This window comes from Brevundimonas sp. UBA7506 (assembly GCF_002479495.1).
Lineage (GTDB): Bacteria > Pseudomonadota > Alphaproteobacteria > Caulobacterales > Caulobacteraceae > Brevundimonas.
The window spans coordinates 873,688-928,234 of record NZ_DLNQ01000005.1 but is presented as its reverse complement, the minus strand read 5'-3'; the positions used below and the strand labels follow the sequence as shown (position 1 = coordinate 928,234).

At 66.9% G+C, this 54,547-nt stretch carries 58 protein-coding genes and 1 tRNA gene (2 of these 59 running past the window's edge); 34 read left to right on the top strand and 25 right to left on the bottom strand.

Annotated features, from left to right (window positions below; all coding sequences use genetic code 11):
- Window positions 1-110: the end of an RluA family pseudouridine synthase gene (locus B3K53_RS06465; RefSeq protein WP_292083318.1), read on the top strand. Its footprint begins 619 nt before the window's first position; the window shows 110 of its 729 coding nt (coding positions 620-729); its start codon lies off the left edge, out of view; it ends in the stop codon at window positions 108-110.
- A gap of 75 nt (window positions 111-185) precedes the next feature.
- Window positions 186-680 carry a CC0125/CC1285 family lipoprotein gene (locus B3K53_RS06460; RefSeq protein WP_292083317.1) on the top strand — a complete coding sequence of 165 codons (495 nt, stop codon included), beginning with the start codon at window positions 186-188 and terminating at the stop codon, window positions 678-680.
- A gap of 74 nt (window positions 681-754) precedes the next feature.
- On the opposite strand, the gene B3K53_RS06455 is transcribed toward B3K53_RS06460, so the two are convergent.
- A complete protein-coding gene (locus tag B3K53_RS06455; RefSeq protein ID WP_292083316.1) occupies window positions 755-1,294 on the bottom strand; it encodes a hypothetical protein in 540 nt (179 codons plus the stop codon).
- 263 nt (window positions 1,295-1,557) lie between these two features.
- Here B3K53_RS06455 and B3K53_RS06450 point away from each other — a divergent pair, with 263 nt between their 5' ends.
- The 8 genes from B3K53_RS06450 (at window position 1,558) to B3K53_RS06415 (ending at window position 9,802) form a co-directional block, all read left to right on the top strand.
- Complete coding sequence (locus B3K53_RS06450; RefSeq protein ID WP_313412985.1) at window positions 1,558-4,548, top strand: TonB-dependent receptor plug domain-containing protein; 2,991 nt, start codon at window positions 1,558-1,560, stop codon at window positions 4,546-4,548.
- Window positions 4,549-4,656: 108 nt separating this feature from the next.
- Window positions 4,657-5,055 (top strand): fluoride efflux transporter CrcB, encoded by a 399-nt coding sequence (gene crcB / locus B3K53_RS06445; RefSeq protein ID WP_292083315.1) that lies wholly within the window; start codon window positions 4,657-4,659, stop codon window positions 5,053-5,055.
- On the top strand, window positions 5,052-6,047 hold the full coding sequence (locus tag B3K53_RS06440) for an RluA family pseudouridine synthase (protein WP_292083314.1): 996 nt from the start codon (window positions 5,052-5,054) through the stop codon (window positions 6,045-6,047). The genes crcB and B3K53_RS06440 overlap by 4 nt, the downstream gene beginning before the upstream one ends.
- Complete coding sequence (locus B3K53_RS06435; RefSeq protein ID WP_292083313.1) at window positions 6,044-7,528, top strand: putative 2OG-Fe(II) oxygenase; 1,485 nt, start codon at window positions 6,044-6,046, stop codon at window positions 7,526-7,528. The genes B3K53_RS06440 and B3K53_RS06435 overlap by 4 nt, the downstream gene beginning before the upstream one ends.
- Entirely contained in the window at window positions 7,525-8,202 is a 678-nt protein-coding gene (locus B3K53_RS06430; protein ID WP_292083312.1) for an HAD-IA family hydrolase, read from the top strand. The genes B3K53_RS06435 and B3K53_RS06430 overlap by 4 nt, the downstream gene beginning before the upstream one ends.
- An 11-nt stretch (window positions 8,203-8,213) precedes the next feature.
- A complete protein-coding gene (locus B3K53_RS06425; protein ID WP_292083310.1) occupies window positions 8,214-8,978 on the top strand; it encodes an ATP12 family chaperone protein in 765 nt (254 codons plus the stop codon).
- 81 nt (window positions 8,979-9,059) lie between these two features.
- Window positions 9,060-9,509: a hypothetical protein gene (locus B3K53_RS06420; RefSeq protein ID WP_292083309.1), complete on the top strand. Its 450-nt coding sequence runs from the start codon at window positions 9,060-9,062 to the stop codon at window positions 9,507-9,509.
- Window positions 9,506-9,802, top strand: a complete 297-nt coding sequence (locus B3K53_RS06415) for a winged helix-turn-helix domain-containing protein (protein WP_292083308.1) — start codon at window positions 9,506-9,508, stop codon at window positions 9,800-9,802. Before B3K53_RS06420 ends, B3K53_RS06415 begins: the two co-directional genes overlap by 4 nt.
- A 2-nt stretch (window positions 9,803-9,804) precedes the next feature.
- Here the strand turns inward: B3K53_RS06415 and B3K53_RS06410 are convergent, their stop codons facing one another.
- A complete protein-coding gene (locus B3K53_RS06410; RefSeq protein WP_292083307.1) occupies window positions 9,805-10,572 on the bottom strand; it encodes a pseudouridine synthase in 768 nt (255 codons plus the stop codon).
- Between the two features lie 311 nt (window positions 10,573-10,883).
- Between B3K53_RS06410 and B3K53_RS06405 the strand changes: the two genes are divergently transcribed.
- Window positions 10,884-11,378, top strand: coding sequence for a hypothetical protein (locus B3K53_RS06405; protein ID WP_292083306.1), 495 nt, complete (start codon window positions 10,884-10,886; stop codon window positions 11,376-11,378).
- Window positions 11,379-11,390: 12 nt separating this feature from the next.
- Here B3K53_RS06405 and B3K53_RS06400 read toward each other — a convergent pair whose 3' ends face one another.
- On the bottom strand, window positions 11,391-12,017 hold the full coding sequence (locus B3K53_RS06400) for a DUF938 domain-containing protein (RefSeq protein WP_292083305.1): 627 nt from the start codon (window positions 12,015-12,017) through the stop codon (window positions 11,391-11,393).
- Between the two features lie 216 nt (window positions 12,018-12,233).
- On the opposite strand from B3K53_RS06400, the gene B3K53_RS06395 reads away from it, so the two are divergent.
- Both B3K53_RS06395 and B3K53_RS06390 read left to right on the top strand, forming a co-directional pair.
- Window positions 12,234-14,084 (top strand): phosphoenolpyruvate carboxykinase (GTP), encoded by a 1,851-nt coding sequence (locus B3K53_RS06395; RefSeq protein ID WP_292083304.1) that lies wholly within the window; start codon window positions 12,234-12,236, stop codon window positions 14,082-14,084.
- A 48-nt stretch (window positions 14,085-14,132) separates the two neighbouring features.
- Window positions 14,133-15,143 (top strand): NAD(P)/FAD-dependent oxidoreductase, encoded by a 1,011-nt coding sequence (locus B3K53_RS06390; protein ID WP_292083301.1) that lies wholly within the window; start codon window positions 14,133-14,135, stop codon window positions 15,141-15,143.
- 15 nt (window positions 15,144-15,158) lie between these two features.
- Here the strand turns inward: B3K53_RS06390 and B3K53_RS06385 are convergent, their stop codons facing one another.
- Window positions 15,159-15,893, bottom strand: a complete 735-nt coding sequence (locus B3K53_RS06385; protein WP_292083300.1) for a TonB family protein — start codon at window positions 15,891-15,893, stop codon at window positions 15,159-15,161.
- A gap of 130 nt (window positions 15,894-16,023) precedes the next feature.
- Between B3K53_RS06385 and B3K53_RS06380 the strand changes: the two genes are divergently transcribed.
- Together B3K53_RS06380 and B3K53_RS06375 are read left to right on the top strand one after the other, a co-directional pair.
- Window positions 16,024-16,830 carry a transglycosylase SLT domain-containing protein gene (locus B3K53_RS06380; protein WP_292083298.1) on the top strand — a complete coding sequence of 269 codons (807 nt, stop codon included), beginning with the start codon at window positions 16,024-16,026 and terminating at the stop codon, window positions 16,828-16,830.
- 99 nt (window positions 16,831-16,929) lie between these two features.
- A complete protein-coding gene (locus B3K53_RS06375; protein WP_292083297.1) occupies window positions 16,930-18,072 on the top strand; it encodes a DUF2336 domain-containing protein in 1,143 nt (380 codons plus the stop codon).
- Between the two features lie 71 nt (window positions 18,073-18,143).
- Here the strand turns inward: B3K53_RS06375 and B3K53_RS06370 are convergent, their stop codons facing one another.
- From B3K53_RS06370 to B3K53_RS06360, 3 genes are all read right to left on the bottom strand, one after another.
- Entirely contained in the window at window positions 18,144-18,617 is a 474-nt protein-coding gene (locus tag B3K53_RS06370; RefSeq protein WP_292083296.1) for an Hpt domain-containing protein, read from the bottom strand.
- Between the two features lie 62 nt (window positions 18,618-18,679).
- Window positions 18,680-19,456: an NAD kinase gene (locus tag B3K53_RS06365; RefSeq protein ID WP_292083295.1), complete on the bottom strand. Its 777-nt coding sequence runs from the start codon at window positions 19,454-19,456 to the stop codon at window positions 18,680-18,682.
- A gap of 31 nt (window positions 19,457-19,487) precedes the next feature.
- Window positions 19,488-20,642, bottom strand: a complete 1,155-nt coding sequence (locus B3K53_RS06360; RefSeq protein WP_292083293.1) for a DUF2336 domain-containing protein — start codon at window positions 20,640-20,642, stop codon at window positions 19,488-19,490.
- 164 nt (window positions 20,643-20,806) lie between these two features.
- Between B3K53_RS06360 and B3K53_RS06355 the strand changes: the two genes are divergently transcribed.
- The 4 genes from B3K53_RS06355 (at window position 20,807) to B3K53_RS06340 (ending at window position 26,824) form a co-directional block, all read left to right on the top strand.
- Entirely contained in the window at window positions 20,807-21,571 is a 765-nt protein-coding gene (locus B3K53_RS06355) for a class II aldolase/adducin family protein (RefSeq protein ID WP_292083292.1), read from the top strand.
- Complete coding sequence (locus B3K53_RS06350) at window positions 21,568-22,344, top strand: hypothetical protein (protein ID WP_292083290.1); 777 nt, start codon at window positions 21,568-21,570, stop codon at window positions 22,342-22,344. The genes B3K53_RS06355 and B3K53_RS06350 overlap by 4 nt, the downstream gene beginning before the upstream one ends.
- Before the next feature lie 110 nt (window positions 22,345-22,454).
- Window positions 22,455-23,588: an efflux RND transporter periplasmic adaptor subunit gene (locus B3K53_RS06345; RefSeq protein ID WP_292083289.1), complete on the top strand. Its 1,134-nt coding sequence runs from the start codon at window positions 22,455-22,457 to the stop codon at window positions 23,586-23,588.
- 2 nt (window positions 23,589-23,590) lie between these two features.
- Complete coding sequence (locus tag B3K53_RS06340) at window positions 23,591-26,824, top strand: efflux RND transporter permease subunit (protein WP_292083378.1); 3,234 nt, start codon at window positions 23,591-23,593, stop codon at window positions 26,822-26,824.
- Window positions 26,825-26,843: 19 nt separating this feature from the next.
- Here B3K53_RS06340 and B3K53_RS06335 read toward each other — a convergent pair whose 3' ends face one another.
- A complete protein-coding gene (locus B3K53_RS06335; protein WP_292083288.1) occupies window positions 26,844-27,377 on the bottom strand; it encodes a c-type cytochrome in 534 nt (177 codons plus the stop codon).
- 148 nt (window positions 27,378-27,525) lie between these two features.
- Here B3K53_RS06335 and B3K53_RS06330 point away from each other — a divergent pair, with 148 nt between their 5' ends.
- Together B3K53_RS06330 and feoB are read left to right on the top strand one after the other, a co-directional pair.
- Window positions 27,526-27,798 carry a FeoA family protein gene (locus B3K53_RS06330; protein ID WP_292083287.1) on the top strand — a complete coding sequence of 91 codons (273 nt, stop codon included), beginning with the start codon at window positions 27,526-27,528 and terminating at the stop codon, window positions 27,796-27,798.
- A complete protein-coding gene (feoB, locus tag B3K53_RS06325) occupies window positions 27,798-29,681 on the top strand; it encodes a ferrous iron transporter B (RefSeq protein WP_292083286.1) in 1,884 nt (627 codons plus the stop codon). Before B3K53_RS06330 ends, feoB begins: the two co-directional genes overlap by 1 nt.
- A 72-nt stretch (window positions 29,682-29,753) precedes the next feature.
- Here feoB and B3K53_RS06320 read toward each other — a convergent pair whose 3' ends face one another.
- From B3K53_RS06320 to B3K53_RS06310, 3 genes are all read right to left on the bottom strand, one after another.
- Window positions 29,754-30,380, bottom strand: coding sequence for a TetR/AcrR family transcriptional regulator (locus B3K53_RS06320; RefSeq protein WP_292083285.1), 627 nt, complete (start codon window positions 30,378-30,380; stop codon window positions 29,754-29,756).
- 87 nt (window positions 30,381-30,467) lie between these two features.
- Entirely contained in the window at window positions 30,468-30,776 is a 309-nt protein-coding gene (locus tag B3K53_RS06315) for a hypothetical protein (protein WP_292083284.1), read from the bottom strand.
- Window positions 30,777-30,836: 60 nt separating this feature from the next.
- Window positions 30,837-30,911 (bottom strand) — tRNA-Thr (locus B3K53_RS06310).
- 51 nt (window positions 30,912-30,962) lie between these two features.
- On the opposite strand from B3K53_RS06310, the gene B3K53_RS06305 reads away from it, so the two are divergent.
- Window positions 30,963-31,313, top strand: coding sequence for a DMT family protein (locus B3K53_RS06305; RefSeq protein WP_292083377.1), 351 nt, complete (start codon window positions 30,963-30,965; stop codon window positions 31,311-31,313).
- Here B3K53_RS06305 and B3K53_RS06300 read toward each other — a convergent pair whose 3' ends face one another.
- On the bottom strand, window positions 31,314-31,751 hold the full coding sequence (locus tag B3K53_RS06300) for an HIT family protein (protein WP_292083283.1): 438 nt from the start codon (window positions 31,749-31,751) through the stop codon (window positions 31,314-31,316).
- A gap of 115 nt (window positions 31,752-31,866) precedes the next feature.
- Between B3K53_RS06300 and B3K53_RS06295 the strand changes: the two genes are divergently transcribed.
- Both B3K53_RS06295 and B3K53_RS06290 read left to right on the top strand, forming a co-directional pair.
- On the top strand, window positions 31,867-32,223 hold the full coding sequence (locus B3K53_RS06295; RefSeq protein ID WP_292083281.1) for a phage holin family protein: 357 nt from the start codon (window positions 31,867-31,869) through the stop codon (window positions 32,221-32,223).
- A gap of 68 nt (window positions 32,224-32,291) precedes the next feature.
- Complete coding sequence (locus B3K53_RS06290; RefSeq protein WP_292083280.1) at window positions 32,292-32,864, top strand: DUF2239 family protein; 573 nt, start codon at window positions 32,292-32,294, stop codon at window positions 32,862-32,864.
- Here B3K53_RS06290 and B3K53_RS06285 read toward each other — a convergent pair.
- Window positions 32,861-34,288 (bottom strand): serine hydrolase, encoded by a 1,428-nt coding sequence (locus B3K53_RS06285; protein WP_292083279.1) that lies wholly within the window; start codon window positions 34,286-34,288, stop codon window positions 32,861-32,863. The two genes, B3K53_RS06290 and B3K53_RS06285, sit on opposite strands and share 4 nt — an antisense overlap.
- A gap of 267 nt (window positions 34,289-34,555) precedes the next feature.
- Between B3K53_RS06285 and B3K53_RS06280 the strand changes: the two genes are divergently transcribed.
- Complete coding sequence (locus B3K53_RS06280) at window positions 34,556-35,026, top strand: phasin family protein (protein ID WP_292083278.1); 471 nt, start codon at window positions 34,556-34,558, stop codon at window positions 35,024-35,026.
- Window positions 35,027-35,052: 26 nt separating this feature from the next.
- Here the strand turns inward: B3K53_RS06280 and B3K53_RS06275 are convergent, their stop codons facing one another.
- A complete protein-coding gene (locus B3K53_RS06275) occupies window positions 35,053-36,234 on the bottom strand; it encodes a S41 family peptidase (protein ID WP_292083277.1) in 1,182 nt (393 codons plus the stop codon).
- Window positions 36,235-36,389: 155 nt separating this feature from the next.
- On the opposite strand from B3K53_RS06275, the gene clpS reads away from it, so the two are divergent.
- The 3 genes from clpS to B3K53_RS06260 all read left to right on the top strand — a co-directional run bounded on the left by clpS (window position 36,390) and on the right by B3K53_RS06260 (window position 39,711).
- Window positions 36,390-36,719, top strand: coding sequence for an ATP-dependent Clp protease adapter ClpS (gene clpS / locus B3K53_RS06270; RefSeq protein WP_003164443.1), 330 nt, complete (start codon window positions 36,390-36,392; stop codon window positions 36,717-36,719).
- Between the two features lie 12 nt (window positions 36,720-36,731).
- Entirely contained in the window at window positions 36,732-39,035 is a 2,304-nt protein-coding gene (gene clpA, locus B3K53_RS06265; RefSeq protein WP_292083275.1) for an ATP-dependent Clp protease ATP-binding subunit ClpA, read from the top strand.
- A gap of 100 nt (window positions 39,036-39,135) precedes the next feature.
- Window positions 39,136-39,711: a DUF4287 domain-containing protein gene (locus B3K53_RS06260; RefSeq protein ID WP_292083274.1), complete on the top strand. Its 576-nt coding sequence runs from the start codon at window positions 39,136-39,138 to the stop codon at window positions 39,709-39,711.
- Between the two features lie 3 nt (window positions 39,712-39,714).
- Here the strand turns inward: B3K53_RS06260 and B3K53_RS06255 are convergent, their stop codons facing one another.
- The 4 genes from B3K53_RS06255 to B3K53_RS06240 all read right to left on the bottom strand — a co-directional run bounded on the left by B3K53_RS06255 (window position 39,715) and on the right by B3K53_RS06240 (window position 43,110).
- Entirely contained in the window at window positions 39,715-40,020 is a 306-nt protein-coding gene (locus B3K53_RS06255) for a CsbD family protein (RefSeq protein WP_292083273.1), read from the bottom strand.
- Between the two features lie 90 nt (window positions 40,021-40,110).
- Window positions 40,111-41,343, bottom strand: a complete 1,233-nt coding sequence (locus tag B3K53_RS06250) for a GNAT family N-acetyltransferase (protein ID WP_292083272.1) — start codon at window positions 41,341-41,343, stop codon at window positions 40,111-40,113.
- A complete protein-coding gene (locus B3K53_RS06245) occupies window positions 41,340-41,798 on the bottom strand; it encodes a RidA family protein (RefSeq protein ID WP_292083271.1) in 459 nt (152 codons plus the stop codon). The genes B3K53_RS06250 and B3K53_RS06245 overlap by 4 nt, the downstream gene beginning before the upstream one ends.
- A 55-nt stretch (window positions 41,799-41,853) precedes the next feature.
- Entirely contained in the window at window positions 41,854-43,110 is a 1,257-nt protein-coding gene (locus B3K53_RS06240) for a DNA polymerase IV (RefSeq protein WP_409515793.1), read from the bottom strand.
- 165 nt (window positions 43,111-43,275) lie between these two features.
- Here B3K53_RS06240 and B3K53_RS06235 point away from each other — a divergent pair, with 165 nt between their 5' ends.
- Window positions 43,276-43,641, top strand: a complete 366-nt coding sequence (locus B3K53_RS06235; RefSeq protein ID WP_184273318.1) for a response regulator — start codon at window positions 43,276-43,278, stop codon at window positions 43,639-43,641.
- Between the two features lie 6 nt (window positions 43,642-43,647).
- Complete coding sequence (locus B3K53_RS06230) at window positions 43,648-45,012, top strand: PleD family two-component system response regulator (RefSeq protein WP_292083268.1); 1,365 nt, start codon at window positions 43,648-43,650, stop codon at window positions 45,010-45,012.
- A 103-nt stretch (window positions 45,013-45,115) separates the two neighbouring features.
- On the opposite strand, the gene rpmG is transcribed toward B3K53_RS06230, so the two are convergent.
- Window positions 45,116-45,283: a 50S ribosomal protein L33 gene (gene rpmG, locus B3K53_RS06225; protein ID WP_003164451.1), complete on the bottom strand. Its 168-nt coding sequence runs from the start codon at window positions 45,281-45,283 to the stop codon at window positions 45,116-45,118.
- 126 nt (window positions 45,284-45,409) lie between these two features.
- Between rpmG and B3K53_RS06220 the strand changes: the two genes are divergently transcribed.
- Window positions 45,410-45,976: a hypothetical protein gene (locus B3K53_RS06220; RefSeq protein ID WP_292083267.1), complete on the top strand. Its 567-nt coding sequence runs from the start codon at window positions 45,410-45,412 to the stop codon at window positions 45,974-45,976.
- Between the two features lie 18 nt (window positions 45,977-45,994).
- Here B3K53_RS06220 and B3K53_RS06215 read toward each other — a convergent pair whose 3' ends face one another.
- The gene (locus B3K53_RS06215; RefSeq protein WP_292083265.1) at window positions 45,995-46,705 is read right to left on the bottom strand and encodes an NUDIX hydrolase; all 711 of its coding nucleotides are present in this window, start codon (window positions 46,703-46,705) and stop codon (window positions 45,995-45,997) included.
- Window positions 46,702-49,017, bottom strand: coding sequence for a ribonuclease R (gene rnr / locus B3K53_RS06210; protein WP_292083264.1), 2,316 nt, complete (start codon window positions 49,015-49,017; stop codon window positions 46,702-46,704). The genes B3K53_RS06215 and rnr overlap by 4 nt, the downstream gene beginning before the upstream one ends.
- A 116-nt stretch (window positions 49,018-49,133) precedes the next feature.
- On the opposite strand from rnr, the gene B3K53_RS06205 reads away from it, so the two are divergent.
- The 3 genes from B3K53_RS06205 to B3K53_RS06195 are packed head-to-tail and all read left to right on the top strand — an operon-like array spanning window position 49,134 to window position 52,457.
- Window positions 49,134-50,537: a pyridoxal-phosphate dependent enzyme gene (locus B3K53_RS06205; protein WP_292083263.1), complete on the top strand. Its 1,404-nt coding sequence runs from the start codon at window positions 49,134-49,136 to the stop codon at window positions 50,535-50,537.
- A 4-nt stretch (window positions 50,538-50,541) separates the two neighbouring features.
- Window positions 50,542-51,297 (top strand): alpha/beta hydrolase family protein, encoded by a 756-nt coding sequence (locus tag B3K53_RS06200; RefSeq protein WP_292083262.1) that lies wholly within the window; start codon window positions 50,542-50,544, stop codon window positions 51,295-51,297.
- Entirely contained in the window at window positions 51,294-52,457 is a 1,164-nt protein-coding gene (locus B3K53_RS06195) for a cystathionine gamma-synthase (RefSeq protein ID WP_292083261.1), read from the top strand. The genes B3K53_RS06200 and B3K53_RS06195 overlap by 4 nt, the downstream gene beginning before the upstream one ends.
- Window positions 52,458-52,536: 79 nt before the next feature.
- On the opposite strand, the gene B3K53_RS06190 is transcribed toward B3K53_RS06195, so the two are convergent.
- From B3K53_RS06190 to B3K53_RS06175, 4 genes are all read right to left on the bottom strand, one after another.
- Entirely contained in the window at window positions 52,537-52,749 is a 213-nt protein-coding gene (locus tag B3K53_RS06190) for a cold-shock protein (RefSeq protein WP_003164457.1), read from the bottom strand.
- A 171-nt stretch (window positions 52,750-52,920) separates the two neighbouring features.
- Window positions 52,921-53,136, bottom strand: coding sequence for a hypothetical protein (locus B3K53_RS06185; protein ID WP_292083260.1), 216 nt, complete (start codon window positions 53,134-53,136; stop codon window positions 52,921-52,923).
- A gap of 53 nt (window positions 53,137-53,189) precedes the next feature.
- The gene (locus tag B3K53_RS06180) at window positions 53,190-53,885 is read right to left on the bottom strand and encodes a TorF family putative porin (protein ID WP_292083259.1); all 696 of its coding nucleotides are present in this window, start codon (window positions 53,883-53,885) and stop codon (window positions 53,190-53,192) included.
- Window positions 53,886-53,915: 30 nt separating this feature from the next.
- Window positions 53,916-54,547, bottom strand: the 3' portion of a protein-coding gene (locus B3K53_RS06175; RefSeq protein WP_292083258.1) for an NAD(P)H-dependent flavin oxidoreductase. It continues 295 nt past the right edge of the window; only the last 632 of its 927 coding nucleotides appear in the window; its start codon lies off the right edge, out of view — the gene reads right to left on this strand; it ends in the stop codon at window positions 53,916-53,918.

Below are 54,547 nucleotides of genomic sequence, written 5' to 3'. Positions count from 1 at the left end.
TGCACGCCGCCAAACTGTCCTTCCCGCACCCTGAGGGCGGCGAGCGCGTGACGCTGGAGGCGCCCTTGCCCGAAGATTTCATGGCCCTGAAGGCGGCGGCGGGGCTCTAGCCGGTTCAGTCTCTGTTCAGCTTCGCGGCGGAACATCCCGGCAGGCTCGACGCTAATCGGGCAGGGAGATTTCGCATGAAACGTCTGACCTTCGGCCTGATCGCAGCCTCCGCCCTGGCGCTGAGCGCCTGCGCCAGCCTGGCCCCCTATGGTCCGCAGCAGTCTGGGCGAGGCCAGGGCTTCAGCGAGCAGCAGATTGAAACCAACCGCTTCCGTGTCACCTACAACGGCGTCGGCGCGCCCGGCCCAGTGGCGGACCGCGCCCTGTTCCGCGCGGCGCAACTGACCGTCGATCAGGGCTATGACTGGTTCGAGGTGACGCAGCGTTGGATCGACGGCCGCCCTGACAGCGCCGGCGGCGTGCGCCCCAGCGTCTCGATCGGCGCGGGCTCGGGCCGCTATGGCGGCTGGTCGACTTCGGGCGTCGGCGTGGGCCTCGGCTTTGACCTAAGCGGGCCGCAGCCGACCTCCACCACGCTGGAGATCGTCATGAGCCGGGGCGCCAAGCCGGATCGTCCCGACGCCTATGATGCGCGTCGGGTTCAGGACGCGATCAGATCAAGGCTCTAGAGCGGCCGACTAGCTAGAGCGTACAGGGCGACCACTCTGCCTCTACTGTTCTAGAAATGCATATTTCTTTGCCGCTACTGTCTCTTGGCACGCACCGCGGGGTAATCAGCGACCTTCAGCAGGTAGCTGCCCATGGCGGCGCGGCGGATCTTGATGGGCAGGCCGGCGCGCGCGCGGAACTGGAGCGGGGTCGTGTCGATCTGACGCCAGACCGACCCGTCCGCCAGATGGAAGGTCCATCCTTGGCCCGCCACATGGCTGGCGCGCTCCAGCGACGTTTCGACCTCGTTCAGGGCTTCCGTTTCTCCCCCGAGAAGGCTGCTGGGGAAGGCGGGCAGGCTGAAGCCGAATACGGCGCGCCTGGCTTCTATGACGCGCTCACGCTCGACGACGACGATTTCGCCCTGGCGTTCGGCGGCGTCGAGCGATGCCGCCGCTGCGTCGTAACAGTCGACACGGGTGCTGCGATCCTCGATGCGCCTGCAGTCGAGAAGCTGCTGCATCTGTGCCGCCTTTGGGGCCGGATCTGCGTTCGCGTAACTCTGATTTGCAAAGGTGCACATCGCCGACATTGCGCACAAACTTGCAATAATTCTTCCGTGAACAGCGTTCATGTTCGGAAACTCTTTTGTCATTTCGTTAAATCTGAGGCGGTGTTGCCTGGCGGCGTGCTTCGTCAAAGCGTGGCTAGTTTGCGACATATGGGACAACTTAATCTTACGGCTCAGTAATTTTGTGTCGTAAATTGGACGCCATGGCGTAATCGGTAGGGGATTGGCGGGCGAATCTAAGATTTGTCTCGCGTCAGGATGCGGGGGCGGAAGCGAGGAAAAGGTCCTCTGCTTTGTTGCCGAACGCCAGGAGAGGGTTTTAAAAATTGACCAACAAACGTGAACGGTTGCTGGCCACGACGATGATCGCGGGCATTGCGCTGGCGGGCTTTGCCGCGCCGGCCATGGCCCAGTCGCAGGCCCAGGATGAACAGGCGACCCAGGTGGGCGAGATCGTCGTCACCGGCTCGCGGATTGCCCGTCAGGACTATCAGTCGACGAGCCCGATCGTCACGGTCGACGCTCAGGACTTCCAGGCCACGGGCTCGGTGACGATCGACAGCCTGCTGAACGACATGCCGCAGTTCGTGCCGTCGGTCAGCTCGACGTCGAACAACCCGTCCAACGGCGGTCAGGCCAACCTGAACCTGCGCGGTCTCGGCACCTCGCGCACCCTGGTGCTGATGAACGGCCGTCGCGTCGTGCCGTCCAACGCCACCGGCGTGGTCGACATCAACATCCTGCCCACCGCCCTGATCAAGAACATCGAAGTCATCTCGGGCGGCGCTTCGGCCGCTTACGGCTCCGACGCTCTGGCCGGCGTGGCCAACTTCATCCTGAACGACAGCTTCGAAGGCGTTCAGATCGACGCCCAGTACGGCGAAACCGACCGTAGCGACGGCATCACGGAAAGCTACTCGCTGACCGTCGGCGGCAACTTCGCCGACGACCGAGGCAACATGGTGCTGTCGATCGGTCGCTCGACCCGCGCGCAGATCTACAACGGCGCCCGCGACTGGGCGGCCGTCTCGGGCGCTTCGGGCACCACCCCGCTGGGTTCGACGACCTTCGACTCGAACAACCTGCCGACCCAGGCCTTCATCAACACCTACTTCGGCACGCCGACCGTCTGCGCGACCTCGTCCAACCCGTCGGCGCCCTGCGTCGGCAACTCGGGCCAGTTCGGCTTCAACAACGACGGCTCGCTGTTCAGCTATGTTCTGACCCGCAACTTCAAGAGCCCGGGCGGCATCACTTATGATGGCTTCGCTCAACCGGGCGTGGGCACCTACGCCTTTAACACCGGCGCCCTGAACTCGCTGCAACTGCCGCTGGATCGCTGGAGCGCCTATGCCGGCGGTCGTTACAAGCTCAACGACGCCGCCGAAGTCTATTCGAGCCTGCTGTTCACCCAGTACACGGCGCAGCAGGAACTGGCGGCGACGCCGGCCGCCGGCAACGTCCCCAGCACCGGCTTCCGTATCCCGACGACCAACCCGTTCATCGGCGCGACGCTGCGCTCGTTCCTGAACGCGCGCCCGAACCCGAACGGCTCCTTCCTGCTGAACAAGCGCTTCACGGAAGTCGGCGGCCGTATCGGCAATGACCGCTACAACGTCTATCAGCTGACGACTGGCGTCCGTGGCGATATCCCGGACAGCGAATGGACCTATGACGTCTATGCGCAGTACGGCCGCGTGGACAACACCACCACCCAGCTCGGCAACGTGTCGCGTTCGGCCGTGCAGCGTCTGCTGGACGCGCCTGACGGCGGCCGCAGCCTCTGCGAAGGCGGCTTCAACCCGTTCGGCGAGTCCAACCTGTCGGCATCCTGCGTCAACTACATCTCGCGGGCCGGTCAGAACACGACCATCTCCGAGCAAACCGTCGTTGAAGCCTCGCTCCAAGGGCCTCTGTTCACCCTGCCGGCCGGCGAAGCGCGCGGCGCCTTCGGCGTGCAATACCGCCAGGACAACTACGCCTTCCGCCCCGACGCCTCGCTGGCCCAAACCAATACGGTCGTGCCGCGTCCCGACGGTGGTTCCAACGGCGGTTCGGAAATCGCGGGCTTTAACGCCTCGCAGGCTCTGAACGGCGACACGAACTCCAAGGAACTGTTCGCCGAAGTCCTGCTGCCTCTGCTGTCGGATCTGCCGTTCGTGCAGCAGTTCGACCTCACGCTGGGCGCTCGTTATTCGGACTACAGCTCGATCGGCGGCGTTTCGGCCTACAAGGCTGATTTCGAATGGCAGGTCATCGACGGTCTGCGCTTCCGCGGCGGCGCCAACCGCGCCGTGCGTGCGCCTTCGATCGGCGAGCTGTTCGCACCGACCAACACCAGCTTCCCGTCGATCGGCACCCCGTCGGCGACCGGTCTGTCGGGCGACCCCTGCGATATCCGCAGCAGCTACCGCAATGGTCCGAACGCGGCCAAGGTCCGGGCGCTCTGCATCGCTCAGGGCATTTCGGCTAACGCTGTCGACAGCTACCAGTTCGGCAACAACCAGGCCACGGGCATCACCGGCGGCAACGTCAACCTGCAGGAAGAAACCGCCGACACCTGGTCGGTCGGCGCCATCTATCAGTCGCGCTTCCAGCATCCGCTGCTGTCGGGCTTCTCGGCTTCGATCGACTACTACAACATCGAAATCACCGATGTGATCGGCACCGTGGGCGCCTCGGCCCAGCTGCAAGGTTGCTACAACGCCCAGGGTCAGAACCCGAACTACGATCCGACCAACAGCTACTGCCAGCTGTTCATTCGTGACTCGCTGACCGGCAACGTGACGCAGGCGCGCGAGCTGAACCAAAACCTGGCCACGCTGAAAACCTCGGGCATCGACGCCCAGTTCGACTGGAACGTGCAGCTGGCCGACGCCGGTCTGCCGGATTGGGGTTCGCTGAACGCCAACGTCGTGGTCGGCTGGCTGGACACCTGGGAGCGCCAAGACACCGCCGGTGGTCCGTTCATCAACCGCACGGGCACGATCGACAGCGTCTTCGGCAATACCTTCCCCGAGTGGAAGATGCTGTCGTCGCTGAACTGGCAGATGGGTTCGTTCGGCGCGGGCGTGCGTTGGCGCCGGGTGGGTGAAATGACCCAGTTCGGCACCACGACGGTGCTGGAGCCGCTGCACTACTTCGACCTGAACGGCTCCTGGACCCTGAACGACGCCGTCGTCCTGCGTGCGGGCGTGAACAACCTGACGGACGAGGATCCCCGGACCTACGCTCCGGGCGTTCAGGCGAACACCGACCCGTCGACCTACGACGTGCTCGGCCGTCGCTACTACGTCGGTCTGACCGCGCGCTTCTAAGCCCGGCCATCACGACCAAGAGAGAGGGCGGCGGATTTCGATCCGCCGCCTTTTTCCTTTCAGGACAGCGCCTTCGCCAAAGCGGGTCGGTCGGTGTACAAGCCCGGCATGACGCAATTTCTCCTTGTCGCCATGGGCGGCGCCCTGGGGGCTGTGGCCCGTTATGGGCTGGGCCTGACGGTCGGGCGACTGGCGCCCGGCGCGGCTTGGCCTTGGGGCACCTTCGCCGCCAACATCGTCGGCGGCCTGCTGATGGGGCTGCTGGCCGGCTGGCTGGCGCTGAAGGCGGGCGCGGGGCAGGAGAGCATCCGTCTGTTCGCCGCCGTCGGCGTGCTGGGGGGCTTCACCACCTTCTCGGCCTTTTCGCTGGAAGTCGCCTTGATGATCGAACGCCGTGAACTGGCCACGGCTTTCGTCTATGTGGCGGGTTCGGTGGTTCTTTCCATCGCCGCCCTGTTCGTCGGCCTGATGATCGCGCGCAAACTGTTTACCGGAGTGGGCGCATGAGCCGCGAAGTCCAGACCCTCTATGTCGCCGAAGACGAGCACGACATCCGCCTGGACCGTTGGTTCAAGCGCCGCTGGCCGCACCTGACCCATATCCAGGTCGAGAAGATGGCCCGCAGCGGCCAGATCCGCGTCGACGGATCGCGGGTCAAGCCGCAGGACCGCCTGACCGCCGGCGCCGCCGTGCGTGTGCCGCCTCTGCCCGACGCCAATCCGCGCAAGCCCGGCGATCTGCATGAACTGAGCGAACGCGACGTGGCCTACGCCAAGTCGCTGGTTCTCTATGAAGACGACATGGTCATCGCCCTGAACAAGCCGCACGGCCTGGCCGTGCAGGGCGGCACCAAGACGACCAAGCACGTCGACCGCCTGCTGTCGGCCTGGGGCGAGGGGATGGACCGTCCGCGTCTGGTCCATCGCCTGGACCGCGACACCTCGGGCGTCCTGCTGCTGGGCAAGGGGCCGGAGGCGGCCAAGCGTCTGGCCGGCGCCTTCGCCCGCCGTCAGGCCAAGAAGACCTATTGGGCCATCGTCATCGGCAACCCCAAGCCCTCGGCCGGTCAGATCGACATGGCGCTGAAGAAGACCGGCATCAACGACTTCGAGATGATGCGCCCGGCCGATCCCAAGGACCCCAAGGGCGAGCCGGCCGAAACCGCCTTCGCCACCATCAGCCGCGCCGCCCACCGCGCCGCCTGGATGGCCCTGCGCCCCTTCACCGGCCGGACGCACCAGCTGCGCGCACACATGGCAGCCATCGGCCACCCCATCCTGGGCGATCCCAAGTACGGCGACGAGAAGTCGCGCGAACTGTCCGGCGTGCTGAAGCTGCAGCTTCACGCTCGCCGTATCGAACTGGACCATCCGCGCGGCGGCAAGCTGATCGTCGAGGCGCCGCTCAGCCCCGAGATGAAGGCCGGCTTCGCCCACTTCGGCTTCTCCGAGGACGAGAGCGAGGTCGACCCGTTCGAAGGGGTCAAGCGCCAGCGATGAGCCACGACGGTCGTCCCAACCCGGATCGAGCGGCCATCGACGGGCTGATCGCGGCCGGACGCCTCGACGAAGCCCTGGCGGCTTTGCAGGCGGGGCCGGACGCGGCGGAGACCCGGCCGATGCAGGCCGATCTGCTCAAGCGGTTGGGACGGCTGGACGAAGCTCTGGCCCTGCGCGTCGCTCAGGTCGAGGCCAGGCCGGCCAGCAGCGTGTCGGAGCATAACCTGGCGGCGCTTCTGGGCGACATGCGCAGATATGCCGAGGCCGAGGCCGCGGTCCGTCGCGCCTTCGCAAAGGGCGGGAATGCTCCGGAGACCTGGCTGGTGATGGCCCGCGCGCTGGCCGGGCAGGAGAGGCATGACGACGCGGAACAGGCCTATCGTCAGGCGGTCGCGCGTCGACCGGCCTATGCCGAGGCCCTTCGCGAACTGGCGCAACTGATCTGGATGCGAACGGCGGACGCCGCCCTGGCTCTGAGCCCCGTTCGCGAGGAACTGGACCGGGCGTCGCGCGACAGCGGGCTTCGTCGCCTGATGGCCCTGTTGATGGAGTATATGGGCTCGACGCCGCGCGAAGTCCTGAGCGCTCTGGTCGAGGGCGGGGCGAGGGACGCCGGGATCGATCTGGCCGCGGCTAGTGCGGCCCTTTCATTCGATCTGGACCTGGCCTTGCAATACGCCGAGGCGGCCGTAGCCGGGGCGCCGGGTCACCCCGTCGTCGTGCTGAAGCTGGCCGAGATCCGCCTGGCGCGCGGAGAGCTGGATCACGTCGCGGCCTTGCTTGCGCAAACCGTCAGGGCGGCGGACGATCAGAACTGGTTGTCGCTGCAGGCCACATATGAGCGGCTGGCGGGCGTGACCGGCGGCGCACGGCTGAACGACTATGACGCCTTCGTGCAGGGCGCGACGATCGACACGCCCGAGGGCTGGAGCGACCTGACCGCCTACCTGAAGGATCTCGCGGTCGCCCTGCGTCGTCTGCATACGCTCAAGACCCATCCCGTGGGGCAGAGCCTGCGGCACGGCACCCAAACACCGGTTGATTTGCGATCCAGCGACGATCCGGCCATTCAGGCCTTCTTCGTCGCCATCGACGGCCCGATCAAAGGCTATATCGCGCGCCTCGGCGCCGGCGACGATCCTCTGCGGCGACGCAATACGGGCGCCTATCGCCTGTCGGGCTGCTGGTCGGTGCAACTGGCGCCGAACGGGTACCATGCGCCCCACGTCCACCCCGAGGGCTGGCTGTCCTCGGCCTGCTATATCGACCTGCCAGCCGCCGTCGACGCGGGCGGGCGCGAGGGCTGGATCGGCTTCGGCGCGCCGCCGTTCGACTGTGCCGCTTCCACGCCGCCTGAGCATTTCGAGAAGCCGGAGCCGGGCAAGCTGGTGCTGTTTCCCTCCTATATGTGGCACGGGACCGTGCCTTTCACCGGCGACGAGACGCGCCTGACCATCGCCTTTGACGTGGTTCCCGCATGATGCGCCCGCTCGCTGTTTTCGACATCGACGGCACCTTGGTGGACAGTCGGGCCTCGATCCATCGGGCCTCGTGCGAGGCGGCGAGGGTCCTGGGCCTGCCCGAACCCTCCTATGATCGCGTGCGGCAGATCGTCGGCCTGTCGCTGGACAAGGCGTTGCACGTGCTGGAGCCCGATCTGACGCTGGCGGAGCTGGCCGATTTCGTCGCGGCTTTTCAGGCCAGCTTCCGCGCCATGTACGACGCCGGGCACGAGGAGCCCCTCTATCCCGGGGTCATGGACACCCTGCGCCGTCTGAAGCGCGACGGCTGGCGCCTGTCGCTGGCGACGGGGCAGAACCGGCGTGGCGTGGCCCGCAACCTGGCGCGTCTGGAATGGAGCCAACTGTTCTTGTCCAGCCATTGCGCCGCCGACGGTCCGGGCAAGCCCGATCCGGCCATGCTGTTCGCCGCCATGACCGCTTGCGGGGCAGACGCCGCCTCGACCGTCATGATCGGCGACACCAGCCATGACATCCTGATGGCGCTGAACGCCGGCGCGCATCCGCTGGGCGTCGGCTGGGGCTTCCATACGCATGAGGAACAGGTCGCGGCGGGCGCGCATCACGTCGCCGTCGACTGTCCTGACCTGGAGGCGGCGCTGGATCGCTTCGCCTCTACCGCAATCGCCGCCTAGAAGACTGTCCCATGTCCCACATCCCCCCGCTTGATCCCAACGTCGCCGCCCGCAAGGGCTTTCGCGAGTCCGAGGAGCGCGTCAAACGCTTCTGGAAAGCCGTTGATGTGACCAGAGGCGACGCCGGCTGGACCGTGCGTCTGGACGGGCGGACGCCCAAGACCCCGGCGGGAAACACCCTGACTCTGCCGACCGAGGCCGCCGCGCAACTGGTCGCGGACGAATGGGCGGCGCAAGGCGAGTTCGTAGAGCCGGGGACCATGCCCGCTACCCGTCTGGCTTCGACCGCTATCGACCGGGTCAGCCAGACGCGCGAGCCGGTAGCCGCCGAGATCGCCGCCTACGCCGGGTCGGACGTCATCTGCTACCTGGCCGAACATCCGGCGAACCTGATCGAGCGCCAGCAGGCCGAATGGGGGCCGTGGCGCGACTGGGCGGCGCGCGAGTTGGACGTGGTCCTGCACACCGCCGAGGGCATTGTCCACCGGCCTCAGGCCCCCGAGGCGCTGGAGCGGGTCAAGGCGCTGGCGCTGGAGATGGACGACCACGCCCTGACCGGCCTGGCGACAGCGGTGCCGCTGTTCGGTTCGGCGGTGCTCGGGCTGGCCGTGCAGCGCGGAGCGCTTTCCGGCGCGGCGGCGCTGGACCTGTCGCGTCTGGACGAGGCCTTCACGGAAGAGCGCTGGGGCGTGGACGAGGAAGCCGCCGCCCGCATCGACGCCCACCGCGCCGAGGCGACCCTGTTGCAGCGGTGGTTCGAGGCGTTGCGGTCTTAATTTTCCAACCTGGAAACTTATGACTTGACGGTATGGAAAGTCAGCATCATTTTCCTATCTGGAAAGTGATGGAGGATCGCAATGCCCGTGGAACAGACGCCCCAGGAGGCGCTCGCACTCGTTCTCGAAGGCCGAGAGCAAGCTCTTGGAAAAATGGAATATTGGCCGTGGTGGTATGATGCCGGTTATGCGGCTTCCTGCGCCTTGCTGGTGGCCGGGCAGGGGTTTCCAACGCCGATCAGCATCGTCTGCGTGACCGTGGCGATCACCATCCTGGTGATCATCATGCGGAAATGGCAGGCCCACACCGGCGTCTGGGTCAATGGTTACAGTCCCAAGCGCGCACGTTGGGCCGCGATCGGGCTAGGGGTGGTCCTGGTCGGGCTTATGTTGCTCAGTATCTGGGCTGGGCGCATGCAGGGACTGGCCTGGGTTCCCTTACTGAACGGCGCCGTCGCCGCCTGTCTGGGCGTGATCGGCATGCGGGTTTGGATGCGGCTATATCGCATCGATGTTCGGAGCATGCCGTGAGAGCGCCTGTCTTTGACGCTGTCATTCACGCGCCAGGCCGTCTGCAGATCTGCGCCATGCTGTCGGTCGCCGACGAGGTGGAGTTCGCCACGGTGCGCGACGCCATCGCCGTGTCGGACTCCGTCCTGTCCAAGCACGTGAAGCAACTGGAGGAGGCGGGCTATCTCAAGGTCCGCAAGGCGGCGGCGGGGGGGCGTCAGCGCACCTGGCTGGCGCTGACCCCGGACGGCAAGACGGCCTTCGCCGCCCATGTATCGGAACTGACCCGGCTGGCCGGGATCGTCGCCGACTGACCTCAGCCCATCGCGCCGCTGATCAGGGCGTCGCGTTCCTCGGGCGTGATCATCCGCCACTTGCCCTCGGGCAGGTTGTCCAGCCGGATCGGACCGACGCGGATGCGCAGCAGGTCCGTGACCTCCAGATCCACCATCTCGCACATGCGGCGGATCTGGCGGTTGCGGCCTTCGGTCAGGATGAAGCGCAGGCGGTTCTGCTCCATGCGCGAGACCTTGGCGTATTTCAACACCCGTCCGTCCAGCATCAGGCCGCGGCGCAGCAGGGCCAGCTTCTTCTCGGTCACGTCGCCGGCGACGCGGACCAGGTATTCCTTGTCCAGGTTTGACTGCGGCCCGATCACGGCCTTGGCGACCACGCCGTCCGACGACAGCATCAGCAGGCCGCGCGAATCCTCGTCCAGTCGGCCGATCGGGGGCAGGGAGGCGTCTTCCGCCGGGACTACGCCCTCGCCGACGCGGTTGGCCTCGGTCAGCAGACGCACGGCGGGGATCTTGTCCGGTTCGGGCTGGCCCGAGACATAGCCGATCGGCTTGTGGATCAGAATGGTGACGCCCGAGGCCAGCGCGGCCTCGCCCTTGTCGCTCAGGGTCAGGGTCTGGCCCGGCTCGATCTTGCGGCCGGCGTCGGTGACGACCTCGCCGTCGATGCTGACCAGGCCCTCCGCGATCAGTCCGTCGGCCTCGCGACGAGAGCAGACGCCGCTCTGCCCCAGCCACTTGTTGATGCGGACGGGCTCGGGGCCGTCATAGGTGCGTGTGAAAGCCATGGCGTCGGTCCTCGAAGATGCCGCTCTGTAGAAGGCCGGGGCCAGGGCAGGCAAGGCGTCAGGCGACGGATGTGCGGAAAGATTTCGCAGCGCTTTTCTAAATATCGCTGAGATCAAGTGGTCCCGCTATGACATTGACGCTCAGCGCAACGGGCCTATATGCTCAGTCACCCTTTAAAACTGATCCAGATCGCGTTCGGCCGCGCCGTGACGCGGCGATTTGCGTTTTCAGTTTGTCTTCAGGGCCATTTCACCCAATCGGTTCCGAGCGGGTGATCGAATATTGAACGACAACCTTTGAAGGAGACGTCTTGTCCGCTCAACGCAACAGCTCGACCGCTTCACGCCCTCGTCAGGGCTTCAACCGACCCGCCCCCGTGCGTCTGCGCGTGGGCCTGATCATGCGCAAGGGCATGGATTTCGGTCCTTTGGGCGACATGGAGACAGCGCTGCGCTTTGACGGCGTGTCCCTGGCGCCGATCTCCACCGGCGACGCCAGCCTGATCAGCGGCGGCGTGCCCGTTCTGGCCACCGCCACGGCGGACGACATCACCAGCGGACGGGTCAAGGGCGTGGTCGTGCCGGGCGGCGAGGCGGACGAGGCTGGCCTGGTTCAGGTCAAGGCGCTGCTGGGTCTGGCCAAGGCTCAGGGCATGCCGGTGCTGGCCTTTGCTGACGGCGTGGCCCTGGCGGCTGAAGCCTTCGGCGTGGCGGCGGATGCGCCGGGCGCCGTCTTCCAGGGCGGCAAGGTCGCGCTGATCAACGAGCGCGCCGAACTGTCGGCGGTGGTGGCGACGATTTCCTGATCGCGCGCCTGACTAGGTTCGTCTGAACAGAAGGCTGATGTTGTTGGCGGGCATTTCCGTCCGCAGCGTCAGCGTCAGGCCATGCGATCGGGCCAGAGCGACGACCTCGTCCCGGTCACGCAGGCCCCAGGCTGGATCGCGGGCCTTCAGATTGGCGTCAAACGCCTCGTTCGACGGCGTCAGCGGGATCTCGGCCTCTCGATAGGCCCCATAGAGATACAGCAGGCCGCCGGGGCGGGGCAGGGCGCGCTCCGCCAGCTTCATCAAGCCTTCGGTCGCGGCCCATGGACTGATGTGGATCATGTTGATGCACAGGACCGCCTCGAACTGACCCTCGGGCCAGCTCGTTTGGTCCATGCAGTCCAGCGCCAGCGGCGTTTGCAGGTTTGGGGCCCCAGCCTGAGCGGCCCAGGCGGCGATGCTGGCGCGGGCGTCCGGGCTGGGATCGCTGGGGGTCCATTCCAGGCCGGGCAGGGCGTTGGAAAACGTCAGGGCGTGCTGGCCGGACCCGGCGGCGATCTCGAGCACGCGTCCGCTTTTGGGCAGATGGGCGCGCAACAACTTCAGGATGGGCTCGGCGTTGCGAACCGAGGCTGGCGAGGCCAGCGCGCCGTCGGGCAGGGCGGTCAGGGTGTCCATGGTTCGCATCGGTCCGTGATATCGCCGCTAGTCGTCTGTCGCGACCGGAAAACTTGCTGCGACGCAGCAAATTTATTCCGACAAGAGTGAATTGCAGCAACGGTTGACCTTACGTCGTCTCCGGTGGCATTGCGCCCTGTAACAGGGCGTGATCGGCGCCCGACTCGTCACGACGGCGTCAGATCGTCGGGCGGCACGGTTCAGGAGACCATTACTGTGACTGCAGACGTATCGATTCCCGGACTCTATCCGGCGCCCACCGCCCACAAGGGCCTGATCGCCTGGGTCGAGCAGATTGCGGCCCTGACCAAGCCGGACCGGGTGCATTGGTGCGATGGATCCGAGGCCGAAAAATCGGCCATCATCGCCGACCTGATCGGCAAGGGCACGCTGAGGGAACTGGATCAGTCCAAGCGCCCCGGCTGCTACTACGCCGCCTCGGACCCCAAGGACGTGGCTCGCGTCGAGAGCCGCACCTTCATCTGCTCGGAAGACGAGGCCGACGCCGGTCCGACCAACAACTGGTCCGATCCGATCGAGATGCGCGATCGCCTGGACGGCCTGTTCGACGGCTGCATGAAGGGCCGCACCATGTATGTGGTGCCGTTCTGCATGGGCCCGCTGGGCTCCAAGATCTCCGCCCTGGGCGTCGAGATCACCGACAGCGGCTATGTCGCCGTGTCGATGGGCGTCATGACCCGCATGGGCAAGGGCGCGCTGGACATGCTGGGCGCCGACGGCGTCTTCGTGCCCGCCGTCCACACCCTGGGCGCGCCGCTGGCTGAAGGTCAAGCCGACGTGCCGTGGCCCTGCAACGACGACAAGTGGATCGTCCACTTCCCCGAGACTCGCGAAATCTGGTCCTACGGCTCGGGCTACGGCGGCAACGCCCTGCTGGGCAAGAAGTGCTACGCCCTGCGCATCGCCTCGATCATGGCCCGCGACGAGGGCTGGCTGGCCGAGCACATGCTGATCCTCAAGCTGACCAGCCCCGAGGGCGTGTCCAAATACGTGGCCGCCGCCTTCCCGAGCGCCTGCGGCAAGACCAACCTGGCCATGCTGCAACCGGCGCTGGACGGCTGGAAGGCCGAGACGGTCGGCGACGACATCGCCTGGATGCGTTTCGGCGACGATGGTCGTCTGTACGCCGTGAACCCGGAAGCGGGCTTCTTCGGCGTGGCGCCGGGCACCAGCCGCAACACCAATCAGAACGCGCTCGAGACCCTGGCGAAGAACACCATCTTCACCAACGTCGCCCTGACTGCTGACGGCGACGTCTGGTGGGAAGGCCTGACCAAGGAAGCGCCCGCAGGCCTGGCCAACTGGAAGGGTCAGCCGCATGACCCGGCCTCGGGCGAGCCCGCCGCTCACCCCAACGCCCGCTTTGCAGCGCCCGCCGGCCAGTGCCCGGCCATCGCGCCCGAGTGGGAAGACCCGGCGGGCGTGCCGATCGACGCCATCCTGTTCGGCGGCCGCCGCGCCTCGGCCGTGCCGCTGGTGACGGAAGCCTTCGACTGGGAGCACGGCGTCTTCATGGGCTCGACCGTGGCCTCGGAAGGCACCGCCGCCGCCGAGAACAAGGTCGGCGAACTGCGCCGCGATCCCTTCGCCATGCTGCCCTTCTGCGGCTACAACATGGGCGACTACTTCGGCCACTGGCTGAAGGTGGGCGAGAAGGCCGACGCCTCGAAGCTGCCGCGCCTCTTCTTCGTCAACTGGTTCCGCAAGAACGAGGACGGCAAGTTTGTCTGGCCGGGCTTTGGCGACAACGCCCGCGTGCTGAAGTGGATCGTCGAGCGTCTGGACGGCAAGGCCGAGGCCGTGGACACCCCGGTCGGCCGCGTGCCGACCAAGGCGGCGCTGGACCTGTCGAGCCTGAGCCTGTCGGACGCCGACCTGAAGATCCTGTTGGACGTCGACGCCGACGTCTGGACCGAGGAAGCGGCCCTGATCCCCGCCTTCTACGAGAAGTTCGGCGATCGCCTGCCCAAGGCTCTGTGGGGCCAGCACGCGGCCCTGACCAAGCGTCTGGAAGAGGCCCGCGCCGCCAAGCTCGCGGCCGAGTAAGACAAAAGCCGGGTTGAAATCGGGGCGCGGGAGGTCGAAGGACAGCCCGTGCCCCTTTTCAATTCTCAAGACATCCTGGTGGTCGGCGCGGGCGTTCTGGGCCTGTGCACGGCGGCGGAACTGGTCCGGCGCGGCCATGCGGTGACGGTGGTCGATCCCGGCGGGCTGAACGCCTCGGGTGTCGCGGCGGGGATGATCGCCCCGGCGATGGAAAGCGCCGTCGATGACCTGAGCCCCGAGCACGCCGCCCTGCTGCGCCGCGCCCGCGACGCCTGGCCAGACTTCGCGGCGGCGACCAGTGTTCGGCTGGACCGCGATCTGGCCGAATGGCGGGGTGGGAACGTCGAGGTGTTGGCCGGACGATTGGCCTCCTTGGGCTTTGAACACGTCTACGACCGCGATGCGGGGCGGCTGATTACGCAAGAGGACTGGAAGGTCGAGCCGGCTCAGGCCCTGGCGGCGCTAACCCAGGACGTGCGGACGCTGGAAGGCCGCGCGACGGCCCTATCGCGGTCGAACGGGCGTTGGCGCGTCGAGACGACGGCTGGGGCGGTCGAGGCGGATCAGGTCGTGCTGGCGACCGGGGCGGGGGCGGCGCCGGACGGCCTGCCTGAAACCGTAGCGCGTCTGCTGGGCCTGATCTCGCCCATTCGGGGGCAGATCGGTCTGGTGAGCGAGCGGCTGGTCGACCACGTCGTGCGCGGTCCCGGCGCCTATGTCGCGCCTATGGGAACCGGCAGCGTCATCGGGGCGACCATGGAGGCGGGCGAGCGGTCGCTGACGCCGGATCCCGAACGCTGCGCACAGATGCTCGACGCGGCCTGGGCCGTGCTGGGCCAGACGCCGCGTCCGCTTCAGATCGAATGGCGCGCGGGCGTGCGCGGCGCGACGCCGGACGGCCTGCCGATGGCGGGGGCGGTCGAGGACGGGCTGCATCTGGCGGTCGGGCCGCGCCGCAACGGCTGGCTGGTGGGGCCGCTGGTCGCCGGCGTGGTGGCGGACGAAGTCGAGGGCCGGTCCTCGAAAGAACCGACCCTCGCCCCCCGTCGCTTCATCTAGCCTTCGAGGGCAGTCCTACTCGGGCAGGTTGAAGCGAATGGCCATGCTGACGCGGGCCCCGTCGACGGCCTGACCGTCCACCGTGCGCGGACTGAGACGGAAGTAGCGGGTCAGGCCCATGGCGGCGCGTCCGAAGCCCTGGTTGCCGGGCGTCTCGGATGTCACCGAACAGTCGGTCAGGCTCCCGTCGACCCTCACCAGACAGGACAGGTTGGCGACGCCGCTGACGCCCCGCGCCTCGGCCGCTGAGGGATAGGCTCGCATCATCTGTTCCGCCGTCGGTTTGCGCACCCAGTCGGGGTTGGTGATGACCGGCGGCGATCGGACCGGTTCGGCCGCAACCGCGGTTCCGGTCGATGGCTCGCTGGCGGGCGCGGTCAGGTTGATGACCGGCCCGGCGTCCAGCGAGGTGACCGGGGCGATGGGAACCACCAGAGGCGGCACTTGGGACGAGATGATGTTTTCCGCCCGATGGATCGGCGGCGTCGGCGCCGGCGGAACCTTGGGCGCGACCAGAGGTTCCGGCGGCTTGGGCATGGGCAGGATGTCGATGACGGTGGTCGGCCCATCCTCGATCGCCGGAATCTCCGCCAGCTCGAACCGTTGATTGTAGAGCCACACCCCGGCGCCGACGTGGACCAGGGCGGATGCCCCGATCGCCGCCCACATCCAGCGCGGAATCGGCTTCTTACGCTCGGAAAAGTCTATCGGGCTCACCAGTCCGGGGCCGCCCGCGGTTCTGATCATCATGGCCTTCAACGCCTCCTGTCGCAGGCCCTCCCCAGCGCCCACGGAACAATGGTCGCGCTCGGCTTGCGGCTTTATTGCGGCGCTTGGGCGGTTAGGTTTTCGTTAACCTTAGTTAGCGACCGTCAACCATATGAGCGTAGGAGCGATTCCATCATCTGGCGGGGTTGAGGCGGCCATCCGGCGTGCGTCCAGCACGACCGGCGTGGACTTCGATTTCCTGATGAAGACGGCGCGCCGCGAAAGCGCGATGAACCCGTCCGCGCGGGCTCCGACCTCCTCGGCCTCGGGTCTGTTCCAGTTCATCGAGCAGACCTGGCTGGCCACGGTGAAGCAGCACGGCGCCAAGCACGGTTACGGTCAGTACGCCGACCTGATCCATCGCGGCGATGACGGGCGCTGGCGAGTGCAGGGCTCGGCCCGCAACGTGGTGCTGGACCTGCGGTTCGATCCTCAGGCCGCCTCGACCATGGCGGCGGAGCTGACGGCCTCCAACGCCGCCTATCTGCGCGGCCGCACGGGGCAGGAGCCGGGCGCGGGCGATCTCTACGCGGCCCACTTCCTCGGCCCGGCGGGCGCCGCCAAGCTGATGGAGGCCATGCAGGCGCGACCGGGCGCCAGCGCCGCGTCCTTGTTCCCCGAAGCGGCGTCGGCCAATCGTTCGATCTTCTATCGCAACGGCCGCCACGCCACGGTGGCCGAGGTTCACGCCAACCTGCAGCGCACGGCGGGCGAGGGCGCTCCGGCGGCGGGCGTCGGCTCGGGTCCGAAGAACGCCGTGCCGGACCTGAGCGAAAGGGACCGCATGCTGGCCGCGCGTCTGGATCGCCTGAAGCAGGACCAGAGCCTCTTGGCCTTGCTGCTGGGACAGGACGGTCAGGGCGGCAAGAGCAGCGGCTTCGGCGGGGCTTTCGCGCCGCCCTCGGAGACGGCGGCGTAAAAGAACGTGGTTTCGCCTCATTCCTAATAAGGCGTTAACTATGTAACGCTAAGCGTGACGATTGATTCTTCGCCCGCCGCCTAGCTTACGAGCTCCCGCATGACCGCCTACCGCGCCCGACTGACGGAAAGCGATATCCGGCGCCTGATCAAATCGGATGCCGAAGACGACCGCGCCGCGGCGGCGCACAAGCTGTGCCGCAGCATCGACCGGATGCAGATGGACGACGCCGATCGGGCGGCGGCTCAAAAAATTCTGGGCGTTCTGGCCAATGACGCCGCCGAACTGGTTCGTCGCGCCATGGCCGTCACGCTCAAGGCGTCGGACCAGATGCCGCGCGAGGTGGCGCGCCGCCTCGCCGCCGATGCAGACAGCGTGGCCCTGCCCATCATCGCCAGTTCGCCGGCGTTCACCGACGACGACCTGATCGAGATCATTCGCGCCGGCTCGGTCGTGCGCCAGAACGCCGTCGCCTCTCGCGGGCGCGTGCCGCGCGACGTGGCCACGGTCCTGGCGGCCGAGGGTTGCCGCTCGGCGGTGCAGATTCTGGCTTCGAATGATAACGCCGACCTTTCCGAGGCCGCCCTGGGCGTGGTCATTGACCGCTTCGGTCAGGCGTCCGAGGTCGTGTCCGCCATCGCCTACCGTCAGGTTCTGCCCCTGTCCGTGACGGAACGCCTGGTGGCCCTGGCCAGCGACGCCGTGCGCGAGCATCTGGTGACGCGTCATGCCGTGGCCCCTGAAACCGCCATCCAGTTCGCCCAGTTCACGCGCGAACGGGCGACGGTCGATCTGGTCGATCAGGCGCGGGTCAGCAACGACCTGCCGGCCTTCGTCGCCGGGCTGAACGCGCGCAAGGTTCTGAACGCCTCCCTGCTGCTGCGGGCGCTGGCTCGCGGACAGATGGCCCTGTTCGAGCACGCCCTGGCCGAGTTGGCGGGCACGCCGCATCATCGCGCCTGGCTGATGGTGCACGACGCCGGGCCGCTGGGGCTCAAGGCCATCTATGACCGGGCTGGCTTGCCGCCGCGTCTGTTCCAGGCCTTCCGCGCCGGGGTCGACACCTGGCGCGCCCTGCAGGCTGAGGGCGGCGACACCGCCAGCGACGCCTTTCGCCAGCGCATGCTGGAGCGCTTCCTGAGCCAGCGGCCCAACGCCTCGCGCGACGATCTGACCTATCTGATGGAGCGCCTGGATCGTCCGGCGGCGCCGGGCGCGGAGGCGGCGGTCAGCGCGGCCTGATCCAGGCCATCGCCCATGAAAAAAGGCGCCCCGACATCGGCGGCGCCTTTTATTGTGGCTGTGAGCGGGCCTCAGGCCAGATGTTCGGCGACGCGGGCTTCCAGGGCTTCGGCCAGGTCGCGGCCCACCGGATGATCGTCCGTCTGGATTTCGTCGCGGACCACGGCGCGGATGGCGTCGACGTGGGCGTCCAGAATGGCGGTCGGCGCCTGCATCCGCTTGTCGGCGTCGTCCATCATCCGGCACAGGGAGCCGGCGATCCGGGTCACCAGCGGGTATTGATAGGTGGCGCCCAGGCCTTTCAGATCATGGGCGCGGAAATACAGGGCCTCGGCGGTTTCCGACGTATAGCCCTTGGCGCGGATGTCGGCCTGGGCCTGATCCAGCTTGACGACCTCGTCGTTCAGCCACTGGCCGAACTGGGCCGACATGGCCTTGAGCGCGGCCTCGGCCTTGGCGATGGCGTCGGCGTCGATGCCGCCGAATCCGCCGACCTTGGCGCGCAGCGGGTGGGGCGGGCGAATGACCTGGGGAGGATTGCTCACGTGACGGCTCCTGAACTCTTGGCGGAGAGCCTAGGGGCGGAGGCTTAAAATCCCGTGACGTTTCAGCTGGCGAACTGTTCGGCCATGACGCGCTCCTCGAACGAGCGTCCGGCGTCGAACAGCATGGTCAGGCTGATGTCACGGCGCTCGCGGACCTCGACCCGTGTGACGCGGCGGACTTCGAAGTTGTCAGCGGTGGCGCTGACCGGGCGCTTGTCGGGCTCCAGCACCTCGAAGCGAACGCGGGCTGTGTGCGACAGCAGGGCGCCGCGCCAGCGCCGGGGGCGGAAGGCGCTGATCGGCGTCAGGGCCAGGCTGGGCGCGTCCAGCGGGATGATCGGACCATGTGCCGACAGGTTGTAGGCGGTCGAGCCGGCGGGCGTGGCCACCATGCAGCCGTCGCAGCTCAACTCCTCAAGCCGCACCTTGTCGTTGATGCTGACGCGCAGCTTGGCGGTCTGACGCGTCTGACGCAGCAGGGAGACCTCGTTGATGGCCAGGCCGCTGTGGACTTCGCCGCTTTCGACCCAGGCGTCCATCTGCAGGGGGTGGATGACGGTCCGGTCGGCGCCGGCCAGGCGCTCCTGCAGGTCGTCCTCCTCATAGTCGTTCATCAGGAAGCCGACCGAGCCCCGGTTCATGCCGTAAACCGGCGTACGGAGCTGCAGGTTGTTGTGCAGGGTCTCCAGCATGAAGCCGTCGCCGCCCAGGGCGATGATGACATCGGCCTCGGCCACCGGAACCGAGCCGTAGCGTTCGCTCAGCCGTTCGCGCGCCGCCTCGGCTTCGGGGCGGTCGCTGGCGACGAAGGTCAGGGCGAGGGGAGCGGTCTTGTTCACAGTGCTAGGCAAGCGGAGCAAGGGGCCCGTGTCAAACGGAAGCGCCGCCCAGTTCCGCCATCAGCAGGCGGAATTCGTAGGCGGCTTGATCCGCCGAGCGGTCCGCCAGCCGCCAGGCCGAGGCATCGGGATCACGCGGGAAGCCTCCGTTCAGCTTGCGGATTTCGGTCAGAAGCGCGGGGAAGGCGGCCCGATCCAGTCCCACCGCGATGCAGGCCAGGAAGAGCGGGCGGGCTGTGTCGCCGGCCAGCGCCCGACGGATCTGGGCGATCTCGAAGCGCCCCAGCACGGCCAGGCCGTGAGCAAAGACTCCCAGCTTTTCCTCACGCAGGGCCCGGATCAGATAGGCGGGGCGCAACTGACCGGCCGCGTGCAGCTTGGCCACCAGTCGGGCGTCCGTTTGGTCGGCGGATGCGGCTTCCCAGGCGACGGCCGTGTCGCGAGCCGTGGCCTGGGCCGTGGTCTGGGCTGTGGTCTGGGCCGCGCTCTGGAGCGCCTCGGTCAGCCGGGCGGGGTCCAGGCTGAAGCGGTCGCCGATCGCCTGACGCAGGGCGTCGCCGACCCACTCGTAAAGGCGCAGCGCCAGGTCTTCATTCAGCGATGGGTGGCGGGTCAACGGCGCGCGCAGGGCGGCCAGCTGGCGGGACCTTTCGACCAGATCGGCGAAAACGGCGGGATCAATCCGAGCGCTGCGATTGCTGGCCAGGGCGGTCATCACGGCCGGATCGGCCCCCGCGACGATGGCGCGGGCTACGGCGGCGCCGAGATCGGGGCGAAGGGCCACCTGAATCTGATGCTCGATCGAGCAATCGGCCAGCAGTTGCAACAGGTCGTCATCGAGCAACAGGGGGCTGCCTGCGATCACCGGACGGGCGATCTCGATCTCGTCGGCGGCCAGCATCCGCACCAGGGCGGCGGGCGCCCAGTCGACCTTGGCCAGCCGTTGCGCCAGAACCTGACGGATCTCGCGTTCGGCCTTTCGGGTCAGGGCGATGAAGATGTCGGCCAGGGCGTCGGGCGCGCCGCCGTGGTCGGCGGCGGATTCATAAAGGCCCGCCACCCCCATCAGCAGGCGATGCTGATCGTCTGGCGACCGAGTCTTGGCCAGATCCAGCAACTGGCTCAGGCCCGCCAGCGGCACGGCTTGGGAGGGCTTGTCCGGGTCTAGCGGAACGACTGTGGACACTGGCGGCTCCGCGCATCGAAAGACGGCCGCCCGGGCCGCGCGGCATAGTCATCCTGACGGCGTGAAAACAGGGTTAACGAAAACCTTCCGGGGCGAACGCCGGTCGCTTGACGTCACGCCGGAGCGGCGCGAGGTTCAACCGAACAATGATAAGGGAGGTCGTCATGGCGGACGGATCGGCGTCGTCGCTTAAGTCGCGGGTGTCGGAGGCCGAGTGGCAGGCGCGGGTGGAACTGGCCGCTCTGTATCGGCTGGTCGCTCTGCACGGGTGGGACGACATGATCTTCACCCACATCTCGGCCCGCGTGCCGGGGCCTGAACACCACTTCCTGATCAACCCCTACGGCTGGTATTTCGATGAAATTACAGCCTCTTCCCTGGTGAAGGTCGATCTTGACGGCAATATCGTCCAGGAGACGACCAGCTTCATCAATCCGGCCGGCTTCACCATTCACTCGGCGGTCCACGCGGCACGCGAAGACGCCAAGTTCGTCATCCACCTGCACACGGTGAACGGCGTGGGCGTGGCGGCGCAGAAGGACGGCCTGCTACCGATCAGCCAGAACGCCTGCTTGCTGCAGCATCAGGTGGCCTATCACGGTTACGAAGGTCTGGCGCTGAACCATGACGAGCGCGAGCGGCTGGTGGCGGATCTGGGCGACAAGCCGCTGATGCTGCTGCGCAACCACGGCACCCTGGCGGTGGGCGAGACGGCGGCCCAGGCCTGGGTGGGTATCTTCTTCCTGGAGCGGGCCTGCGCCCAGCAGGTGGCGGCCCTGTCGGGCGGACGTGAGCAGGTGCTGATCGCTCCGGACGCGGCGCAGGCCGAGACCAAGGATCAGGGGCGAGGCATCGGCTTTGTTTCTTCCCTCGCCTGGCCGGGCGCCCTGCGTCAGCTGGAACGAAAATCGCCGGGCTACGACGTGTGAAGGCGGTCGGGGGGCTGCTGATCGGGTTGGCGACGGCGGGGGCGTCGTCGTCGGCCTTGGCGGGAAGCTGGGCTCTGCCGAAGGGGCAGGGGCAGACCATCCTGAAGTACGAGGAAATGCGCGCCGATCGAGGCTTTGTCCCCGGCGGCACGGTCCGGCTGCCGGTCGAGCGCAAGGATCGTTCGGCGTCGCTGCTGGCCGAGTATGGCCTGACCGAGCGGTTGACCCTGCAGGTCAAGGGCGAGTGGCAGCAAGGACAGGACGCCTTTGTTCGGTATGACGGGCGTGGGCCGGTCGAGATCGGCGCCCGGTGGCAGGCCTACCGTGACGACGACAAGGTTGTGGCCGTCTATGCCGGCTATGCCCAGGGCGGGGCCGGCCGCAACGCCGGCTATGCAGCGCCGGGCGCGGGCGACAGCGATTGGGAGCTGCGGGGGCTGGTCGGGCGCTCCTGGCATTCCGACGGTCGCCGCTGGGCGCCTCGGCGCGGCTTCGCAGAGGCGCAGGTGGCGCGACGCTGGCGTCAAGGCTTGCCTGACGAGGTTCGGGTCGATCTGACGGCGGGGGCGCATCTCAATGACGACTGGATGCTGATGGCGCAGGGGTTCGGCGGCGCGACAGACGGCGAGGGCGCGCGCTGGCTGTCCGTCGAGGTCTCGGCCGTTCGTCACTTCGGAGCCTGGAGCCTTCAGGGCGGATGGCGACAAGCTGTCGCGGGGCGGGAAACGCCCGTCGCCAGAGGTCCGATCATCAGCGTTTGGCGTCGCTTCTGACGCAATTTGCCGCGACGGAAACCAAACCCCTCCACGTTACAGATACTTTATTTGCGTAACGGCCATGACCCGCTAAGCGGGACCGCTTGTTGTCGGGGAGACTGCGTCGCGTGTTCAAACGCCATTTTTTCATCATCGCGGCGGCCTGTCTGGTGGGGCTCATGGTCCTGGCGGCGGTGCTGAAGATCACCCTCGCTGACGACAACAAGGGCGGCGCGGGCGGTCCCGGTCGGGGCGGCCCTGGCGGCGGGCGCGGTCAGGCGGTGGCCGAGGCCGTCGCAACCCCGCGCGAGTTCGCCGACCAGATCCGGGTCCTGGGCGTGGCCCGCAGCAAGCGCTCGGTCAACATCACCTCCAATACGACCGAGCTGATCACGCGCGTCATGTTCGTGGACGGCCAGCGGGTCGCGGCGGGCGCCCCACTGGTCGAACTGCAGGCGCGCGAGGAAGACGCCGACCTGATCCAGGCGCGGGCCCAGCTGGCCCAGGCCCAGCGCGAATACGACCGCTTCAAGATTCTGGCCGAGCGCGGCGTGGCCCCGCGCGTCACCGCCGAGCAGGCCGAAACCGCCCTGCAGAGCGCCCGCGCCGCCGTCGCGGCGTCGGAAGCCCGTCGCGGCGACCGTGTGCTGCGCGCGCCCTTCGCCGGGGTTCTGGGTTTGACGACGGTGACGCCGGGGACCTTGATCTCGCCCGGATCGGTCATCACCACCCTGGACGACACCAGCGCCATCCGCGTCGATTTCCCCCTGCCCGAACGCTATCTGGGCGTGCTTCAGGTCGGCACTCCTCTGATCGCCACGGCCGACGCCTATGCCGGCGAGAGCTTCAACGGCCGCATCGCCCTGCTGGATACGCGCGTCAATGAACAGACCCGCGCCGTCATCGCCCGCGCCGAGTTCGCCAATCCGGGCGCCCGCATCCGTCCCGGCATGATGATGCGCGTGGCCGTGCAGCAGGGCCGTCGTCAAAGCCTCTCGGTGCCCGAGGCCGCCGTGCAGTACGAGGGCCAGGGCGCCTTCGTCTATCGCATCGCGCGCGGCGAGAAGGGCACGACCGCTCAGCGTGTCGAGGTGCAGACCGGCGCCGTCGAGGGCGGCTTTGTCGAGATCCTGTCGGGTCTGGACAACAATGACCGCGTGGTGGCTTCGGGCCTGAACCGCATCCAGCCGGGCGCGCCCGTCACGGTCGGCGGGGGCGGCGACAAGAAGGGCGGCGCGCGCGCAGCTCAGGCGGCGCGCTGATGATGCTCTCTGATGTTTCGGTCCGGCGCCCCGTCTTCGCGGCGGTGGCGGCCATCGTTTTGTGCGTCATCGGCCTGGCGGCCTTCTTCTTCCTGCCGGTGCGCGAACTGCCGGACGTCGATCCGCCCATCGTCTCGGTCAGCACCAGCTACGCGGGCGCCTCGGCCGAGGTGATCGAAAGCCGGATCACAGAGCCGATCGAGCAACAGATCGCCGGCATCCAGGGCGTTGAGCGCATCAACTCGACCAGCCGCGACGGTCGTTCGAACGTCAACATCGAGTTCTCGCTGGACCGCAACATCGACGACGCCGCCAACGACGTGCGCGACCGCGTCTCGCGCGTTCAGGGGCGTCTGCCGGATCAGGCGGACCCGCCGGAAGTGGCCAAGGCCGACTCCGACAGCCAGCCGATCATGATCATGTTCCTGCGCTCCACGACGATGAACCGTCTGGAACTGACGGATTACGCCGACCGCTATCTGGTGGACCGCTTCGCCACCGTGCCGGGCGTGGCACAGGTCAACATCTTCGGCGAGCAGCGCTACGCCATGCGCATCTGGCTGGACGCCGCCGCCATGGCCGCGCGCGGCCTGACCGTCGCTGACGTCGAAACCGCCCTGACCAACCAGAACGTCGAACTGCCCGCCGGTTCGCTGGAGTCGACCCAGAAGGACTACACCGTCCGCGTGGCCCGCACCTATGCGCGGCCCGCCGACTTCGCCCAGTTGCCTATCGGCACGCGCGGCTCGGCCTCGACGGCCACCGGCGCCCAGGCGTCCGGCACGCTCGGCGCGGCGTCCGCCGCCATGACCAACGGCGTGACCGGCGCCCTGCTGGGCAGTGCGGCCTATGTCACGCGCCTGGGCGACATCGCCCGGATCGAGGAGGCCCCCGCCGAGGCGCGTCGCCTGTTCCGCGGCAACGGCATCGACCAGATCGGTCTGGCGGTCACCCGTCAGGCCCAGTCCAACGACCTGCAGATCTCGGACGGCGCGCGCGCCCTGATGGAGCAGATCAAGCCGACCCTGCCGCCCGGCACCACGCTTGAAGTCGGGTCCGACAACTCGGTCTTCACCTCGCACGCCATTGACGAGGTCTGGATCACCATCGGCATCTCGATGGCCCTGGTGGCCCTGGTCAACTTCATCTTCCTGGGCAGCCTGCGCGCCGCGATCATCCCGTCGGTGGTGGCGCCCATTTGCTTGCTGGCGACCTTCATCGTCCTGGCGCCGCTCGGCTTCTCGCTGAACCTGCTGACCTTGCTGGCTCTGGTGCTGGCCATCGGCCTGGTGGTCGATGACGCCATCGTCGTGGTCGAGAACATCCAGCGCCGTCTGGACCACGGCGAGCCGCCGCTGGTGGCCGCCGAGCGCGGCGCGCGTCAGGTCTTCTTCGCTGTCGTGGCGACGACCGTGGTGCTGCTGTCGGTGTTCGCGCCCCTGCTGTTCCTGCCGGGCTACGTCGGTCGTCTGTTCGTCGAACTGGCGGCGGCCATCGCCGCGGCCGTGGCCTTCTCGGCCTTCCTTGCGCTGAGCCTGTCGCCGATGCTGGCGTCCAAGATCCTGAAGCCGGCCCAGACCGGCGGCTGGCTGGCCCGTCGCGTCGACCGGGCCATGGAGGCGCTGAAGCACTCCTACGCCAACTCGCTGAACGCCCTGCTGGGCCGTCGCGCCGCCGTGGGCGGGGTCATCGGCCTGATCGTCCTGGTGGCGGCGGGCGCGGGCGGCATCTTCCTGGTTCTGCCCAATGAGCTGGTGCCGAACGAGGATCGCGGCCGTGTCCAGATCCGGGTCCAGGGGCCCGAAGGCGCTGGCTTCGACTACACCCGCAAGATCATGCTGGGGCTGGAGCCGATCCTGGCCGAGTACCGCGACAGCGGCGAAGCCGCCAACTACCTGATCTCGTCGCCCGGTTTCGGCGGCGGCAGCTACAACTCTGGAAACGGGGTTCTGAACCTGGCCGACTGGTCCCAGCGCACCCGTTCGGCTGACGAGATCGCCCAGGAGCTGAACGGCAAGCTGCGGGGCCAGACGGACGCCCAGGTCAACGCCTCGACCCCCGGCGCCTTCCAGCGCGGCGGCGGCAACTCCAACTCGGTCGAGATGATTGTGACGGGCGCCGAATACGGCCCGATCTACGACTGGCTGCAGCCCATCCTGGCCGCGGCGCAGGAAAACCCCGGCCTCTCGCGACCGCGCCTGAACTATGAGCCCAACGCGCCGCGTCTGCTGGTCGACGTCGATCCGCAGAAGGCCGCCGCCCTGGGCGTCTCGTCGCAGCAGATCGGCCGCGCGCTGGAAACCATGTTCGGCTCGCGCCGCGCCACCACCTACATCAAGGGTGGTCAGGAGTACGACGTCATCCTGCAGACCGACCGCGACAACCGGCGAGGCGTGACCGATCTGGAGGCTCTTTACGTCTCCACCGGCGCGGGCCAGCTGGTGCCGCTGTCGGCGGTGGTCACCACCAAGACCTCCGGCGACACGCCCGATCGCCGACGTCTGGATCGCCAGCGCGCCATCACGCTTTCGGCCGATCTGAACCCCGGCACCACCATCGACGACGCGGTCGCCTTCCTGAACGCCGAAGTGGCCAAGCAGCCGCAGGGCGCCGTCACGATCCGGTGGGGCGGCGCGGCCCGCGATCAGCAGGAGGCGGGCAGCGCCGTGGGCTGGGCCTTCGGTCTGGCCTTGCTGCTGGTCTTCCTGGTTCTGGCGGCTCAGTTCGAGAGCTGGATCACCCCCGCGGTCATCATGCTGACCGTGCCTCTGGCGGCGGCGGGCGGTCTGTTCGGTCTGTTGATGGCGGGCTCCAGCCTGAACATCTACAGCCAGATCGGCCTGATCATCCTGATCGGGGTGGCGGCCAAGAACGGCATCCTGATCGTTGAGTTCGCCAATCAACTGCGCGATCAGGGGCGGAGCATCCGTGAGGCCATCATCGAGTCCTCCAGCTTGCGCCTGCGCCCGATCATCATGACCTCGATCGCCACTGCCTTCGGCGCCCTGCCGCTGGTGCTTTGGCAAGGTGCGGGCGCGGGCAGCCGTCAGACCATCGGCGTGGTCATCTTCACGGGGGCGATCTTCGCCACCATCCTGACCCTGTTCGTGGTGCCGGTGATCTACGGCGTCCTGGCGCGCTTCACCAAGTCGCCGGAATACACCGCTCGCAAGATCGAGGAGTGGGAAGCCCAGGAGATCGCCGACGGCAAGACGCCGGACATGACGCCGGGCTGATCCGCCCGGCGTCCAAGGGTCATGAAGCGGGGGCCGTCGCGGCAGCGGCGGCCTTCGCCGTTTCCGGGGCATAGCCGGTCTCGACCTTCAGGAAGGCGATGACGTCGCGGCGGTCCGTGGCGTCGCGCAGGCCAGCGAAGGTCATCTTGTTGCCGGGCAGGAAGGTCCTGGGGTTCTCCAGCCAGTGATCCAGCTTGTCGGCGTCCCAGGCGAAGCCCGCCGTGCGCAGGGCGTGCGAGTAGCTGTACTTGTCCATGGCTCCGGCCTGTCGCCCGAAGACGCCGTACAGGTTCGGCCCCGCCATGTTCGGGCCGCCCGGCGTGATGGTGTGGCAGGAGCGGCAACGGGCGAAGGCTCGACGGCCGTTCTCCAGGTCGCCGGCATTGTAGGGCGCGGGCAGGGCGGCCAGCATGGCGACCTTCTCCGCCTCGGTCGGCGCGGGCGGCGGCGGAGCCTTGGGCGTCGCATCCGCGGCGGGCGCGGCGTTGTCGCCGCAGGCGGCCAAGGCGAACGAGGCGGTCAGGGCTGCGGAAAGAAGAAGGTTGGTGCGCATGGCGAACTCCATAGGCCAGTCGCTCTTGATAGCCGATGGGCGATTGGTCGCAACGGCGCCGGTTATCGTTACTGGACGCGAACGGTTCGCAGCTGATAATCACTGTCAACTTAAGTGAGCGGCGCCGGGCGCCGTCGTAATGAGCGCCATGACCGACACCATCAAACTTAGCCAGGCCCGACGCGGCGATCGCGGCGTCATCGTTCAGGTCGGCACGCATTGCCACCATCAGGACCACGAGATCGAGCTGGAGCGTCGCCTTTTGGAACTGGGCTTCGTCGAGGGTGCGCGCGTCGAGTTGCTGCACGAGGGCCTGTTCGGTCGCGATCCCATCGCGATGAAGGTGGACGACATGCGCGTGGCCTTGCGCCGGCATGAGGCGGCCAGTCTGACCATCCGTCTGGATAGAGGAAACGCCTGATGGATATGGCCGTTCGTACTGCCCGCATCGCTCTGGTCGGCAACCCCAACAGCGGCAAGACCGCCTTGTTCAATGCTCTGACCGGCTCGCATCAGAAGGTCGCCAACTACGCCGGCGTCACCGTCGAGCGGAAGGAGGGGCGCATCCACGCCGCCGACGGCCGCACTCTGTCGGTGCTGGACCTGCCGGGCACCTATTCCCTGCGCGCCCGCAGTCTGGACGAGGAGGTAACCCGCGACGCCGTGCTCGGCGCCCTGCCGGGCGAGACCCCGCCGGACGTGGTGGTCTGCGTCGCTGACGCCACCAACCTGCGTCTGGTGCTGCGTCTGGCGCTGGAGTTGAAACAGGTCGGTCGCCCGATGGTGCTGGCCCTCAACATGTTCGACATCGCCCAGCGTCAAGGCCTGCGCATCGACCTTGAAAAGCTGTCGGCCGAGATTGGCGCGCCCGTGGTCACGACGGTGGCGACGCGCAAGCGCGGCATCGCCGAGCTGGTCGCCGCCGCGCAGGCTCAGGCCGATCAGGCCGTGGGCGAGACCCGCAGCGAGTGGCACGCCCCGTCCGCCGCCGAAATCCGCGACGCCCACCGCGAGGCCGAGCGCATCATGAAGGCTTGCGTGCGCCCGCCCGAGCGGCCCGACACCTTGACCGGCAAGATCGACAGCGTCCTGCTGCACCCCATCGCCGGTCTGGCCATTCTCCTGGCCATCCTGTTCGTCATGTTCCAGGCGGTCTTCACCTGGGCCACGCCCGCGATGGACGGCATCGAGGCCTTCTTCGCCCTGGTTGGCGGATGGGTGGCCACGGTCCTGCCGGATCAGGGCTTCACCGGCCTGGTGCAGAGTCTGATCGTGGACGGTCTGATCGGCGGGGTCGGCAGCGTCCTGGTCTTCCTGCCGCAGATCCTGATCATCTTCCTGTTCATCATCGTGCTGGAAGACTTCGGCTACATGGCCCGCGCGGCCTTCCTGATGGACAAGATCATGGGCGGGGCGGGGCTGCACGGCCGCGCCTTCATCCCCCTGCTGTCCAGCTTCGCCTGCGCCATTCCCGGCATCATGGCCACGCGGGTGATCGAGGCGAAACGCGACCGCTTGACCACCATCCTGATCGCGCCGCTGATGACCTGCTCGGCGCGGATTCCCGTCTACACCCTGATCATCGCCGCCTTTATCCCCAACGAGACCGTCTGGGGCTGGGCCAGCCTGCAGGGGTTGGTGATGTTCGGCCTCTATGCGGCGGGCATCGTCAGTGCGCTTCTGGTCTCGCTGGTGATCCGCCGGGTCTTCTGGCGCGGCGCCGTCGAGCCCTTCATGATGGAGCTGCCGGCCTACAAGATCCCCGACATCAAGAGCGTCCTGTTCAATCTGTGGCTGCGCGCCAAGATCTTCATTCGCCGCGCGGGCAAGATCATCCTGCCGCTGATGGTCATCGTCTGGGCTCTGTCGACCTTCCCCTATCCGCCCGAAGGGGCGACGGGACCGGCCATCGACTATTCCTTCGCCGGCATGATCGGCAAGGCTCTGGAGCCCATCTTCGCCCCCATCGGCTTCAGCTGGCAGATGGTGGTGGCCCTGGTCCCCGGCATGGCCGCGCGCGAGGTCGCCGTGGCGGTGCTCGGCACGGTCTATTCGATCGCCGGCGCCGAAGAGAACGTCGGCGCCCTGGCCTCGGTCCTGTCGGCCGACTGGTCGCTGGCTACGGGTCTGGCCTTCCTGGCCTGGTACGTCTTCGCGCCGCAATGCCTGCCGACCCTCGGCGTGGTTCGTCGCGAGACCGGCTCGATGAAGTGGACCATGATCATGGTCGGCTATCTGTTCGGGCTGGCCTATCTGGCGGCCTTCATCGTCTATCACGTCGCCGTGGCGCTGGGCGGGGGCTAAGGCCGCGTCGGGTCGAGGAGGCGGAGCCTTCTGACCGCGGCCCACCAGGAATGACGCTGGGCCCTTGGGGCGTCAGCGCCCCGTCGTCAGCTTCACGACGATATGCGCCGTCGTGTCGACAATGGCCTCGGCAGTGTCGGCGCGGCGCATCAGGGCGAAACCGGCGGCGACTGACTCGACCAGATTGGCGGTCTCGTAGGAGGTCAGGCGCGGGCTGAGGCCCTCCGGCAGGTGACCGTTGGCCTTGGCCTGGGCGATGCGGCGTTCCAGCGCCAGGTGCAGGCGGCGCATTCGCTTGATGCGGCTTTCAGCGAAGTCGGGCTCGCCCTTGTCGGCCAGCATATGCTCGACCCGCAGCACCGGCCCATGGTCGTTCCAAAGGGCCAGGACCTCCAGCACATAGGCCCGTACCGCGTCAAAGGCGCGGTCCGCGGTCCAGTCGGCGTGAATGTGCCGCGCCAGGCGTTGAAAGTCCTCGCCCGCCTCCTCGCAGAGGATCAGCAGGCCTTCCTCGACCGACTTGAAGTAGGTGTAGAAGGTCGGCGCCGAGACGCCCGCCGCCATAGCCACGTCGGCGGCTCGGATTTCGCCCAGGTGCTTGTGATTCAGCAGCTCGCGCAGGGCGTCGAGTATGGCGCGACGGGTCCGCGCGCCGCGCGTCCCGATCTTGTGGCCCAGCTTGTTGGTCGTCTCAGACATGGGGAGGAGGCGGCGGGCTACAGGTGTCGTCAATGGCAGCCTATAGCCTGCGCTGGATAAGGAAGGCCAGCGCTCTCACTCGGGCGGCTATTCGCGCGGAAGGCCGCCCAGAGGCAGTTCCTCATGGCCGATCCCGGCGGTCGCCTCTTCTATGTATTGCTTCGCGGCGCTTTGCTGGTTCGCCGCCTGTTGAGCGGACACGCAGACATCTCGTCTCAGGACTGAGCCTGTGCGGGCGCGGTGCTGGCAGACCGGTCGGGCGCGGCGATTGGACCTGGCCGTTTCCGCAGGACGGGCGGCCTGCGAGGCTTGCGCGGCCGGAGACGTCTGTGCGCCAGGTTCAGCCTGCGTCGTGGGCGTCTGCAACGCCGCGAGCAAAATGAGGGTGAGGATCATCTGCCTTGCTCCCTGAGAAGAGGGCAGGTTAGGCGAACATTGGTCGTTAATGCAAGGCGATGGTGCCGGATGCAGGATTTGAACCCGCGACCTTCGGTTTACAAAACCGCTGCACTACCACTGTGCTAATCCGGCGTTGCGCGCCTTATGCTGGTGGAATCGTCAGGACGCAAGCACAGTCCGGCCATGCCGATGACGCCCTATCTTACGCCGATCCTTCTGCTGGCCCTGTCGAACGTCTTCATGACCTTCGCCTGGTACGGTCACCTGAAATTCGGGTCCAAGCCGCTGTGGATCGTGGTGATCCTGAGCTGGGGCATCGCCTTCTTTGAATACTGCCTGGCCGTGCCCGCCAACCGCATCGGCCATCAGGTCTATTCGGCGGCCGAGCTGAAGACCATGCAGGAGGTGATCACCCTGCTGGTCTTCGCCGTCTTCTCGGTGGCCTATCTGGGCGAGAAGCTGACCCTGAACCATCTGGTCGGGTTTTCGCTAATCGCGGGCGGGGCCTTCTTCATATTCAGGGGGCCGCTGTAGTCAGTCCAACTCGGCGGCGATCCGCGTGGCCAGGGCCTTGAGGTGTTCGGTGTCGGCCATCGGCGCATGACCGTGGCCCTTCATGGCGCGGTCGGCCCATCGTGGAACGATGTGGAAATGCAGATGGAAGACGGTCTGGCCTCCGGCCTCGCCATTGAACTGCATGAGGCTGAGGCCCTCGGGCTTCAGCGCCTTTTCGACCGCGCGGGCGGTGCGCTGGACGGCGGCGGTCAACTTGGCCAAGCGCTCCGGCTCGATCTCCAGGATGTTTCGCGCCGTCGATGTCTTGGACACCACCAGAACGTGGCCCTCGGACTGGGGAAAGACGTCCATGAAGGCCAGGACGTCATCGTCTTCCCACACCCTCACGCTGGGGATTTCGCCGCGCAGGATCTTGGCGAAGATGTTGTCGGGGTCGTAGGCGCCATGAAGGCTCATGGGGAGGCTCCGTCAGAGGTGTCGCGCGGAGGCTAGCAGGGCAGGGCGGATTTCGCACGGGAGCGAAACGCGATCTGACGCGCTATATGGTCAAGGTTCACGGAGATTGCGTCCAATGTTGCGTTTCATCGTTCAGGCTGTCGTCACGGCTCTGGGGTTGTGGCTGTCCGCCAAGGTCGTGCCGGGGGTGGACTTCACCTCGACCGGGTCGCTGGTCGCGGCGGCGGTGATCCTCGGACTGGTCAACGCCATCGTGCGGCCGATCATGGTGATCCTGACTTTGCCGCTGACCATCGTGACCTTGGGTCTGTTCCTGCTGGTGGTGAACGCGGCGATGATTGGACTGACGGCCTGGTTCCTGGGCGGTTTCTCGGTCAACGGTCTGTGGGCGGGGATCGGGGCGGCCATTGTCACGGGCGTGGTCAGCTGGATCGCGGCCTCCCTGTTTGGCGAAGGTGAGCGGGCGCGTTGAATAATCCGGGTAATATTGACGTGAATATTTTGCCCGGGTAAATCGTCGCGACCTTCAAGGAGCTGACGATGACCACAGCAACCTGCACTGCCTTCGCCGCTGATCGCCTGATCGCCTCGGGCGCGCCGGCCGAGGTCGTGGCCGCCGTCAAGACGGCCCATGATGCGGGCGAGGCGGTTCTGGTCTTCGACGATGCCGACGCCCGGCCGGTGGAGTTCGACTTGCGCGGCGATCTGGCGGCCGTGCTGGCGCGCCTGCCGTCCGAGCCGGTCGAGAAGCGCGGGCCGGGGCGGCCCAAGCTGGGTGTGACGGCGCGCGAGGTGACCTTGCTGCCGCGCCATTGGGACTGGCTGGCGGCTCAGCCGGGCGGAGCCTCTGTCGCGCTGCGGAAGTTGGTCGAGAGCGCCCTGCGCGAAGCTGAGGGACCGGATCGCGTGCGCCGCTGTCGCGAGGCCGCCTATCGCTTCATGACCGCCGTGGCCGGCGATCAGCCCGGCTATGAAGAGGCGACACGGATGTTGTTCGCCGGCGATTGGGCGGCGTTTGACGCCGCCATCGAGGCCTGGCCATCAGACGTGGCCGACTACGCCCGGCGTCTGGCCGAGGGAAGCTGGCGCAACGGTCAGGGCAGGGCGGCCTAGCTGGGACGGATGACCATGCAGGTCACGCGGCGCTCACTCAGGGTTTCGCAGGCCGCCTGGGCGGCAGCTTCGGTCATGCCGGTGAAGCGCGAGCGATACCAGCCGTTGGCGTTTTGAACGTCGCGCTGGGCATCAGTGAATTGGGTGCGGAAGCGGCGGCTGACGTCATTCAGCCAGTCGCGGGCCACGGCTTCCTCGCGGAAGGCGCCGACCTGAACCGTCCAGCGGCCTGAGGGCGCGCGGGCGGCATCGCGGGTCGAGCGGGCAGGGGCGGCCGAGGTCGGGCGACGCGTCGAGGAGCCGCCGTTCAAAGATGCTGTGAGATTTTCAGGCGTGCGGGCCTCGGCGCGCTGGACCGGAGCGCTCGCGCGCGGCGTGGCGCGGGTCGACGGCGGCGGCGTCACCTCGGTCGGCAGGGTGGCGGGCGGCGGACCGGCGACATAGGCCACGGCGGTCGAGCCCACGCCTTCGCCGTCCTCGTCCGAAGCCGAGGCGTATTCGACCGGCGGGTTGGGATCGGCGCTGATGCCGTAGCCGCGCTGCTCGAAGAAGGTCTGGGCCACCTGGATGCGTTCGCCCTGACCGCGACGGCGCTGGACCTCGAAGCCGGTATCCATCAACTCGGCCACGTGGGCGTTGCGGCTGGCGGTCGAGCGACCGCCCATGACGATGGTGATGATCCGCTTGCCGTCACGCACCGAAGAGGCGGCCAGGTTGTAGCCCGAGGCGTTGGTGAAGCCGGTCTTGATGCCGTCATAGCCGCGGCCCGTGGCCAGCAGGCCGTTGGTGTTCCGGTAGTCGCGACCGTTGAAGTACCAGTCGTGCAGGCCGAGGTAGCGATAGTACTGCGGGTAGTCGCGCATCACGGCGCGGCTCAGGATCGACAGGTCGCGGGCGGTCGTCGCCTGGCGCGTGTCGGGCAGGCCGTTGGCGGTGGTGAACCGGGTATGGTCCATCCCCAGCTCCTTGGCCTTGGCCGTCATTCGGGCGGTGAACTGGGCTTCCGAACCGCCGATATGCTCGGCCAGGACCACGGCCATGTCGTTGGCGCTGCGGACCGCCGTGGCCTTCATGGCGTCGTCCAGGCTGATCGACTGGCCGGCCGCCAGGCCCAGTTTCGACGGCGGCTGCGAAGCGGCGCGCGGCGAGACGGTGAGGTTGTCGGTCAGCTTGACCTTGCCGGACTCCAGCGCCTCGAAGACCAGATACAAGGTCATGACCTTGGTGATCGAAGCCGGATAGCGCCGGGCGTCGGCGAAGCGCGAGAACAGCACCTCGCCCGAGGAGGCGTCGACCACGATCGAGGCGTAGCGCGAATTGTCAGAGGATTGGGCGACCGGCGGCGGCGCGCCGAGTGCGGGTGTCAGGACCACGCCGCCCAGAACCAGGGCGGCCAGGAAGCGGCGGCGGAATGCAGCGTTCATGGTCAATCTACTAGCCTCGTCACTGTGGCGCGAAGACGACCGTGATCACCGCGCGTTACAAAGGCTAACATCGGACTCGCGGGTTTCGAGAGGGTTAACAAGCTGTCAACGGAGTTGTGATCGCGGATGGCGCCGGCAGGTGATCGGCGATCATATGTTGCGTCGCACAATTTTCACTTGAAGTCATTTCGCACTTGCACCATATGACACGTGTCGCGATGAACCTTGTTCGTCGTGAGATCCTTTATCCGCTTCGGGAGAGTCCCAATGGCTGACGCCGCCGAGACTGTTAAGAAGACCGTTGAACAGACGACCGCCAAGGCCAAGGCCCAGGCTGAATCCATCCAGGCCGCCGGCGCCAAGGCCTTCCGCGAAGGCGTGGACAAGTCCGTCGCCTCGCTGACCGAGCTGAACGCTCACGGCAAGAAGAACCTCGAAGCCGTCGTCGAGTCGGCCGCCGCCGCCCAGAAGGGCGTCGAGGCCCTGTCGCAAGAGACTCTGGCCTTCTCGAAGAAGTCCTGGGAAGACGGCGTCGCCGCCGCCCAGTCGATCAGCCAGGCGCGTTCGGTCCAGGAACTGGTCGAACTGCAGACCTCGTGGGCCAAGTCGGCCGCCGAGGCCTATCTGGCTCAGTTCGGCAAGGCGACCGAAATCTTCACCGCTTCGGTGAAGGACAGCTTCAAGCCGATCAACGAGCGCGTCACCGCGTCCGTCGAGAGCTTCCAGGCCGCTCGCTAAGCCTGACTTTTTCAGTAGGCGTACAATCAGGCCCTGGCGGAAACGCCGGGGCCTTTTTGCTGGTCGAGCCATTGAGAAGCGGCCAGCAGCGCGGGGTCGACGCGCTTGAGGGCGCTTTCGGCCGTCCGGGCGATCTCGACATCGGGCGAAAGGCCAATACCCTCGATGCGAAGCCCCTGCGGACTGACGTAGTCAGAAAACGGCACCGTCAACTTGCCGCTGTCAGGCAAAGAGAAGGTCCGGGACCCCAGAACAGCTCCGGCGGTTCTGGCGCCAAACAACCGAGCGCGCTGGCCGTGCTGAAGCGCTGCGGCGCCTATTTCCCCGCCGCTGGCTGTTCGTGGACCGATCAGGACGGCCAAGGGGCCTGCAAATGTCGTGGGAGAGGGCAGAGTCTTGCCTCGGTGGACGCCCTGCCTCGTCTTGAAGACGCCGATATCGCTGCCGACAGGCAGGAGTATCGACAGGAGTCGCCCCACCTCGGCGATGACGCCCCCGGTATTGTCCCGCAGGTCGAGGATGAGCCGAGACGGCGGCGCCTGCTGGATGTTTGTCATCACCCAGTCAATCGAGCTCTGATCGAAGACGTTGAAGCGAAGATAGTCCGTTCCATCTTCAAGGGTTCGCCCTTCGGTCCCCGGCGGCGGCGCCTTGGGGGTCCATCGAATCGTCATGACCTGATTGGACTGCGTCTCGACCAGTTTGAGTTCCTTGCTGTCGGGGGCGATGCGCCGAAGGCTGGACAGCTTTACGCTTTGGCCGGGGCGAAGCCCGGCGTCATAGGCGGGGCCCGAAAGCTCGACATCCTCGACCACGAAGCCTGGCGCGATCCATGTGAGTTTTGCGCCTAGGCCGGCTTCATCGGCGCTGGGCAGAAGGTTGGAAGAGCCGGGCTTCTGACGCGGCATTTTGAAGCTACGTCCACTTGGCAGTGTGATCACGTCCGGCGGGCGGATGTCGATATGGGACGAGTCGAACTGGTCGAGAATCGGAACCAGCACATCCAGATAGAGCGCGGCCTGAGTTTCGGCCTTCGCGGCTCGCGGCCGCCAATCACGACGAATAGCCGCCCAATCCAGGCCGTTCATGGCCGGGTCGAAATACCATTCGTCGATGGTTTCCCACATGGCGTCGAAAACGGCCAGATTGTCTCGTTCGGGGGCCGATAGACAACTGGCCTGCGCCAAGCTGCCTGCGGCCAGCGCCATTACGGATCGTCGCGTTTCCCACCCCATAAATCGGGGGTACGCGAGATAAGGCCGCGCCTCAAGCACCGCTCACACAAGGCGTGACTGGACGCCCCTACAAATCAGGCCATCATCACCTATCTGATCCATCAAGACTCCCCGAAGACGGACAACGAATGCCTAACAGACGGCCAGGTGAACAAGGCGGAGGCGCAGGCGCCGCCGTCGTCACCGAGACAAAGCCGAAACTTCAGCGGCCCTCGCTCTATCGGGTGCTGATCCTGAATGACGACTACACCCCGATGGAGTTCGTCATCTATGTGCTGGAACGGTTCTTCCAGAAGAGCCGGGAAGACGCGACCCGCATCATGCTGCATGTGCACCAGCATGGCGTCGGAGTTTGCGGCGTCTTCACCTACGAAGTGGCCGAAACCAAGGTCGCCCAGGTGGTCGAGACGGCGCGCCGTCACCAGCACCCTCTGCAATGCACGATGGAAAAGGACTGAGAGGAACCTCCCATGCCCTCGTTTTCGCGTCCTCTCGAAGAGACCCTGCACCGCGCGGTCCACTATGCGAACGAGCGTCGGCACGAATACGCCACGCTTGAACACCTGCTGCTGGCCCTGATCGACGATCCCGACGCCTCGGGCGTGATGACGGCCTGCAACGTCGATCTCAGCGCGCTGAAGACCGCGCTGACCCTCTATGTCGATAATGATCTGGCCGCCCTCGCCACGGCCGACGGCGACGACGCCAAGCCCACGGCGGGCTTCCAGCGCGTGATCCAGCGCGCGGTCATCCACGTCCAGTCGTCGGGCCGCGAAGAGGTGACGGGCGCCAATGTGCTGGTCGCCATCTTCTCCGAGCGCGAAAGCCACGCCGCCTACTTCCTGCAAGAGCAGGACATGACGCGCTATGACGCGGTCAACTTCATCGCCCACGGCATCGCCAAGAAGCCGGGCGCGACCGAGACCCGTCCCGCGCGCGGCGCCAGCCCCGAGGACGCCGAGGACGCCGCCGCCGTCAAATCCGGCGGAGAGGCGCTGGAGGCCTATTGCGTCGACCTGAACGAGAAGGCCAAGAGCGGCAAGATCGACCCCCTGATCGGCCGTCAGGCCGAGGTCGAACGCTCGATCCAGATCCTGTGCCGCCGGACCAAGAACAACCCGCTGCTGGTCGGCGATCCCGGTGTCGGTAAGACCGCCATCGCCGAGGGCCTGGCCCGCAAGATCGTCAACGGCGAGGTGCCGGACGTCCTGAAGGACGCCACCATCTACTCGCTCGACATGGGGGCGCTGCTGGCCGGCACCCGCTATCGCGGCGACTTCGAGGAGCGGCTGAAACAGGTCGTCAAGGAACTGGAGACGCACGAGAACGCGGTTCTGTTCATCGACGAGATCCACACGGTGATCGGCGCCGGAGCGACGTCGGGCGGGGCGATGGACGCCTCCAACCTGCTGAAGCCGGCCCTGGCCTCGGGCAGCCTCCGCTGCATGGGCTCGACCACCTACAAGGAGTACCGCCAGCACTTCGAGAAGGACCGCGCCCTGGTGCGGCGCTTCCAGAAGATCGACGTCAACGAACCGACGGTCGAGGACACGGTGAAAATCCTCAAGGGTCTGAAGACGACCTACGAGACCCACCACAAGCTGCGCTACACCGACGCCGCCATCCGCACGGCGGTCGATCTGTCGGCGCGCTACATCACTGACCGCAAGCTGCCGGACAAGGCCATCGACGTGATCGACGAGGCGGGGGCGTCGCAGATGCTGCTGCCGGAATCCAAGCGCAAGAAGGTTATCGGCCAGAAGGAGGTCGAGGCCGTCATCGCCAAGATGGCCCGCATCCCGCCGAAGTCGGTCAGCAAGTCGGACACGGAATCCCTGCGTGAGCTGGAGACCGATCTGAAGCGCGCCGTCTTTGGTCAGGAACAGGCCATCGAGCAGGTCTCGGCGGCGATGAAGCTGGCGCGGGCAGGCCTGCGCGACCCGAACAAGCCCATCGGCGCCTTCCTGTTCAGCGGCCCGACCGGCGTCGGCAAGACCGAGGTGGCCAAGCAACTCGCCGCCACCCTGGGCATCGAGATGCAGCGCTTCGACATGTCGGAATACATGGAGCGCCATACGGTCAGCCGCCTGATCGGCGCCCCTCCGGGCTATGTCGGCCATGACCAGGGCGGCCTGCTGACCGACGCCGTCGACCAGCATCCGCACTCGGTGGTGCTGCTGGACGAGATCGAGAAGGCCCACCCCGACGTCTACAACATCCTGCTGCAGGTGATGGACAACGGAACCCTGACCGACGCGGTGGGCAAGAAGGTCGATTTCAGGAACGTCATCCTGATCATGACCACCAACGCCGGTGCCGCCGACAACGCCCGCGCCTCCATCGGCTTCGGCCGGGGCAAGGTCGAGGGCGAGGACGACAAGGCCATTCAGCGCCTGTTCGCGCCGGAGTTCCGCAACCGTCTGGACGCCATCGTGGCCTTCAAGCCGCTGGGCACGGAGACGATCCGTTCGGTGGTCGGCAAGTTCATGATGCAGCTGGACGCCCAGCTGGCGGACCGCAACATCACGATCGAACTGACCGACGAGGCGACCGACTGGCTGGCCAAGAACGGCTTCGACGAACTGTACGGCGCGCGGCCCCTGGCCCGCGTCATTCAGGAGCACATCAAGAAGCCGCTGGCCGACGACATCCTGTTCGGCCGCCTGACCCGCGGCGGACACGTCAAGGTCGAGCTGAAGGACGGCAAGATCGCCTTCGACATCACCCCCGCCAAGGGCGCGGCGGTGAAGGAAGAGGAAGAAGAAACGGCCTGATTTCGTTCAGGTTTGTGGCTGGAGGCCCGGGCGGAAACGCCCGGGCCTTTTTCTTTGGCGCAGGCAGGGGCATGGTTCGCGCAAACGGAGGGGACGGATCATGGGTGCAGCGCTGACCGCGCGGCAGAAGAAGTGGTTCGCCACGGTTCAGGCCAATCTGGAGAAGAATACCGGCAAGCCGTTGGCCGACTGGGTGGCCATCATGAAGACCTGTCCCGAGATCACGCCGCGCGCCCAGGCGGCCTGGCTGAAGGCGGAGCACGGCGTGGGCCAGAACCACGCGGCGCAGATTCTGGACGCCTGCCGCCCCGACGATGGTCCCGGCTGGGACGACCCTGAAGCCCTGCGCGACGCCCTGTGGAAGGACGCAGCCTCGCTGGCCATCCTTGAGGCGGTCGAGCGTGCGGCGGCTGGCGTCGAGGGCGTGATCTCGGGGCAGCGCAAGGGCTACACTTCGTTCTCGCGCAGCGTGCAGTTCGCGGCCATGCGTCCGCTGAAGGGCGGACGGGCTCTACTGGGATTGAAGTTGGCGCCGGAGGCTTCGCCGCGTCTGTCGCCGTCGGCGCGGCGCGAAAGCTGGTCCGAGCGGCTGACGGCGACGGTCGAACTGGACGCCGCCGATCAGGCGGACGCGGAAATCGGCCGCCTGTTCGCACAGGCGGCCGACAACGGTTGAGGCCTAGCGCTTACGGCCCAGCGCGCCAAGGAGCACCGCCGCGCCAGCGATGATGCCGGTGGTCAGCAGGGGTTTGCGGCGGGCGAAGTCGAGGCCCTTGCGCGCCGGATCGCGCAGGTCGGCGGGGGCCTTGTCGACCATGCCGTCCAGGCCGTCGATGACGCGACCATAGGCGTCCAGCGCCTTGCCCTTGACCTCGTTCAGCTTGCCTTCGACCTGTAGCTTGCTGTCGCCGGTCAGGCGACCCAGGCCGTTCTGGGCCTTGCCCTTCAGTTCCGTCGCGACGCCTTCGATACGTTGATCGGTCATGGTGATCCCTGAAATGTGAGGAGGAGACTCACATGGGAAGCGCCTTGCCCGGTCGAGAGTTCCTGACTTTGCGTCGGTCGCGACCAAATGTCAGCCTTTGCGATAAGGCGACAGCTCAGTCGTCATCGCTTCCATCTCCGCCGCGACCGCCGGCCGCTCATTGTCGAGATAGCGGGCGACCGGATCGCGCAGGGCCGGGTCGGCGATCCAGTGAGCGGAATAGACCGGGGAGGGCAGGTAACCGCGCGCGATCTTGTGCTCGCCCTGGGCCCCCGCCTCGACGCGGGACAGGCCGCGCGCGATGGCGAAGTCGATGGCCTGATAGTAGCAGAGCTCGAAATGGAGGAAGGGCACCTCCTCCAGCGCGCCCCACTGACGGCCATAGAGGGCGTCGCGGCCGATGAAGTTCAGGGCCCCGGCGATGGGCGTCCCCTCGCGGAAGGCCATGACCAGGGCGATGCGGTCGGCCATCGTTGCCCCGACGCGGGCGAAGAAGTCGCGCGTCAGATAGGGGCGGCCCCATTTGCGGTCGCCGGTGTCCATGTAGAAGGCGAAGAAGGCGTCCCAGTGGGCCTCGGTGATCTCGGCGCCGGTCAGGACGCGGATATCGAGGCCCGCCTGCGCCTCGCGTCGCTCGCGCCGGATGGTCTTGCGTCGATTGGACGACAGGGCGGCCAGGAAGTCGTCGAAGGTCCGATAGCCCTCGTTGCGCCAGATGAACTGGATGTCGCGGCGGGGCAGCAGGCCCGCCTCGGTCATGGCGCGCCATTCCGGCTCGGTCGGGAAGTTGACCTGCAGGGACGAGACGCCCAACCGCTCGACCAGGGTCAGGGCGCCTTGCAATAGCGCCTCCCTGATCGCGTCATCCCGACCGGAGCGAAGCGCAGAGCCGGGACCGCCGGGGGCGCTGTCGTCAGCGTTCTGAGCGGCCCCGGATAAGCCCTGCGGGCTTTCCGGGGTGACGGGTTTCACCAGAAAACGCGGCCCTGTGGCGGGGGTGAAGGGCACGGCGCCGAGAAGTTTGGGGTAGTAGCGGCCGCCCGCGCGCTGATAGGCGTCGGCCCAGCTGTGGTCGAAGACGTATTCGCCCTGGCTGTGGCCCTTCAGATAGAGGGGCATGACGCCGATCACGGCGCCGTCTTCGTTATGCAGGGAGAGGTGGCGCGCCGCCCAGCCCTGGGACGGGACGGCGCTGCCGGACGCCTCGCAGGCGTGCAGGAAGTCGTAGGAGACGAAGGGATCGCCGGTGGGGGCCGCGCAGGCGTCCCACGCGTCCCGGCCTATCGAGGCGATCCCGTCGTTGACCTGAAGCGTGAAGCTCACTTCACCTCGATGATGGCGTCGATTTCCACGGCGAAGCCGAGCGGCAGCTTGTAGACGCCGACGGCCGAACGGGCGTGTTTGCCCGCGTCGCCGAAGACTTCGACCATCAGGTCCGAGCAGCCATTGATGACGGCGGGGATGGCGATGAAGTCCGGGCCGGCCTGGACGAAGGCGCCCAGCTTGACGATGCGGACGACGCGATCCAGGTCGCCATCGACGGCGGCGTTGATCTGGGCCAGCAGGTTGATGCCGCACAGACGGGCGGCTTCGGCGGCCTGCTCCGGGGTCACGTCGACGCCGACGGTGCCCTTGATGCCGCCATTGGCGTCGTTCGACAGCTGGCCCGAGATCAGGATCTGGTTGCCCGTGCGGACGTAGGAGACGTAGCTGGCGACCGGCTTGGCGGGCTCAGGCAGGGTGATGCCGAGTTCGGCGATGCGGGCGTGGATGCTCATGTCGGAGACTCCGTTGAGGGGTTCGAGCGGGGTTTAGCGCGGCGGGCGGTCCGCGTCATCCGGGCTTCTTGAGCGCACGGCCCGCGACCACGGCGGCGGCGCCGAATTTCTCGCGCAGGGCGTCGATGGCGGTCTCGGTTTTCAGGGCGCGGGTCTCGGCGGTGGCGAACAGGCCGGCGGGGGCGGCGGCTGCCTCTGCGATCTCGGCCAGGCCGATGCCGATCAGGCGATAGGGCTCGCCCAGTTCGGGCTTCAGCAGGTCGCGCCCGGCCGAAAACAGCACCCGCGCCGTCTGCACCGGCTCGGCCAGGGTGATGCGGCGGGTGACGATTTTGAAGTCGGCCTTACGCAGTTTCAGCACCACCACGCGGCTGGCCACGCCGTCGCGCCGCGCCTTGGACGCGAGTTTCTCGCACAGGGGCCACAACTCGGCCTCCAGGTCGTCGGCGCTGGTCAGATCGTCGTTGAAGGTGGTCTCGGCGCTCATGCCGCGTCGGTCGTGGTCTGGGCGGACGGGGCGGGCGTCGCGGGCGTGGCTGAGATCGTAGAGCCGCAGGCCCGTCTCGCCATATCGGCGGATCAGATCCTTGACGTCGGCGGCGGCCAGATCGCCGACGGTGGCGAAGCCGTCCGAGCGCAGGGTGCGCCCGAACACCGGCCCGACGCCGGGGAGGATGTTGACCGGGCGCGAGGCCAGCAGGTCTTTCGCCTCCGTCGCGCCGATGACCGAAAACCCTCGCGGCTTGTCCAGTTCCGAGGCGATCTTGGCCAGGAAGCGGTTGGGGGCCAGTCCGATGGAGACGGTCAGGCCGGTCTCGTCCTCGATCCATTTCTGCAGGCGGATCAGCTGGAAGGCGGGTGGGCCGCCGTTAAGGCGTTCTGTGCCCGACAGGTCGATCCAGGCCTCGTCCAGCGACAGGGTCTGGACCAGGGGCGTCAGCTTGCCCACCGCGCCGAAGATGCGCTCGCTCTCGGCCACGTACTTTCGGAAGTCCGGCTTGATGACGACCGCGTCGGGACAGGCCTTCAGCGCCTTGTACATGGGCATGGCCGAGCCGACGCCATGCAGGCGGGCCACATAGCAGGCGGTCGAGACCACGCCGCGCTTGCCGCCGCCGATGATGACCGGCATGTCGCGTAACTCAGGCCGGTCGCGCTTTTCCACTGAGGCGTAGAAGGCGTCGCAGTCCAGGTGGGCGATGGTCAACTCACCGAGTTCGTCGTGGGCGATCACCCGGCGCGAGGCGCACGACGGACACCGTTCGACCTTGCGGTCGCCGGTCCACAGGCAGTCGCGGCAGACAGCCTTCAGGGGCAAATTGAACTCCGTCGGCGCTCAAGCAGTGCGAAGCACGATAGCGCAATGAGAAATGTCAGCTTCACCTCAACTTAAGACTGCGCGCGTCACAGTGCATCCGAAGAAGGCGAAAAGCCCTGCGCAGCGGCGCGAATTATTGGCGAAACAGCCGGGTGGCGGATGTCCAAGAAAGTCCTCATCGTCGAGGATAACGAGCTGAACATGAAGCTTTTTCATGATCTGCTTGATTCCCAGGGCTACGAGACCCTGCAGACCCGCGAAGGGCTGCAGGCGCTCGCCATCGCGCGCCAGCATCGCCCTGACCTGATCCTGATGGATATCCAGTTGCCGGAAATTTCGGGCCTGGAAGTGACCAAGTGGCTCAAGGACGACGAAGAGCTGAACCATATCCCCGTCATCGCCGTTACCGCCTTCGCCATGAAGGGCGATGAGGAGCGGATCAGACAGGGTGGTTGCGAGGCCTATATCTCCAAACCCATTTCGGTGGTGTCGTTCCTCGAGACGATCCGCAAACACCTGGGGTAGGGCGGCATGAGCGCGCGCATCCTGGTCGTGGACGATGTCGAGACGAATGTCCGACTGCTCGAAGCCAAGCTGACGATTGAATATTACGACGCCCTGACCTGCGGTGACGGGCTTTCGGCGATCGCCTTGGCGACGTCCGAGCAGCCCGACCTGATCCTGCTGGACGTCATGATGCCGGGCATGGACGGGTTCGAGACGTGTCGGCGCCTGAAGGACGATCCCCGGACGCGGCATATTCCGGTGGTTCTGGTGACGGCGCTGGACGGACGGCATGACCGGATTCGCGGACTTGAGGCCGGCGCCGACGACTTCCTGACCAAGCCGCTGGACGACGTTATCCTGATGGCGCGGGTCAAGAGCCTGACCCGGCTGAAGATGGTCATGGACGAACTGCGCGAGCGCGAGGAGAGCGGGCGGCGCGTCGGCGTCGACACGGCGGGCGTGGCGCGGCTCAAGGGTTCCGGCGGGCGGGTTCTGGTCGTCGATGACAATGAGCTTCAGGCCGCCAAGGTGGCGCAGGAGCTGGCGATCGAGCACAGGCCGCTGGTCGAGGCGGATCCCGTAGCGGCTCTGGAGGCGGCGCGCGGCTCGGTCGATCTGATGATCGTTAATGTGACGTCCGAAGGGTTTGACGGTCTGAGGCTGATCGCCCAGGCCCGTTCCAAGGAGCCGACGCGGCGGTTGCCGATCCTGGCCCTCGTCGATTCGCAGGACCGGCCCCGCCTGTTGAAGGCGCTCGAACTCGGCGCCAACGACATCCTGACACGCCCGGTCGATCCCGAGGAACTGTCGGCCCGGGTGCGCACCCAGGTGCGGCGCAAGCGCTACGGCGACTTCCTGCGCGAAAAGCTGGACCACAGCCTGGAGATGGCCGTCACCGACGCCCTGACCGGTCTGCATAACCGTCGCTACATGACGAATCAGCTTCAGCCGCTGGTGGCGCGGACCAATCGCGGCGGCGAGCCGGTGGCGGTGCTGGTGCTGGACATCGACCACTTCAAGGCGGTCAACGACGGCTTTGGCCATGACGCCGGGGACGAGGTGCTGCGCGAGTTTTCCGTGCGGCTGGCGACCAATGTTCGTGCCGTTGACCTGCCGTGCCGCTTCGGCGGCGAGGAATTCGTGGTGGTCATGCCTGGCACCACGCTGGAGGACGCGCACCGCATCGCCGAGCGGATCCGGCGGGATGTCGGCGCCGCGCCGTTCCGCGTCATGGACGGAAACGCGCATCTGAACATCACCGTCTCGGTCGGTGTGGCCGCGACCATGGGAACGGAAGACACGCCGGAAGCCCTGCTGAAGCGGGCGGACGAGGGCGTCTATGAGGCCAAGGCCTCGGGCCGCAACAAGGTCGTGGCCCGCGCGGCCTGAGCCGTTCTTCCTGTTGCACGCACGACGAAAAACGCCCGGCTGAAAAGCCGGGCGTTTCGAATTCTGCAGTCAAGCGAGCCCTGAGGCTCGGGCGGTTAAGCCCTTACTTGATCTTGCCTTCCTTGAACTCGACGTGCTTGCGGACGACCGGGTCGTACTTCTTGACGACCATCTTTTCGGTCATCGTACGGGCGTTCTTCTTGGTCACGTAGAAGAAGCCGGTGTCAGCGGTGGAGTTCAGGCGGATCTTGATGGAAGCCGGTTTGGCCATCGGAATTACCTTTGCGACGGCGAAAGCCGCATGAAACGAGAGGGGCGGAACATACTCAGGCGCTGACCAAAGTCAACGCCCGCGATGTCGCGTTGAGGAAAGCCTCCTAACGGTTAGGGTGATGAGATGAAAGCCCTGACCTCGATCGCCCTCGCGGCCGCCGCCCTGACCCTGTCGTCCTTGCCCGCCGCCGCCCGTGCGGACACGCCCCAGGACGCCTTCTTCAAGAATCTGAGCGCCCTGTGCGGCCAGAGATTCGAGGGCAGGGTGGTCACGACCGACGCCGCCGATTCGGATTTCGCCAGCCAGCGTCTGCTGATGCACGTGCGCGACTGCTCAGCCGAAGAGATTCGCATTCCCTTCTGGGTCGGCGCCGACCGCTCGCGCACCTGGGTGGTGACGCGCACCGCCACGGGCCTGCGTCTGAAGCACGATCACCGCCATGATGACGGCACGACCGACACGCTGCACTGGTACGGCGGCGACACGGCGGGCGCGGGCACGGCCGAGCGTCAGGAATTCCCGGTCGATCAGGAATCCATCGATCTGTTCAACGCCAACAACGCTACGGTCTCGACCACTAACACCTGGGCGATGGAGGTCCATCCGGGCCGGATGTTCGCCTATGAGCTGCGTCGTCCCAACCGCCACTTCCGCGTCGAGTTCGACCTGAAGAAGCCGGTCGCCCAGTAGCAAGGCTTCTGCGGGCCGTCAGGGCCTGTGTTCGACCACATGACGGCCGCGCACCATGCGCACGAAGGGCAGGGGGCGGTCGGGGTGGGCCAGGCGCTCGGCCATCTCGCCCAGGACGAAGCGCGTGATGGCGGGCAGGTCCAGGGCGCGGGCTTCGTCCAACGGCAGCCAGGCGATCTCGTCCAGTTCGCCCGAACCCTCGATCCGGTCGGGATCGCGCAGGGCCTCGACCGGAGCCATGAAGAAGCGGGCGTCGAACCGGCGTGAGCGGCCCGGCGGCGTGATGGCGCGGGCCACGTAGGACAGGACCGATAGATCGGGCAGGGCGCCGGCCTGACGATACTCGCGCCACGGGCCGGCGACCGAGGCCGGCGCGGCGGGGCGACCCAGGATCAGGCCGGTTTCCTCGAAGGTTTCGCGCACCGCCGTCAGAGCCAGGGCCCGGGCGCGGCGGGCGGGCATTTCCGCCTCCAGCCGTCGGGCCGCGTCGGGCGACAGTTCGCCGGTCGAGGCGGCGGTGAAGTCGGAGCGGTCGATGCGCCCGCCGGGAAAGACCCACTTCGAGGCCATGAAGACGTGACCGGGCGCGCGGCGACCCATAAGCACTTCCGGCCGCTTCGCGCCCCGCGTCAGGATCAATGTGGCGGCGTCCCTGGGCCGTTGCGCGCCGCCGGTGCGCGGTGCGTCGGCCAGGTCCTGAGCGGCGTCGAAGGGGGCGGCGGATTTCACCGCCGCTTGCCCTTGCGCACCCCTTTCAGCCCGCCCGACGGCTTGCCGCCGTTGCGAGGTTTGGGGCCGCCCGGGCGGCCTTTTCCGCGTGTCGGCGGACGGTCGCCGCCGCGTCCGCGCACGCCGTAGCGCGGGGCCGGAGCATTGGGATCGCGCGGTTCGGGGTCGGACAGCATCTCCAGCACCAGACCGCCGGTGACCGGCGTGGCCTCGGCCAGACGCACCTCGACGCGCCGACCCAGGGTGTAGCGCTGTCCCGTGCGTTCGCCGATCAGGGCGTGGGCGCGGTCGTCGTGGGTGAAATACTCGTTGCCGAGCGAGGATACGGGGACCAGACCGTCGGCGCCCGTTTCGTCCAGGCGGATGAACAGGCCGAAGCGGGTCACGCCGGTGATCCGTCCGCTGAAGGTCGCGCCGACGTGGTCTTCCAGGAAGGCGGCGATGTAGCGGTCCATGGCGTCGCGCTCGGCGGCCATGGAACGGCGCTCGGTTTCGGTGACGTGTTCGGCGATGCCGTCCAGTTCAGCGATCTCACGATCCGTCAGGCCGTCCGAGCCCAGGTTCAGGCCGCGGATCAGGCCGCGGTGGACGATCAGGTCGGAATAGCGCCGGATCGGCGACGTGAAGTGGGCGTAGCGGTCCAGGTGCAGACCGAAGTGGCCGACGTTGTCCGGCGAGTAAATGGCCTGCATCTGGGTGCGCAGGACCACCTCGTTGACCACCTCGGCGTGCGGGCCGTCGCGGGTCTCGTCCAGCAGCTTGTTGAACCGCTTGGTGTTCGGCGACTCGCCCTTGTTCCACGGCTTGCCGATGGTGTGCAGGAAGTCGGCCAGGTTGAAGATCTTCTCCTGGCTGGGCGCGTCGTGGACGCGGTAGATCAGCGGCGTGCGCGTCTTCTCCAGCGTCTCGGCGGCGCAGACGTTGGCCTGGATCATCATCTCTTCGATCAGGCGGTGGGCCTCCAGCGACTTGCGCGGCTCGATGGCGGCGATGCCGCCGCCGGGGGCCATGATGACGCGACGCTCAGGGCTTTCGATCGCCAGGGGGCTGCGGCGCTCGCGGCCCTTCAGCATGGTCGAATAGGCGTTCCACAAGGGATAGAGGATGGCGTCCATGATCGGGCCCGTCACATCATCCTGCTGACCGTCGATGGCGGCCTGGGCCTGTTCGTAGCTGAGCTTGGCCTGCGACCGCATCAGGCCGCGCATGAACTTGTGCCCGGTCTTCTTGCCGTCCTTGTCGAAGATCATGCGCACGGCCATGCAGGCGCGGTTCTCGCCCTGCTTCAGGCTGCACAGGCCGTTCGACAGGATCTCCGGCAGCATGGGCTCGACGCGGTCGGGGAAGTAGGTCGAGTTGCCCTTGTCGCGGGCCTCGCGGTCCAGCGCCGAGCCGGGACGGACATAGGCGGCGACGTCGGCGATGGCGACCCAGACGATCCAGCCGTCGGGGTTTTTCGGGTCCGTGTCGCGCTCGGCGTAGACGGCGTCGTCATGGTCGCGCGCGTCGGCCGGATCGATGGTGATGAAGGGCACCTCGCGCAGGTCCTCGCGCCCCTTGAGCGTCGGCAGGGCCTGATCCTCGGCTTCGCGCTCGACCAGTTCCGAGAAGCCGGTCGGCAGGCCGTGGGCGTGGATGGCGATGATCGAGGCGGCGCGGGGATCATCCTCGCGGCCGATGGTCTCGAGGATCTTGCCGCGCTTGGGACCGTAACGGTGGTCGCCCTTTTCGATCGACGCCAGCACCAGGTCGCCGTCGCGCAGGTCGCCCGCCACCGCCGAGGGGATCAGCAGGACGTCCTTGGAGCGCTTGTCGACCGGCTCAACGCGGGTTTCGCGCGCCGACTTGCGGATCACGCCCAGAACGCGGTTGGTTCCGGCGTCCAGCCGCTTGACCAGGCGGGCCTCCCAGCCCTCGGCGCCGCGCGCGAACTTGACCAGCAGGCGGTCGCCCATGCCTGGCGCGGGGGTCTTGCCCTCGCGGTCCGGCAGCAGCAGGGCGCGCGGCGCGTCCTCGCCGCCCTTGACCAGTTCGACGTACAGCTCGCCGTCCGCGTCGCGGTCAACCACATCGACCACGCCGACGGGGGGCAGGGCGCCGGCCTCGGAAAAGCCCTTGCGGCCGCGTTTGCCCAGTGCGCCTTCGGCCTCCAGCGTTTTCAGCATCTCGCGCAGCTGGCGGCGTTCCACGCCCTTCAATCCGAAGGCACGGGCGATGTCGGCCTTCTGGGCCTCGCCGGCTTCCCGCAGGAAGGCGATCAGGGTGTCTTTGTCGGGCAGACCCGCGGCGGGGCGTTTCGGCGTCTTGGTCATTGCGCCCTTTGTAATGCGCTTCGGGGCAAATAGGTGAAAACTTGCATGAGTTGACCGCGAAGGCGGCGACGCCCAGCTTCCGGCCTCAAAGCACGTTCTTTTCGGAGCCCTTTCGCATGTCGATGTCCGACGCCCCCGTCCTGATCCGTCCTGTCGGCACGCTGCTGGACCTGATCGGCAAGACGCCCATGGTCGAGGTGACGCGGATCGACACCGGCCCCTGCCGTCTGTTCCTGAAGCTGGAGAGCCAGAATCCGGGCGGCTCCATCAAGGACCGCATCGCCCTGTCGATGATCGAGGCGGCGGAAAACGCCGGCTGGCTGAAGCCGGGTGGAACCATCGTGGAAGCCACGGCGGGCAACACCGGCCTGGCCCTGACCCTGGTCGGCAAGCAGAAGGGCTATAACGTCCTGCTGGTCATCCCCGACAAGATGTCGAAAGAGAAGATCCAGCACCTGCGCGCCATGGGCGCCGACGTGCGCCTGACCCGCTCGGACGTGCCGCACGGCCACCCCGAATACTACACCGATATGGCTGAGCGTCTGGCCCAGCAGATTCCGGGCGGCTACTTCGTCAACCAGTTCGCCAACGACGCCAACACGGCCGCCCACTTCAAGACGACCGGCCCTGAAATCTACGAGCAGATGGACAGCCAGATCGACGCCTTCGTCGCCGGCATCGGCTCGGGCGGGACGATTACGGGCAATGCGCAATACTTCAAGTCGCAGGGCTCGAACGCCAAGATCATTCTGGCCGACCCGGTCGGTTCGGCCCTGGCGGGCCTGGTCAACGAGGGTGTGGCGGGGCCCGACGGCAGCTATGCTGTTGAAGGCATCGGCCAGAACTTCATGCCGGACACCGCCGATCCCGAACTGATCGACATGGCCTATTCCATCCCAGACTCCGAGGCGATCGCCACGGTGCGCGAGCTGCTGTTGAAGGAAGGCATTCTGGCGGGCTCGTCGTCGGGCACCCTGATCGCCACGGCCCTGCGCTGGTGCCGCGAGCAGACCGAGCCGAAGCGGGTCGTGACCTTCGTCTGCGACACGGGCGCCAAGTACCTGTCCAAGGTCTACAATGACGCCTGGCTGGCCGATCAGGGGCTGACCCAGCGCGAGCTGCACGGCGACCTGTCGGACCTCATCACGCGCAAATACGCCAATGGCGACGTGGTCGTGATCGGCCCCGACGACACCCTGGACACCGCCTTCAAGCGGATGAAGGGCGACGGCGTGTCGCAACTGCCGGTCATTCAGGACGGCCGCCTGGTCGGCATTCTGGACGAGAGCGACATCGTCCACATCATGAACACCGACGAGATCACCCGTCAGGAACGCTTCGCCAAGCCGGTGTCCTCGGCCATGACGCGCGATCTGGACACCCTGCAGGTCAGCGAGACGCTGGACGCTCTGATCCCGATCTTCGACCGCGACCGTGTGGCCATTGTTCTGGACGGCGAGACCTTCGTCGGCCTGATCGCCCGCACCGACCTGATCAACCACCTCAGCCTGAACCGGTAGAGCCATGCCGACCCGTCGCGCAGCGATAGGCGGGGCGGGCGGCATCGCGCTGGCGACGCTGGCTGGCGAAGCCGCCGCCGACCAGGCGGCGTCTTTCGGAGGCGTGACCTTCGACAGCAGGGGCCAGGCGATCCGGGCCATTTACTACCCCGCACAGGGGGATGTGCGGGGTTCAGGGGTCGTCATGATGCACGGGTCCGGCGCTCGGATCCGAAGCGCCGGGCCTTGGCATGAACTTGCGTTGCGGTTCGCCGGAGACGGCTACGCCGTGTTGACGCCCCTGTACGTCGATGCAGCGCCCGACGACGGCCGCCGTCCCCCGACGGTTATGGCGGCCTGGCGACGGGTCGGACTGGACGGAGCCGACTGGCTGGCTGATCGAGCGACCGTGGAGCCTGAACGGATCGGCCTGTTCGGCTATTCTCTGGGCTCCTACGTCGCAGTGGACGGGGCCCTGGGCGCAGGCGACGCGGGCGCGGCGATTGGATTGGCGGGGGGCGTGGACGTCTATACGCCGCGCAATCCCCGACGACATATCCCGGTTCTGGTCATCCGGGCTGAGAACGACACCCATGTGAAGCCGGTCAATACGGCGGCCTGGGTCGATTTCATGCGCGACCACGACGTGCCGGTGCGGGTTCAGATGCTGCGCGACGCCGGCCACATCTTGAATACACAGCAATGGGCCGAGGTCTTCACCCGGTCCGCCGAATTTTTCGACGGCAACATCGGCCGTCGTCGAGACAGGATACGATCATGAGTTCGCTGAAAAACAGTCAGGGTTTCTCGACCCGCGCCATCCATGCCGGCCAGAAGCCCGACCCGACCACGGGCGCGGTGATGACGCCGATCTACGCCACCTCGACCTACGCCCAGGAAAGCCCAGGCGTTAACAAGGGCTATGAGTATGCGCGCGGCAAGAACCCGACGCGCGAGGCCTTCGAGGCCTGCATCGCCGATCTGGAGGGCGGAGTTCAGGCCTTCGGCTTCGGCTCGGGCATGGCGGCGACTTCGACGGCGCTGGAGCTGCTGGACGCCGGGGCGCACATCGTCACCGGCGACGACCTGTACGGCGGCTCGTGGCGGCTGTTCGAGCGGGTGCGTCGTCGGTCGATGGGGCTGGACTTCAGCTATATCGACCTGACCGACCTCAAGGCAGTCGAGGCAGCGATCACCGACAAGACGCGGATGCTGTGGGTCGAAACGCCCACCAACCCGCTGATGAAGCTGGCCGACATCGAGGCTCTGTCGAAGATCGCCAAGGCGCACAAGCTGATCCTGGTGGTGGACAACACCTTCGCCACGCCGTGGAGCCAGCAGCCGCTGGCCCTGGGCGCTGACGTGGTCATGCACTCGGCGACCAAATATCTGAACGGCCACTCTGACATCGTCGGCGGGGTTCTGGTGGCCAAGGACGCCGAGATGGCGGCCCAGATCAAGTTCCTGCAGAACTCAATCGGCGGCGTCATGGGGCCGTTCGACGCCTTCCTGGCCAATCGGGGGCTGAAGACCCTGGGCCTGCGCATGAAGGCGCACAACGAGAACGCCCTGGCCGTGGCCCGCTGGCTTGAAGACCGGGCCGGTATCACCAAGGTCATCTATCCGGGCTTGGTCAGCCACCCGCAGCACGAACTGGCCGCGCGTCAGATGAACGGCCGTTTCGGCGGCATGGTCACGGTGTTGATCGACGGCGACCTGGAGCGCACCAAGCGGGTGCTCGAGCGGGTTCAGGTCTTCACCCTGGCGGAGTCGCTGGGCGGGGTGGAGAGCCTGGTGAACCACCCGGCGATCATGACCCACGCATCCGTGCCCAAGGACGTGCGCGAGGCGGGCGGAGTCACCGACAACCTGATCCGCCTGTCGGTCGGGGTCGAGGACATCGACGACCTGATCGCGGATCTGGATCAGGCGCTTTCCTGATACGAAAAAGGGGCGCTCCGGCTGACCGGAGCGCCCCTTCGATTTCTTCGTCTGGGCTAGAACCCTGACGAGGCCGAAATCAGCCTTCGGTCTTCAGTTGACCGGCCGATTCCTTGCCCGAGCGACGGTCGCGCTCGATTTCGTACGAGACCTTTTGGTTCTCGTCGAGGCCACGCAGGCCGGCTTGCTCGACGGCCGAGATGTGGACGAAGACGTCCTTGCCGCCGTCATCCGGTTGGATGAAGCCGTAGCCCTTGGTGGAGTTGAACCATTTCACAGTGCCGGTAGCCATTTTCAGGACCTCCGCTAGTCGTTGACCTCAGGGAAGAGCCCCCTTGGCCTGTCGGGTCTGAATGGATCGGCCTAGTCCTCGGTGCGCAGAGCAAAGGGGCAGCAGCGTTACGCAGAGAGATCGACATTACTAAAATGAACGGCAATCGCGTCCAAAGCAAGACCCCTGGTTTCAGGCGTCTTCTTCCTGTTCGGCGGCCGCGCCGCCGATGTAGTTCTCCTGGCAGCGCTTGCGCAGGGCGGCGGTGATGGTGCCGCCGTACAGGCTGTCCTGAATGCGGTCGTAGCCCTCGCTCTGGAGGGCCTGTTTGACGTCGCTGACCGTGCGACAGGCGCCGCTTTCAGCCAGTTGATAGGCCCGTTCAAGGGTCGTGGGGCGGAAAGTCATGGCCTTAACCTAGGGACTTTCCGCCGAATGGCCACCTTTCAGCGGTCAGGAAATCAGAACGAGAAGTTGATCCCGGCCACCAGGGCGCCCTTGTACTGCTCGCCCGGGACGTCGGCGTCGGTGTCGTGCCAGCGCAGCTCCAGCTCGGTCTTGGGCGTCAGGGCGTAGGCGCCGCCGACGTTCCAGCCGGTGTAGTCGACGCTGTTGTCCTGATCGCGGCGACCGACCTCGGCCGAGACGTTCAGCTTGTCGGTGAAGTCCCAGCCGCCGCGCAGGGCGACCCAGGTCCAGGCCTTGGTCGAGCCCGTGCCGTCGGGCGAGTGCTGCAGCCGCAGGCGGGCGCTGGCCGGGCCGATCGACCGCTTCATGTCAGCGGTGAACTCCCAGGCGTCGTTGTCATAGCCCGGATCGGCGTCGAAGCGGTTCTTGTGGGCGACGTTCAGGTCGAAGTCGAAGCCGGCGAACTCGGGGCGGACGCCCGCCACCAGCTCGGACTCCAGCTTGGAGCCGCCGCCGTCGATGGTTTCCAGACCGCCCGAACCATAGAAGAGGCCGCTGGCGCTTTCCCATTCGGCAGCCCCATAGACGAAGGGGTTTCCGTCGGACTTGGACGCATCCTTGGAGCGGTTGTCGGTCGCGGCCCCGGCCGAGAAGGACCATTTGCCCGCATCCTGGGCATGCGCCCCGGAGGCCAGCAGGGCCAGGGGGGCGGCGGCGAGAAGGGTGGCGTTCGTCAGGGTGCGGAGCATGAAAAGCCTCGTTAAGCGACGAGGTCGCTCCTAGAGGCGCTTCTTGTCGAATTTATCACAGGCCTGTGAAAACTCGTCCGCCAACCGCGCGACAAGCTCGGCCGTTGTGGGGCTGTCATGGATCGAGCCGGAGCCTTGCCCCGCCGACCAGATGGTCTTCCACGCCTTGGCTTCCTCGTTCATGTCCAGCTTGTGCTCGGGCAGGGATTTCGGATCTATCTTGTTCTCGATCAGCGACGGCGTCAGGAAGTTGGCGGGGATGCCCGAGACGGCGGGCGTATAGGTGATGTCGGCCGAACCGGAGGCGACGATCAGGTCCTTGTAGTGGGGCTGGGCCGCGCTCTCGGTCGTGGCGATGAAGCGGGTGCCCATGTAGGCGAAGTCTGCGCCCATCATCAGGGCCGCGGCCACGTCCTGACCCGTCGAGATGCAGCCCGCCAGGATGATGGTCCCATCATAGAAGCTGCGGACCTCGTTGATCAGGGCGAAGGGGTTCACCACGCCTGCGTGACCGCCCGCGCCGTTGGCGACCAGGATCAGGCCGTCGACGCCGGCCTCGGCGGCTTTGCGCGCATGGCGGACATTGGCGATGTCGTGGAAGACGACGCCGCCGTAGCCGTGGACCGCGTCCACCACGTCACGCACCGCGCCGAGCGAGGTGA

What these genes read in the sequence shown, in the direction of transcription:
- B3K53_RS06315 (WP_292083284.1), bottom strand. Translation starts at nt 30,776, where the DNA reads ATGATCCTCACCCTCATTTTGCTCGCGGCGTTGCAGACGCCCACGACG.
- B3K53_RS06425 (WP_292083310.1), top strand. Translation starts at nt 8,214, where the DNA reads ATGTCCCACATCCCCCCGCTTGATCCCAACGTCGCCGCCCGCAAGGGC.
- B3K53_RS06335 (WP_292083288.1), bottom strand. Translation starts at nt 27,377, where the DNA reads ATGCGCACCAACCTTCTTCTTTCCGCAGCCCTGACCGCCTCGTTCGCC.
- B3K53_RS06260 (WP_292083274.1), top strand. Translation starts at nt 39,136, where the DNA reads ATGGGTGCAGCGCTGACCGCGCGGCAGAAGAAGTGGTTCGCCACGGTT.
- B3K53_RS06380 (WP_292083298.1), top strand. Translation starts at nt 16,024, where the DNA reads ATGAGCGTAGGAGCGATTCCATCATCTGGCGGGGTTGAGGCGGCCATC.
- crcB (WP_292083315.1), top strand. Translation starts at nt 4,657, where the DNA reads ATGACGCAATTTCTCCTTGTCGCCATGGGCGGCGCCCTGGGGGCTGTG.
- B3K53_RS06355 (WP_292083292.1), top strand. Translation starts at nt 20,807, where the DNA reads ATGGCGGACGGATCGGCGTCGTCGCTTAAGTCGCGGGTGTCGGAGGCC.
- B3K53_RS06285 (WP_292083279.1), bottom strand. Translation starts at nt 34,288, where the DNA reads ATGAACGCTGCATTCCGCCGCCGCTTCCTGGCCGCCCTGGTTCTGGGC.
- B3K53_RS06400 (WP_292083305.1), bottom strand. Translation starts at nt 12,017, where the DNA reads ATGGACACCCTGACCGCCCTGCCCGACGGCGCGCTGGCCTCGCCAGCC.
- B3K53_RS06435 (WP_292083313.1), top strand. Translation starts at nt 6,044, where the DNA reads ATGAGCCACGACGGTCGTCCCAACCCGGATCGAGCGGCCATCGACGGG.
- rnr (WP_292083264.1), bottom strand. Translation starts at nt 49,017, where the DNA reads ATGACCAAGACGCCGAAACGCCCCGCCGCGGGTCTGCCCGACAAAGAC.
- B3K53_RS06280 (WP_292083278.1), top strand. Translation starts at nt 34,556, where the DNA reads ATGGCTGACGCCGCCGAGACTGTTAAGAAGACCGTTGAACAGACGACC.
- B3K53_RS06255 (WP_292083273.1), bottom strand. Translation starts at nt 40,020, where the DNA reads ATGACCGATCAACGTATCGAAGGCGTCGCGACGGAACTGAAGGGCAAG.
- B3K53_RS06420 (WP_292083309.1), top strand. Translation starts at nt 9,060, where the DNA reads ATGCCCGTGGAACAGACGCCCCAGGAGGCGCTCGCACTCGTTCTCGAA.
- B3K53_RS06385 (WP_292083300.1), bottom strand. Translation starts at nt 15,893, where the DNA reads ATGATGATCAGAACCGCGGGCGGCCCCGGACTGGTGAGCCCGATAGAC.
- B3K53_RS06190 (WP_003164457.1), bottom strand. Translation starts at nt 52,749, where the DNA reads ATGGCTACCGGCACTGTGAAATGGTTCAACTCCACCAAGGGCTACGGC.
- B3K53_RS06230 (WP_292083268.1), top strand. Translation starts at nt 43,648, where the DNA reads ATGAGCGCGCGCATCCTGGTCGTGGACGATGTCGAGACGAATGTCCGA.
- B3K53_RS06220 (WP_292083267.1), top strand. Translation starts at nt 45,410, where the DNA reads ATGAAAGCCCTGACCTCGATCGCCCTCGCGGCCGCCGCCCTGACCCTG.
- B3K53_RS06340 (WP_292083378.1), top strand. Translation starts at nt 23,591, where the DNA reads ATGCTCTCTGATGTTTCGGTCCGGCGCCCCGTCTTCGCGGCGGTGGCG.
- B3K53_RS06200 (WP_292083262.1), top strand. Translation starts at nt 50,542, where the DNA reads ATGCCGACCCGTCGCGCAGCGATAGGCGGGGCGGGCGGCATCGCGCTG.
- B3K53_RS06185 (WP_292083260.1), bottom strand. Translation starts at nt 53,136, where the DNA reads ATGACTTTCCGCCCCACGACCCTTGAACGGGCCTATCAACTGGCTGAA.
- B3K53_RS06245 (WP_292083271.1), bottom strand. Translation starts at nt 41,798, where the DNA reads ATGAGCATCCACGCCCGCATCGCCGAACTCGGCATCACCCTGCCTGAG.
- B3K53_RS06440 (WP_292083314.1), top strand. Translation starts at nt 5,052, where the DNA reads ATGAGCCGCGAAGTCCAGACCCTCTATGTCGCCGAAGACGAGCACGAC.
- B3K53_RS06430 (WP_292083312.1), top strand. Translation starts at nt 7,525, where the DNA reads ATGATGCGCCCGCTCGCTGTTTTCGACATCGACGGCACCTTGGTGGAC.
- B3K53_RS06180 (WP_292083259.1), bottom strand. Translation starts at nt 53,885, where the DNA reads ATGCTCCGCACCCTGACGAACGCCACCCTTCTCGCCGCCGCCCCCCTG.
- clpA (WP_292083275.1), top strand. Translation starts at nt 36,732, where the DNA reads ATGCCCTCGTTTTCGCGTCCTCTCGAAGAGACCCTGCACCGCGCGGTC.
- B3K53_RS06410 (WP_292083307.1), bottom strand. Translation starts at nt 10,572, where the DNA reads ATGGCTTTCACACGCACCTATGACGGCCCCGAGCCCGTCCGCATCAAC.
- B3K53_RS06455 (WP_292083316.1), bottom strand. Translation starts at nt 1,294, where the DNA reads ATGAACGCTGTTCACGGAAGAATTATTGCAAGTTTGTGCGCAATGTCG.
- B3K53_RS06295 (WP_292083281.1), top strand. Translation starts at nt 31,867, where the DNA reads ATGTTGCGTTTCATCGTTCAGGCTGTCGTCACGGCTCTGGGGTTGTGG.
- B3K53_RS06305 (WP_292083377.1), top strand. Translation starts at nt 30,963, where the DNA reads ATGCCGATGACGCCCTATCTTACGCCGATCCTTCTGCTGGCCCTGTCG.
- B3K53_RS06300 (WP_292083283.1), bottom strand. Translation starts at nt 31,751, where the DNA reads ATGAGCCTTCATGGCGCCTACGACCCCGACAACATCTTCGCCAAGATC.
- B3K53_RS06275 (WP_292083277.1), bottom strand. Translation starts at nt 36,234, where the DNA reads ATGGCGCTGGCCGCAGGCAGCTTGGCGCAGGCCAGTTGTCTATCGGCC.
- B3K53_RS06205 (WP_292083263.1), top strand. Translation starts at nt 49,134, where the DNA reads ATGTCGATGTCCGACGCCCCCGTCCTGATCCGTCCTGTCGGCACGCTG.
- B3K53_RS06375 (WP_292083297.1), top strand. Translation starts at nt 16,930, where the DNA reads ATGACCGCCTACCGCGCCCGACTGACGGAAAGCGATATCCGGCGCCTG.
- rpmG (WP_003164451.1), bottom strand. Translation starts at nt 45,283, where the DNA reads ATGGCCAAACCGGCTTCCATCAAGATCCGCCTGAACTCCACCGCTGAC.
- B3K53_RS06235 (WP_184273318.1), top strand. Translation starts at nt 43,276, where the DNA reads ATGTCCAAGAAAGTCCTCATCGTCGAGGATAACGAGCTGAACATGAAG.
- B3K53_RS06460 (WP_292083317.1), top strand. Translation starts at nt 186, where the DNA reads ATGAAACGTCTGACCTTCGGCCTGATCGCAGCCTCCGCCCTGGCGCTG.
- B3K53_RS06330 (WP_292083287.1), top strand. Translation starts at nt 27,526, where the DNA reads ATGACCGACACCATCAAACTTAGCCAGGCCCGACGCGGCGATCGCGGC.
- B3K53_RS06195 (WP_292083261.1), top strand. Translation starts at nt 51,294, where the DNA reads ATGAGTTCGCTGAAAAACAGTCAGGGTTTCTCGACCCGCGCCATCCAT.
- feoB (WP_292083286.1), top strand. Translation starts at nt 27,798, where the DNA reads ATGGATATGGCCGTTCGTACTGCCCGCATCGCTCTGGTCGGCAACCCC.
- B3K53_RS06290 (WP_292083280.1), top strand. Translation starts at nt 32,292, where the DNA reads ATGACCACAGCAACCTGCACTGCCTTCGCCGCTGATCGCCTGATCGCC.
- B3K53_RS06320 (WP_292083285.1), bottom strand. Translation starts at nt 30,380, where the DNA reads ATGTCTGAGACGACCAACAAGCTGGGCCACAAGATCGGGACGCGCGGC.
- clpS (WP_003164443.1), top strand. Translation starts at nt 36,390, where the DNA reads ATGCCTAACAGACGGCCAGGTGAACAAGGCGGAGGCGCAGGCGCCGCC.